Here is a 57,671-nt window from a genome sequence, read left to right on the forward strand (position 1 = left end):
CGTACCATCATCACAGCCTTGAGCTGACGTTGCATTAACTTTATCAATAGACACACTCAACGCTTCCGAAGGTTGTGTAATAGAAATATTATGAACCACAGGATCACAAGATGATCCATCCATAGTAACACTCACATTATAGTTCCCAGCAATGACATCAGCTATCGTACTCGAAGTAACACCAGCATCGATATCGCCATTAGACCATGTAAAAGTAAAAGTAGCCGTAGGATTAATCACAGAACTCGCTGACACAGTTGCTGCACCAGTATCGTTTCCGTTACATAAAACATTGGTAATAGTTCCAGAATTTGTAACAATATCACAATCGTCCGTACAAGAAATAGTTATAGATTGTGAAGTCGTACAATCATTAGCATCAGTAACAACAACAGTATGATCTCCTACAGGTAAGTTAGTAGCATTTGCTGTAGTTTGATTAGAGGCAGAGGCTGACCATAAATAAGTATAAGGTGCTGTTCCACCAGTTGTAGAAGCATCCGCTGAACCGTTATCACAACCTTCGATTGAAGTTGCATCTACTTTAGTAACAGAGAGATTTAAAGCGTCAGGTTCTGTTATTTCAAAATCAATAGTGTATTCACAATCATTAGCATCAATTACAGTAAATGTATAATTACCTGCTGCCAGATTTTCAAAATAACTTTCAGATTGAGTTGTTGATCCATCATTTATAGAATAACTATAAGGAGGACTACCTCCTTCGCCTATATATTTTATACTACCGGTTTCTTCACTGAAACACTTTACACTATTATTATAAACAAAATTTGCCGTTAGAGCACTAGGTTCGGAAATTGTTACACTGTTCGTAACTTCACAATCGTTAGCATCAATAACTTTAAGAGAATATGTTCCAGCAACAACATTGGATAATGTTGGAGAATTCGTTCCAATAGGATTACCTTCAGAATTTGACCATATATAAGTAAAAGGTGTTGCATCACCAAAAACTGATGCTGTTGCACTACCTGAAGCTTCACCATTACAATTCGCATTTGTAGGTGTTATAGTCCCAATTACAATACTTTCACTAACATTATATGTATATGTTACTTCATATTTATAACGCGCATTACTCATAAAGTTTATTAAACTACTACCTGTAGAAGATGAAGAGGAGTTACTATTTGTTTCAAAATTTAAAGGTAAAACACCAGTTCCAATAAAGTTGCCAAGGTCACTAACAGAGGTGTAAACGGAATTTCCGCTATCCAAAGTTGTATCTAGTATATAAACAATATCGTCATCTGTAGTTGGGTCATTAATGATATTTGTGACCCATAATGGATTATTTGTAGGATCAATACCTAATAAAAATGATTTAGAAACGAATAGATTAAATGCTTCCTGCATTCCATTATATGTAGATTCAGATGGCATACTATCTCCAGGCCAATTACCTTCAGCTGGAACTAAAACTTCTTCATTAATTGGAATATATTGAGAAGTTGCGTAACCATTTGTTCTAGCTAATTCAAGATTTGCAGTAATAGCACTAAGACTGCCAATAGAGTAAGATACATTTGCGTCAATTGCGCCTCTAACAAACCCATTAGTGGTTGTGTTTTCAAAAAGCAGTGCGCTTCTAAATTCACTTGAATAACTTACGTCAACCTGTGTTAAGGTTCTTGTACTACCAGGATCAAATTTTGGAATATTTACAGCGAACTCATCAATATCAGTAAAAATAAAATCGGATTCAAAAGTGTACGTAACTTGCTGATTTGTAGCTTCAGGCACACAATTTTCTGAACACGTCCCAGGATTTGTTAGATTCAATGTTTCTGTTAATCCACATGGGTTAGAGGTTATTGTAATTACAAAATCTCCCAATCCTAGACCACCATTATGAATTATAAAATCTGTAGAATATCCATAACTCACATTGTTTGCAATTTCTTCAGAAATTACGTTTGAATCTGAGGTATATAGAGTTTTATTATAGTAAACATTAACAGGAGATCCATTTTGAGTTGCAGTTACATTATAGGTGTAAGGGTGTTGGAAATAGTCAGTCGGAGCATCTGGTTCTATAGTAAATGTAATAAAGTCATCTGAAGCATCATCAAAAGTACCAGCATTATTGCATGTTGCTGCATAAATTTCTGAATTAAGATTTTTAAATGGTGGCTCAGAAACGGTTACGCTCTTGGAAACGGAACACCCATAATAATCGGCAACAGTTACATTATAAGTACCTGCACTAAGGTTTGTAAGGTTATCATTTGTAGAACCGTCATCCCACGTGTAATAAATAGGTGGAGTTCCACCTTCTACATTTAAGTATATCGCACCTGTATTATCGCCATTACATTCAACATTTGTAATTGAAGAGGCCGTGACAATTAATTCATCTGGTTCTGTGATTTCTAAATCAACTGTAGATGTACAATCTTTGGAATCAATAATTGTAATGGTATAATTACCAGCATAGTAAGGCGGTGCAAAGAAATCACTAGATTGAGTTGTTAGCCCACCATCATCAGAATATAAGTAAGGAGGTGTTCCACCAGAACCCTCAACTTTAAAATCTCCAGAATTGTTACCAAAACAGTCTACGTGTTTTATCCAATCTACTTCAACAGCCAACTCTTCTGCTGGTTGTTCAACTTCAAAACTTTCAGATTTAGTACATCCATTGGCGTCAGTAACGGTTACTGTATAGGTGTTTGCATATATGTTACTCAAATCTTCAGATGTTGCAGAATTACTCCAGCTATATGTATATGGTGTAGTACCACCTGATACAGAAATATCGATTGCTCCATCATCACCTAACTTACAAGAAACATCAGTAATGTCGGCAGTAATCTTCATGTTAGAAACCATGATTGGGTTATCTGTAAAATATTTTTCACAATTAGAATTAACATTTTTAATTACTAAATTATAAGCACCAGTAGGTACAGTAAATGTAGGCGAACTTTGATATGCCATGCCATTAAGTTTGTATTCAAACTCTGTACCTAAAGGAGAAGTCACTTCTATAGTAAAATCACCAGCAACGTTACAATCAACGGTGTATGTTGGGTTAGGGGGTAAGTCAACAAAATTCATAAAAACAGATGCTTGATCACAAACTGTTTGGTTTGGAGATGGTAGACATACGCTGTATTCGAAACTTACTTCACCTGTAAAATCTGCTGTTGGTGTGTATGTGTATGTTCCATCTGTATTAAACTCAAAAAAGTCTCCTGCAGGTGTTGGAGCAGAGACTAAAGTATAAGTAGAATTTTCAGGAGCATTATTCGTTAATTTTAAATCGCCAGAATATCGTTCATTAATACAATTAATTTGATGGTTATCAACAGCGTATTTTTGCATTATTAAAAATTTTCCATCACCATGATCATTTGTAGATGCGTTAAATTCTATTTTTGTGATTTTTGATCCAATAGGTACAATATCACTTAAATAAAATAAAGCCATACCAAGAGTTTTATTTTGCTCTACAGTACGATCTGTTAACCAATAATCTGTTCCTGAATTGGGTATTTGATTAGGAGGATAGAAAGCACCATTTATGGAATTATTATTAGACCTTACAAAAGTTTCACCTAAAAATTGCTCGGCTCCACCGCCTACTGGAGTTCCAAAGACTGCAATATGATAACAGTTGTTAGCATTACGCTCAGTAATAGCTAGTACACCACCTTCATTAGCAGGTATTGATGGATTATAAAAAATAGTTTGTTTTTGCGCATCTGTGGTTGCCACGGCATCAAAATCAAGGCAAATATTTCTACCATTATTACTACACGAGAAAAAGTGATTAAGATTTTTATCTTGAAAAGCAGACAATGCTGCATTGTGCCAAAGTGGGTCACTACTGTCATTAAATATAGTAGCTGAATTTTCCTTTATATGGTTATGAGAATGGCCATTATGACCTACGCGTGTCATTTCATAATCGGTTGGAACAACAAATGAATTATAAACTTGGCCGTCAATAGTCACAGACTCAATGGTCGCAGGATATGTGCCATCTGGTTGTGTAGCCTCTAACCACTGAAAAGTAACACCCGTTTGAATTGATGGTGCTTGTTGAGCAATTAATAAATTTGGTAAAACAACAAGTAAGCCTATGAACATAGCTTTTGCAAATTTTACGACAGAAATACAATTGTATTTTTTTTCCATATTTTTTATCATAACTTAAATGTCTATGATATTATAAATCCACCAAAAATTTAAACAGCAAACGGAGTTTGAGTCTAAACATTTTTAGCACTGAATAATAATATTATTCGTTTTTTTTGTTAAAATATAGAGGGAAATAATACTAGTGTAAATGAAATATAATTAATGGATTAATATATTTTTTGATTTGGGATCATTTACATTAATTTTACGTAACAAAAGTAACTTATAACTTAAACCATACACAAACTTTAGAGTTAAGAGGGCAATTTACTCGTTAAATCGGAGATACACAACCTTTTGTCGGATAAATTTGCGTTTTATCGTAATAATATGAAAACTATAACATTAATTAGGCACGGAAAATCATCTTGGAAGTATGATGTAATAGATCGTGAAAGGCCTTTACAAAGTAGAGGGGAAAATGATGCTATATTGGTTGCAAATCAATTAGTTGTAAATAAATATTTGCCACAGAAAGTATTTTCAAGCCCAGCAAACAGAGCATTGAGTACGTGTAGAATTGTTACTAAAATACTTCAAATTCCAAATGAAAAAATTTCTGTAGTTGAAGAATTGTATGATTTTGATGGTAGAAATGTTATAGAATTTATTAAAAATTTATCAAACACCTTAAATAACATAATGATTTTTGGTCACAACCATGCTTTCACATCTATTTCTAATATATTTGGTGATAGATTTATAGACAATCTTCCTACTAGCGGATTAATTACTATAAAATTTAATATTGAGAGTTGGCAAGATTTAGAAAAAGGAACAACAGAACTTATAATTATTCCTAAGGAATTAAGAAATGACTAAAGACAAAAACATATATATTAATAGAGAACTTAGTTGGCTAAAATTTAATGAACGTGTTCTTCAAGAAGCAGAAGATAAAAATGTGCCTCTTATAGAGCGCTTAAGATTTCTTGGTATATTTTCTAATAATTTAGATGAGTTTTTTAAAGTTAGATATGCTACTGTAAAAAGAATATATGAAGCCGGTAAAGGCGGTAAAAGTGAGTTAGGTGGAATTAAAGCTGGTGATTTGTTAGAGGAAATAACTAAAATAGTTATTGAGCAGCAAGGTCATAGTGTAGAGATTCTTGAAGAAATAGAAGCAGAACTACAACAAGAAAATATACATATTATAAATGAAACTGAGATTGATGAAAATCATCATGAGTTTATAATGAACTATTTTTATCAAGAGATAAGTCCAGCATTAGTAGTTATAATGCTTAATGAAGAAGTTGCTTTACCAGAGTTAATGGATATTTCTGCTTACCTAACGGTAAAAATGTCTAGCCCGAATTTAAAAGATCAAGTTGCATTGATAGAGATTTCTGCAGCTATGGATCGTTTTGTGGTTTTACCTAATAAAGGTGAAAGTAATTACATTATAATGTTAGATGATATACTAAGATATTGCTTAGATGAAATTTTCAATATATTTAATTACGATTCTATAAGTGCACATATGATAAAGATAACTCGAGATGGTGAGTTAGACTTTGATAGTGATTTAAGCAAAAGTTTTATAGATAAACTTACAGAGAGTGTAAAGGATAGGCAAAGTGGAGCTCCTGTTAGGTTCGTTTACGATAAAAGTATAGAAAAAGATACATTAGAGTTTCTATTAACACATATGGGAATTGATGAAAAGGAAAGTATAATTCCTGGAGGTCGTTATCATAACCGTAGAGATTATATGAGTTTTCCAAGTTTGGGAAGAACAGATTTACTCTATGAAAAAATTAAACCATTACCAGTAAGAGGGCTTAGTTTAGAGGAAAGTATTTTTAGTACTATTGCCAAAAAAGATTATTTAGTTTATACACCTTACCATACGTTTTCTTATATCGTTAAATTTTTAAGAGAAGCAGCTTTAGATCCAAAAGTAAAAACTATCAAAATAACCATTTATAGATTAGCACAAATTTCTCACGTTGCTAGTTCTTTAATTAACGCAGCAAAGAACGGAAAAAAAGTAACTGTTTCTATAGAGTTAAGAGCACGTTTTGATGAAGCAGCAAATATTAATTATGCAGAGCAAATGCAAGCAGAAGGTGTTACGATGCTTTTTGGTGTTACAGGATTAAAAGTACATTGTAAAATGTGTGTTATAGAGCGTGAAGAGAATGAAAAAATAGTGCGATATGGATTTGTAAGTACAGGTAATTTTAACGAGTCTACTGCAAAGATTTACACCGATTTTACGCTGATGACTGCAAATCCTAAAATCTTAAAAGACGTCAATAAAGTATTTAATTTTTTTGAAGTTAACTATAAGGTAAACCGATACAAACATATTATAACCTCACCTCACTATACTAAGACTAAGATTTTTGCATTAATAGATAAAGAAATTGAAAGTGCAAAAAACGGAAAATCAGCATATATAAAATTGAAAATGAATAGCATTAGTAGCTATAAAATGATCGATAAATTATATGAAGCAAGTAGAGCAGGAGTCAAAATACAAATGATCGTTAGAGGATTGTGTTGTATAGTACCTGGTGTAAAAGGTATGAGTGAAAATATTGAAATTATTAGTATAATAGACAAGTTTTTAGAGCATACACGTCTGTATATTTTTAGTAATCAGAATGATCCTAAAATATATATATCGTCTGCAGATTGGATGACACGAAATATTGATAATAGAGTAGAAGTAAGTTGTCCTATATATGATGAAGATATTAAACAAGAACTACAGCATTTGTATGATATATGTTGGAATGATAATACAAAAGCAAGAGTAATAAACGAAAATCAAGATAATAGTTATCGAAAAAATAATAACCCAAAAGTAAGAGCGCAATTTGATACCTATAAATATTATATAAATAATTTAGAAGGATAATATGCTAAAGATACAGAAATATGCAGCCATTGATATTGGATCTAATGCCGTGAGGTTATTGATTTCGAATATTATTGAACAAGATGATGAGCCTGTAATTTTTAAAAAAAATTCATTAGTTCGTGTACCAATTAGATTAGGGGCAGATGTTTTTCTTAATGGAGAAATCTCAGAATATAATCAAGAACGAATGTTAGATACCATGCTAGCTTTTAGTTTAATTATAAAGTCGCATGGTGTAAAACGTTATAAAGCATGTGCTACATCAGCCATGAGAGAAGCAAAAAATAGTGGGCCGTTAACTCAAAAAATTGCTGAAACTTGTGGAATCAATATTGAAATTATTGATGGAGAAGAAGAAGCCGCAATAATTGCGGCAACTGATTTACAATCTTTTATAAATCCAAACAAAACATATTTATATGTAGATGTTGGTGGAGGAAGTACAGAGTTTTCAATCATTCATAATGGAGATAAAAAGCAATCTAGATCGTTTAAAATTGGTACTGTAAGATTATTAAATGATATTGTGAAAAATGAAACTTGGCAAGATTTAGAAAAGTGGATTAAGGAGAATACTAAAAAGTACGAAAAAATAGAATTAATAGGTTCTGGAGGAAACATCAATAAGATTTTTAAAATTTCTGGAAAAGATGCAGGTAAGCCCTTAACCTATTTTTATCTTACAAGCTATTACAAAATGCTTCAAAATTATTCTTACGAGGAAAGAATTACTAAACTAAATCTAAACCAAGATAGAGCAGATGTAATTATTCCTGCAACAAGAATTTATCTTTCTGCTATGAAATGGAGTGGGGCAAAAGATATTTATGTGCCAAAAATTGGACTATCTGATGGAATAATAAAAAGTATGTATTATGAAACTGTTTCTAGTGTTATAGTATAAAAAAACAAGTTTAAATAGTGTAGTTTGTCGGATTTTTCTGCTTATGATATTATAAATATAGAATTTAATTTATATTAGCTATCTCAAATTGATTATTATGAAAAAATATTTATTTGTATTATTATTCGTTTCATTTACTAGTATTGGTCTATCTCAAGATTTAATCTATGGTGTTAGAGGTGCTCTAAATGTCTCTAATTTAGATTATAAGCCAGATGCTCAATTTGAAAATCAACACAGAAATGGATTCGCATTTGCTGGATTTGTAGATTTTGAATTCAATGAGAAAATAGGACTAAGAACAGAATTACAATGGTCTGCTGAAGGCGGTAAAGCTCAAGAATTAAGAGCAGATTACCTTCATCTGCCAATTCTTTTAAATTTACCTGTGTCTGAACGTTTTTCGTTCCTTGTAGGACCGCAATTTAGTTTAAAAACATGGAAAGATAAAGATGCCTTTTCTACGTTTGCTTTTTCTGGTGTGGTTGGTGTGGAATTTATGATAACAGATGAATTTTTTATTGATGCAAGAGCAGCCTATGGTGTATTAAATATTTTAGATGAAGATTTAACATCTTTTGAAGCAAAAAATCATGTATTGCAATTTGGTTTTGGAATGAAACTCTAGGTAGTGCAATAAAATAATAAAAAAAAGTCTTAACGCTAGTTAAGACTTTTTTTTATCCGTGGATAGTTTCTTTATTACCAAGGTTGGTCATAATCTCAGCTTCATAATCTAAAAGCGCCTCCCATTTATCATCAACTTCTTTTCTGTCTCCATATTTTCTGGCAAAGTTTAAAAACATTGTATAATGTCCTGCTTCACTAATCATTAGTTTGCGGTAGAATTTGGCAAGTTTTTTATCTTCCAATTCTTCAGATAGTAATCTAAAACGTTCGCAGCTACGTGCTTCAATTAAAGCAGCATATAAAAGTCTATGTACTAATTGGGTTGTTCTGCTGCCACCTTTAGGAAAGAACTTTATTAGAGCAATGACGTAGTCATCTTTTCGATCTCTACCAAGCGTCCAACCTTTTTCTAAAATTAAATCATGTACCATTTTAAAATGGCTCATTTCTTCATTAACAAGTTCAATCATTTCCTGAACGAGTTCTGTATATTCTGGGAAACCAACAATTAAAGATATTGCTGTACTTGCAGCTTTTTGCTCACAATAGGCATGGTCAATTAAAATATCTTCAATATTCTTTTCAACAATATTTACCCATCGTGGATCTGTTGGTAATTTTAGTCCTAACATAATTAATTCTGTGTTGCATGGACCATATTGATGGTGCCATTATCATTTACATATAAGGTGTGTAGCGCAAAGCGATTGGTCTCTGGTATGGTATACCTAACATCTATAAGAACTTTGTTTTTTAATGTAGGTTCGTCATCTACTTGTATAGATTGTAAAACTGCTAATTTATTGAAGTTATGCAAAGTAGACTCTGTTATAAAATCATCACGATAACCGAATAACTTATTGGCCTTGTCCTTGTCAAAGCTTTCTTCATAAATAAGTTGACCTTGTTTTTCTACTCTTATATCGAATTTAAAATTTCTGTAATGCGTTTGGTAATTGATCGTATCTTTTATCTTAGAAAATAAAACGGTATTGGTCATATCAGAATACGTTTTAATTTTTACGCGATAACCATTACTCATTAAGGTATCAACTTCTCGTTCTATATAGTTTTCAGGTATAAAAACATTAGATTCAAAATTTACTGTTTTTTTGAATTCTTCAATGCTTTCAGATAGGGCTTGGCTTTGTGTTCTTCTGTTTTCGCAGCTTGCAAAGGCGATTGTGATAATAAATAATAAGATTAAATTTTTCATATTATAACAGCGTTTATCAATTTTTGTATGCTAAAGATTCTATATATCTAATCCAAAAGTTTGTCGTAAAACCTCAATATTTGGGTTTTTCTCTTTCAATTTCTCGTATTTCTCTAATGGTGTAAATGCGTATTTTTTAGCAATTTCTTCGTTAACTGTAATATCTAATTTAAGATCGTAATTGAGTAATCGTTTCTTTAAAAATGCCATTAAAGGAAACTCTGCACGTTCTAATTCTATTTTGTTAGTATTGTTAGAATAGGTTAAATAAATAGTTGTGCCTTTTAATTTTGGCTGATCCATTTGTAAAATAGAAGCCATAATTTTTTCGCCTTTTTTATCCATTTTAGCGGTATAGATTTTCCAAGCTTCATCTAACGCCTCTTGCGTTACAGGTTCTTTTGGTAAATCATCTTCATCAATTACAACATCCATTTGACGTAAAAGATGTTCTTTCTTTTCTCTAATACTTTTTAAAGATAATCCTGAAGTGGATTTTTTAGGATTATTAATGGATATTTTAGGAACTGCTATAACTGGTTCTGAAACTGCCGCAATGCTCTCCTTTGGTTTAGGTTGTTCTGCTGTTTTTACTTGTGCATTGTTAAGAGCTACACCTTCAATCTTAGGTTTTTTAGTAACAGGAATAGGAGTAATGCCTCTCGCTTTAAAATACGAAGGCGGAATTATGAAGTGCTTAAGATTTTTTTTTTCTCCATCAAAAGTGATAGAGGCAAGTTGCATAAGTGTTAACTCAACTAATAAGCGTTGATTTTTACTCGTTTTATATTTTAGATCGCAGTCATTAGCTAACCTTATACCTTCCATAAGAAATGTATGTGTTGTTTTCTGTGATTGATCTTGATATTTAATACTAGTATCTTCACCAACTTCTAATAACGGAATGGTTGACGGATTTTTACACACCATTAAATCTCTAAAGTGAGAGGCCAAACCAGCTATATAATGATGACCATCAAATCCTTTTGATAATATAGTGTTGAATTGCACTAACAAATCCGGAATCTTATTCTCTAAAATTAAATCTGTACTCGTAAAATAGGTTTCGTAATCTAAAACGTTTAGGTTCTCAGTAACTGCTTGTCTTGTTAAATTTTTACCTGAAAAACTAACCACACGATCAAATATAGAAAGCGCATCTCGCATGGCACCATCTGCTTTCTGTGCTATAATATGTAGCGCATCATCTTCAGCGGTAATGCCTTGTTCTTGGGCAATATATTTTAAATATTCTTTAGCGTCGGCAACCGTAATGCGTTTAAAATCAAATATCTGACAACGTGATAATATTGTAGGAATGATTTTATGCTTTTCCGTAGTCGCTAAAATGAATATACAATGTTTTGGTGGTTCTTCTAAAGTTTTTAAAAACGCATTAAAAGCCGCCTGAGACAACATGTGTACCTCATCAATAATATATACTTTGTATTTCCCAACTTGTGGCGGAATCCTAACCTGATCAGTTAAGCTTCTTATATCATCTACAGAGTTGTTAGAGGCAGCATCTAATTCAAAAATATTGAAAGCAAAATCCTCATCTTCTTTTGTATCGCCATCACTATTTATCATTTTAGCCAGAATACGTGCACATGTTGTTTTACCAACACCACGAGGACCTGTAAATAATAAGGCTTGCGCTAAGTGATTGTTTTCAATAGCATTAAGTAAAGTATTTGTAATAGCTTGCTGGCCTACAACATCCTTAAAGGTTTGTGGTCTGTACTTACGAGCTGATACTACGAAATGTTCCAAATTTTACTTAATAGTTACTGCATCTTTCCGATGCTATTATGATAAATTTTAATCTACATAACAAATTTAAGAATAACCTTTTAATAGTCCATTCTAAGAGGTTAAAATTAACAGGAGTTATTAACAATTTATGTACTTTTGCACCAAGCAGATCGCCTTATCGCAGAGACGATAAATGTCTCTGAGGAAAGTCCGAACACCATAGTGCAATCATAGTGGTTAACAGCCACCAGTCGTAAGGCTAGGAAAAGTGCAACAGAAAGTATGTACAGGTCATGCTGTAGTGAAACCAGGTAAACTCTATGTGGTGCAATGTCATGTATACTAACGTTTGAGCGTACACGCGCGATTGTTAGAGGGTAGGCAGCTAAAGTTTGCTAGTAATAGTAAACGTAGATAAATGATAAGGCTCTGACGCAACAAAGTTGTCGTCATGAGACAGAATTCGGCTTATAGATTTGCTTAATTAAACAAGCTTCATGTTTTACATGAAGCTTTGTTTGTTTTATTCGATCTTATTTTCAAAAAAGCTAAACATATTCCCACCATAACTTTTAGAATAAGCATAATGATCTATCAGACTTAAATCTGTGTGTTTAGAATGTTCTACTATCAATATGCCTTGATCTTCTAGTAAATCATTTTTAAAAACTAATTCTGGTACTTTAGAAAAAGCTTCGAGATCAAAATCATATGGAGGATCTGCAAAAATGATGGTATGTTGTTGCTTAGACTTTTCTAAAAATTTAAACACATCACTTTTTATGGTGCTTATATTCATGTCAAAAGCTTCTGCCGTTTCATTAATAAATTTAATACAACCATAATTGGCATCTACTGCAGTAATCTGTTCTGTACCTCTCGATGCAAACTCGTAGCTAATGTTTCCGGTTCCAGAGAAGAGATCTAAAACTGAAATATCATCAAAGTAATATTGATTATTAAGAATATTAAACAGCGCTTCCTTAGCCATATCTGTAGTTGGTCTTACAGGTAATTTCTTAGGAGCCGAAATTCGTCTGCCTTTATATAAACCAGATATTATACGCATTAAAAGGAATTTAAGATTACATAATGTTGGTGCAGATAACGTCTATCGGTTTCTGCTACAATATTAAAATTATACGTTTTGTCTATAAATGTTACATTTCTAATGTAGAGATAAAGCATTACAAAATTTTGATCGCCAATAACGATGTTACCACTGAGCAGAGTCGTCGTAGTTTCAACATCTAATTTTAATTGTTCAAACACAAATAATACATAGTAAATAAAATCTTCTTTACTATGATATTCAAATGTATTAAAGAGTTGAAGTTTGTTGTTTTCAAGAACTAAAAGTTCTATCGTCGTTTTATTTACATTTATATATACAACAGGTTCTTCCTCCTTTGTTTCTGGGTTTTGAAGAAATGAATCTATAAGAATGCTCGACGAGTGTTTGTATACAAATTCTCCAAAAGTTTCAAAAATATAATTATTAATGTTTACATAAGGTACATAAACATTAACGCTATCATTAACCGAAATATAATCTTCTGTTATAAAATCGTTTCGAAGTATTTTTGAATTAAATTTTAAGTAATCTACTTTATTCTCGGGATCATAAAGTTTTTCAGGAACAAGCGTTGCTAGTTCGTTTTGATGAATTACTAAAACGTCATTGAAGTCTTCAGAAAACGCAGTATTACTGCTTAATTCTGTTTTTAAATGATTAAGAACAGCATCAGGTAATTGCTTTTGTTCAAAATCTATAGTTTTTAAAAATTCAATCTCGTTTGTAGTTCTATTTAGAATACAAAAAGAAAGCCCATTCAAATTAATTTGAATGGACAGTTCTTTAATATTGTTTGTTTTCAAACTATTCTTTGTTTGTATAACTTTTTGGCCAGTTTCCTTTAGTGAAAACTTCATCCATAGAACCAACTGTTAAGGCTGAACCATTAACGCCATCCACAGATACGACTTGGTTTTCTTTTACAATTAGGTCTTTGTCTTGATCAGCTAAGATGACTGATTTTTCTACGCTTGCTTCAAAAACTGGGTATTCATCTAATTTACCTGCCTTTAAAGTAAATTTGGCACCTGGTTTACCGATACCAACATTCATCATGCTTTTGTAACGATCACTTCCTTTAAAGATAGAATCTTTTAAATTCCAATAATCTAAGGTATCAATTAAAGTTAAAGTTTTAAAAGTTTCTACACCACCAAAGGCTTTTGTTCTTTCTTCATCTAATACTAACGTGTCACGTCTTTGCGTAATAGGCACTTGTCCGTTTTCTACAAATTTTATTAATTCATCAAAATTATCGGTATATTTTCCATTAACATCTTTATATGCTAATTCAGAATCTCTAATATCAATAAGTTTTTCAATTACTATTTTAAAACGTTCTTCTTTAAGTTGATTAAATTTAATTTCATCATAAACTAAATTAAATGTGATATAGCCTAAAAATATAATTAATGCCCATAACACTAAATTCAGTATTGGTTTAATTTTTTTAGGAACAAACTTGTCTATTACCCATACAATTCCGATGGTTAATAATATGAGAGCTACAATTGCTAATATTACATTCATGTTGTTTATTATTTATTAAGGTGTATACGCAAATCTACAATTTTTTTTTGTTGGTTAAAACTATCTAAAATAAAATTAATTAAAAAACTATAACTTATTATAATATGGCCTTATAAAAAAGAGAATAATGTTATCTTGCTCTATAATTATTTCTTTATGATTTCTAATGCTTCTGCATTTTATTCCTTATTAAAATCTAAATTTCCATTTACACCAACATCTAAGCAAGATATGGTGTTAATGCAGTTATCTCAATTTTTATTTGACAGTAATAAAAATTCAATTTATCTATTAAAAGGATATGCTGGTACTGGTAAAACTAGCATTATTGGTACTATAGTATCTAACTTATGGCAAGCTAAAAAAAGTGCTGTTTTATTAGCGCCAACAGGTAGAGCGGCTAAAGTAATTTCTAATTACTCTAAAAAGGAAGCATTTACCATTCATAAAAAAATATATTTCCCTAAAAAAGATAAAGGTGGTGGCGTTAATTTTGTAATGCAACCTAATAAGCATAGAAACACAATTTTCATTGTAGATGAGGCTTCAATGATACCTGATACGCCTTCAGATTCTAAATCTATAGAGAGTACATCGTTGTTAGACGACTTAATGACTTATGTTTATTCTGGTCATGAGTGCAAATTATTACTAATAGGTGATAAGGCGCAATTGCCTCCCGTAAAATCAGATTTAAGCCCAGCTTTAGATCAAAATAAGCTTAGTTTAAACTACAATAAAGACGTTGTTGGAATAGAATTAGATGAAGTTGTAAGACAAGAACAAGATTCAGGAATTCTTAGCAATGCAACCGAATTAAGAGCTGTATTGGAATCTAATTTTTATGATAGTTTTAAATTTGATCTAAATGGCTTTACGGATAGTGTTCGGCTTATAGATGGCTATGAAATTATGGATGCCATTAATGATGCTTACAGCAATGATGGTTACGAAGAAACGGCTATAATTGTTAGAAGCAATAAACGAGCGAATGCTTATAATCAGCAAATTAGGCAGCGTATTTTGTTTAATGAATCTGAATTGTCTGCTGGTGATTATCTCATGGTTGTGAAGAATAATTATTTCTGGATAAAACCAACAACAGAAGCTGGTTTTATTGCGAATGGCGATATCATTGAAGTGCTTGAAATATTTAGCATAAAAGAATTATATGGTTTTAGATTTGCCGAAGTAAAGGTGAAAATGGTAGATTATCCTAATATGAAACCCTTTGAAACCGTTTTACTTTTAGACACTATTGATGTAGAAAGCGCATCTTTAAGTTATGAAGAATCTAACCGTTTATACCAAGAAGTGTCTAAAGATTACGAAGAAGAACCCTCTAAATACAAACGCTTTTTAGGCGTTAAGAATAATAAGTTTTTTAATGCCTTACAGGTTAAGTTTTCTTATGCTATTACTTGCCATAAATCGCAAGGTGGTCAATGGAATACTATTTTTGTAGAACAACCTTATTTACCAAATGGTATGGATAGAGATTATATTCGTTGGTTGTATACAGCCATTACAAGAGCCAAAGAAAAACTATATTTAATTGGGTTTAAGGATGAGATGTTTGTAGAGAAAGATTAATAGTAGATTGAGATGAAATTAATAAAGAGGATTTTTAAATGGATTGTTTATATACTATTAATCCCTTTTACTTATCTAATTATATCATTAATTCTGAGTTATATTACAATAGACCGAAAAGAACAGCATGCAGATTTTAGTAAATCAATATACTTATCTACAAATGGTGTACATTTAGATATTGTAATTCCGAAAGAAAATTTAGATAGTTTAGTGTTAAAAGATTTAAAACACTTTGAACCTGAAGCGTATTTTTCTTTTGGTTGGGGAGATGAAAATTTTTATTTAAATACACCTACCTGGAATGATCTTACGTTAAAAAATGCATTTAGTGCCTTAATTCTCAAGAGTTCAACACTTATGCATGTAATGAGATATAAAGAAAAACGTTCAAATTGGATAGAAGTTAAAGTGAATGCTTCAGAATTAAAAAAGGTAAATGCTTATTTATTGAATACTTTTGAAACGAATAAAGATGGACAAAAAATAACACTTAATAATAAAGGATATACTTCTAAAGATGACTTCTACAAAGCTAAGGGAAGCTATTCTTGTATTAATACATGTAATAGTTGGGTAAATAATGGATTTAAGGAAGCAGGATTAAAAGCGTGTCTATGGACGCCTTTTGATTTTGTGCTATTAAAAAAGCACCATTAAATGTAGCGCAACGTCTTTTTGTTATATTTAATAATTTATTAAAATTTTATGGAAACAATTCTAAGTGTATTTTTAGGTGTCGGACTTGCTGCTTCGGTTGGCTTCAGAGTGTTTTTGCCATTATTTGCCTTAAGTTTAGCTGCTTATTTCAATGTTTGGGAACTTAATGAATCTTGGTTGTGGATTGGTAGTACAACGGCTGTTATAACATTAGGTATCGCCACATTAGTTGAGATAGTTGCCTACTATATACCTATTGTAGATAACGCATTAGATACTATTGCTATTCCATTAGCAACCATAGCAGGAACAGCAGTTATGGTCTCAACAGTTGCAGATTTAAGTCCTGTGATTACTTGGGCATTAGCCATAATAGCAGGAGGAGGAACGGCTGCTGCTGTAAAGAGTTCGGCAGGCATAACGCGTGCTGGTTCTACGGTGTCTACAGCAGGTTTTGGAAACCCTATTGTCTCTACCATAGAAACAGGGTCGTCCATAGTGATGTCTATTGTGTCTATATTTTTACCAATTTTAGCAATACTATTTGTCCTTTTTATTTTTTATATCATCTATAAGGTTTATAAAAAAATACGACCGAGTTCCAGTTAAGTATCAATATATCAAATCAGTTTTTAAAGTCGATTTTAAATCTTATTTTTGAAAATACTCACACAATTCATATAGATGAAAATAATCTCCATGATTCCTGCACGATATAGTGCATCACGTTTTCCAGGTAAACTAATGCAAAATTTAGCAGGAAAATCAGTGATTCTAAGAACATATGAAGCCACTGTAGCTACTAAATTATTTAGTGAAGTTTATGTAGTAACAGATAGTGAAATCATTTTGAATGAAATAGAAAGTAACGGAGGAAAAGCTATAATGAGCATTAAAGAGCATGAGTCAGGTAGTGATAGAATTGCAGAAGCTGTAGCTCATATAGATTGTGATATTGTTATTAATGTACAAGGTGATGAGCCTTTTACAGAACGCGAAAGTCTGGCAAAAGTCATTGATGTATTTAAAGATGATAAAGACAAAGAAATTGATTTAGCTTCTTTAATGGTTGAAATAAAAGATTGGGATGAAATTAGTAATCCTAATACAGTTAAAGTTATAGTTGATCAGCAAAATTTTGCACTTTATTTTTCAAGAAGTCCGATACCATTTCCAAGAGATAAAAATGTAGGGGCACGATATTTTAAACACAAAGGTATTTACGCCTTTAGAAAAGAAGCGATATTAGATTTTGCTGTCTTACCAATGCAATTTCTTGAGGCTACAGAAAAAATTGAATGTATAAGATATTTAGAATACGGAAAACGTATAAAAATGGTTGAAACCACAATACAAGGTGTAGAAATTGATACACCAGAGGATTTAGAACGAGCGAAGAAACTGTGGAAGTAAATTACAAAAACATAAAAGTTATTGGCTTTGATGCTGATGATACGCTTTGGGTAAATGAAACCTATTTTAGAGCTGCTGAAGAAGAAGCAGGTCGACTATTATCGCGTTTTGAGACACCTAACAAAATTGATCAAGAACTTTTTAAAATGGAAATTAAAAACCTACCAACCTATGGATATGGTGTAAAAGGATTTATTCTTTCTATGATTGAGTTAGCTCTAGAATTATCTAATTATACCGTTTCTAATGAAGTGATTGCAGAGATGTTAAAAATCGGTAAGGATATGATTAATAAACCGATAGAGTTATTAGATGGTGTAGAAGATGTTCTTAAAGTATTATCTAAAGATTATAGATTAATTGTTGCCACTAAAGGCGATTTGTTAGACCAAGAACGAAAATTAGAAAAATCTGGTTTGCTAAAATATTTTCATCATATAGAAGTGTTGAGTGAAAAGCAGGAATCTAACTATTCAAAATTATTAAATCATTTAGATATAGCTCCTGAGGATTTCTTAATGGTTGGTAATTCGCTAAAATCAGATATTTTACCTTTAGTAAAACTGGGAGCAAAGGCAATTCATGTTCCGTTTCATACAACCTGGCAACATGAAACTGTAACTAAAACGGAAGCCAACGGATCTGGTTATGCTACAGTAACCTGTTTAACTGAAATTTTAGATTTTTTTAAATAAAAGATTGAGAGTATTAGATAAACATACATGGAATAGACAGGCTCATTTTGAGTTTTTCAACACATTCGTAGATCCTTATTTTGGGGTCACATTTAAAGTAGATGTGACTAAAGCCTATAAATTATCGCGTGATAAAAACGTGTCGTTTTTTGTTAAATATTTGCATGCAACGATGCAAGCAATAAATGACGTTGAGAACTTAAAATATAGAATCAACGAATTGAATGACGTAGTGGTTTATGATGCAATACATGCCTCGCCAACAATTCTGAGACCTAATAAAACCTTCGGGTTTACGTTTGTGAATTATGATGAGGATTTTACTAAATTTCAAAATAATTTTTTAAAAGAAAAAGAAAGAGTATTCAATACTAACGATCTATTTCCACCAGTTAATTCAATGGATTGTGTACATTGTTCATCGTTACCTTGGGTTAATTTTACAGGTCATAAAGAACCGTTTAATGGTGCTAAAGATTCTGTTCCCAAAATCGCATTTAGTAAAATGGAAAGTGTAGGATCTAAAAAAGAAATGCAAATTGCAATTAGTGTTAATCATGCCTTGGTAGATGGCTACCATATTGGGCTGTTTAATGAAAAGTTACAATTTCATTTAAATAGGTCGTAAATATGAATGAAGTTGTTATTTTTGTTAAAGATATAAAGTAAATGATATATAAAAATTATCCAATGGTGTCCAGAGTTGTTTTTGGGCGAGGAAGTTTCAATCAGCTCGATGAAATTCTCGCAACAAAACGTAAAGGACGTAATGCACCATTTATATTTTATGTAGACGATGTTTTTAAAGGAAATCATTGGTTAACATCTAGAATTACGTTATCCTACAAGGATAAAATTATTTATGTACCAACAAAAGAAGAGCCAAAAACTACACAAATAGACCAATTAGTAGAAGACATCATTTTAGAGTATAGTGAATTGCCTTCTGGTATTATTGGAATTGGAGGCGGAATAGTAATGGATATTGCTAAAGCCGTATCATTAATGTTAACTAATAAAGGTGAATCTAAAGATTATCAAGGATGGGATTTAATAAAGCATCCGGCTATATATCATGTTGGCATACCTACAATATCTGGAACAGGAGCTGAAGTATCGAGAACTACAATTTTAACTGGTCCTATTCGTAAATTAGGAATTAATAGTGATTACACACCTTTTGATCAGGTTATACTAGACCCAGAATTAACAAAAGATGTTCCTAGAGATCAATGGTTTTATACAGGTATGGACTGTTTTGTGCATTGCGTAGAATCACTGAATGGAACATATTTAAATGCTTTTAGTCAGAGTTATGGAGAAAAAGCTTTTGAGTTATGTAAGGAAATCTTTTTAGAAGATACATTATCGCCTGAAGAGGCGCAATCTAAATTGATGATGGCATCTTGGCATGGAGGTATGAGTATAGCGTACTCTCAAGTAGGTGTAGCACATGCATTAAGCTATGGTTTAGGCTATCTTTTAGGTATTAAACATGGAATAGGAAACTGTATTGTTTTTGACCATTTAGAAGAATATTACCCTGAAGGTGTCGCTATTTTTAAACAAATGAAAGCAAAGCACAATATTCAATTACCTGAAGGTATTTGTGCAGATTTAGAGCCGTATGAATTTGACAAAATGATTGATGTTGCTTTAAGTTTAGAACCACTTTGGGAAAATGCAATAGGTAAAAACTGGAAAACCAAGGTAACCAGACAAAAGCTTTTAGAGCTTTACAAAAAAATGTAAAATGCGCTGGTTAGCAAAATTAATATATTTTAAGGTTTTGGGATGGAAAGTGGTTGGTAACACCAATTTTTCAAAGGATTCTATAAAAAAGGCTGTGATTATTGCAGCACCTCACACCAGTTGGAGTGACTTCTATATTTCTCTTTTATTAAGGAAAATTACTCAGGTTAAAACTAATTTTATTGGAAAAAAGGAGCTCTTTATATGGCCATTTGGTTACTATTTTAGAGCCGTAGGAGGTCAGCCGTTAGACAGAACACCTGGACAAAATAAAGTAGAAGCTATTGCTAAATTGTTCGAAGGTAAAAAGGAGTTTAGACTAGCTTTATCTCCAGAAGGTACCAGAAAAAAAGTAGATAAGTGGAAAACTGGTTTTTACTACATAGCCAAAGCCGCCAATGTTCCTATTATTATGTATACATTCGATTTTAAGAATAAACAAAATACAGTATCACAACCTTTTTATCCTACAGATGATATAGAAGCCGATTTTAAATTTATGAAATTGTTTTATAAAAATGTTATTGGAAAAGTTGAAGCCAACAGTTAAAAATATAATTTATGGCATAACATTTGAAGTATAGTTAATACAATGAAACATAAAGTAAACTCTAAGTCCCTAAAAAGAAACATTGTTCCAAAAAAGCTATCTAATTAATTAGATAGCTTTTTTTTATTGATAAACTTATCTAGTAGTGAATTTGTTTGTATTTGTAGTTTGTTTTTGAAAAAAGACATATCTCCAAATAAAAACCCTTTAAAACCAATAGCTTGTTTAGCCCAATTGTGTATATCAAAAACATCAGTATGCTTAATTATTAAGCCATCCTTAAATTCAAAAGTAGCATCAATTTTATTATGTACTTTTCTTCCAGTTTTACTAAAGGTATAATGTGCTTCCCAATGAGCAGAGCCTGTCTTTTCGTTAGTTATAATATTTGAGTGTTCTACTTTAAAACCATTTCCGTTTTGCGACTCGCAAAGCATTAACCACATAGATTTAGCTCTGTTACCTTTTAAAATACCAAAAGCTGGATCTTCAAAAACTACATCATCATGGTAGCATTTAACCATTTTATTGCCATCACAATTATTTAAAGCAGTATAAAATTCTAAAATTAAATCGTTCATTCTTAGGTTTTTGTGTCGTGTTTCTGAATGTGTTTAAATTTTTTAAAACCGACTAGTCTATAATTACGTAGGTAAAGTACAAACAAAAAAACAAAAAACATGAAAATTCAAAGAGCAACCTTATTTAGTACTTTATCAGCAGCCTTGTTATTATTTTCTACATCATGTAGTGATGACGATGATAATTCAATGGCTAATAATGATAGTGTAAAGGTATATGCATCAAATAATTCTAATGGTAATATTTCTATTTACGATTTTTCGTCTAGTACGAGTGTAACGACTAAGTCCTTAATCACGGTGTCTTCTGCTGCAGATGGAATTTATTTTGATGAGGATACAGAGACCGTTTATCAAGCCTCTAGATCTGGAAACAATTTAGAAGGCTTTATTGGTGTAAACGATATAGTTGATGGTACAGTTATAGATACAGCAATTTCAGGAGCAAGTGATATGACAAGTCCGAGGGAAGTTGCCGTACGTGGAAATTTATATGTCGTTGCAGATAATGCAGATGTAGATGGTGATGCAAATACACCAGATGGTAAATTATATATCTATACCTTATCTAATGGAAGTTTTACTCTAAGAAATGTAGTTACAACTGATATAAAATTATGGGGAATTACATTTAATGGTAACGATTTATACGCTGTTGTTGACGCAACTAATCAGCTTGCTATTTATTCAGACTTTTTGTCTAATACTACAACGACAACGGTTAGTGCAACCAAAACTATTGCGCTAGAGGGTATTGTTAGAACACATGGTATTACTTATGATACTAGTTCTGATGTTTTAGTAATGACGGATATTGCCTCAGCTACAAATGGTCAAGATGATGGTGGTTTTCACGTTATAGAAAATTTTACAAATAAACTAAATGCGTTGGCAAATGGAGAAACGTTAGCATTATCTAATCAAATAAGAGTTTCTGGTAGTGCTACATCATTAGGAAATCCTGTAGATGTTGCTTATGATGCAGAATCACGAACTGTTTATATTGCTGAAGCAGGAAACAATGGCGGTAGAATTTTAGCATTCAATAACATTGGAACAGGTGGAAATTTAACACCTAGTTTCAATAGCGCATTAGCATCGGCTTCGTCGGTGTTTATAACCAGTAATTAGTCGCTCTAATTGCTATGAAAGAGAAAAAGACCATCTTTAATTAGGTGGTCTTTTTTATTCTATAATAATTTTATTTCTGTAACCAATATCAGTTCTTGTATCAAACAAAAAATCAAAATATGCCGCACCATCTTTGGTTCCACTTATAACCGTTTTTGCTCTGCCAATTTCTAAACCAGATTTATTAAAGACTTTTGCCATAACTTCTTGATTAAAATCAGAATCAAAAATCACATATAAAGTTAGTTTGTTATTGTGGCTACTTGATTGACTTCCGATGTTATAAACACCAGTTTTTAAACCTTGTTTTTTAAGATTATTTGAAAGCATAATTTTACATTCTAAGGTTTTATCTACACCTTCAGAAACACCTTCAAAAAATTCCGTAGCACTTTCTCCAACAACTTCTCCACCTCTGTTAATCCCTTCTTTGGTTTTGTTCGCTATCCTATTGCAAGAAACTAGGCATAATATTAATAATAGTAGGATCGTTTGATTGCGTTTCATACTGTAGATGGTTTTATTCGAATAATTAAAAATATAAAAAATTATCGCGTATAGCGTTTAATTTTCTCCATTAATTTTCTAGTGTTAGAATATACAAAGGCATTAGTCTTAGCATAATGAAATGATAAAAAACAAACCACAGACAAAAATAACAACGCACCAATAATGGCTTGCCAAGGAGTGAGTGTATTCCCTATAATTTGGTGTAAACCTATACCTGTGAAGCTACCATAAATAATAATAAAATGTATAACATAAATGGATAGTGTTTTCTGTCCTATTCTTAGAATTAGTGGTTGCTTAATATAGTTCTCTGCTAAATAAAACAACGAGAATAAAATTAACACATTTCCAAATCTTGTGAAAAGATAATTATAATAGGCTACATCTTTAAAAATTGAAATATCAAACCAATAATAGAGTTTCATAAATAACCAAGCAGATTTCATTACTAGAGCAATTCCGAAAATAAAAAAACCAGAAACTATTGCTATTTTAAATTTTGGACGTTCCACATATCTATAAAACAATGTAGAAATAAAGGCACCAAATGCTACATAGCCAAACCAGGGAATAATTGTAAAAATAGAACCGTTAGATTTAGATAAATAGTTTGAGAAAATTAACGGAACTTCTGGTAATTCTAAATAGCGATATAATGGTTCTGAGATAAAAATACATAATCCTAGAACTAGCATTATTAGTGAGAAAAACAAAGTCTTTCTAAATGTAAGTTGATAAATTAGTACAATACCAATTAAAGACAATCCAATACATTGCAAAACGTCAATTACAAGAAAATAGGTGTTGAATTCGCCCATTAACCATTGAAATATAGGAGCTCTTAATAGATACCCAATTCCAATGAGCATTATACCACGCATCAAACCTTTTCGCATCCTTTGTTTAACCTTGCCGTTCCGTTTGGCCTTGATAAGCAAGTAAGAAAATATTAAACCGGAAATCGTAAAAAAGGTAGGAGCCGTAATCCCTCTAAAATATTCCCATATATTAAATACTGTATTATTTTGATCTCTATAAGATGGATCTAGTAAAGTGTCTATAAAATGGCCTTGCAGCATCATTAAAATTGCAAAGGCTCTTACAGCATCAATAAAATAAAGGCGATTAGGATTCAAATTAATTGGTTTGTCACAATAAATATAGCTTATATTATACTTACAGATCTCACATTATACTCTAAGAATACTATTTTTTTAGTATTAAGAATTAATATTTAGATGAAAATCTATTCAATTTGAAAGATTATAATTACTATTTCAATAGTTCGGTATTACAAAAATATGTTATTTAAATTTTATTGGTAAAACTATACATAAGCATATTAGTTATAAATAAATTGATGACATTATACTTTAAATAAAAACGGTTTATTAAATTTATAATCTATGACAATTCTTAACCAAATTCTTAAACAATTCTCGGATCTTGCTTGGGGTTTACCTTTGCTTATTTTATTAATTGGAGGTGGTTTGTACCTTTTAATTAGGTCTCAGTTTTTACCGTTTCGGTATTTAGGACATGCGATAAGTGTGTTACGAGGAAAGTATGACGACCCAAACGATCCTGGTCAGATTTCGCATTTTCAAGCATTAACAACAGCGTTGTCATCTACAATTGGTATGGGGAATATAGCTGGTGTAGCATTAGCCATTTCAGTTGGTGGACCAGGAGCTATGTTCTGGATGTGGATCAGTGCTATTGTTGGTATGGCAACCAAGTTCTTTACATCAACTTTAGCAATAATGTATAGAGGTAAAGATTCTCATGGTGAAGTACAAGGAGGACCTATGTATTTCATTATTGAAGGTCTTGGAAAAAACTGGAAATTTTTGGCTGTAATGTTTAGTGTTTTTGGTATGCTTGGGGCATTGCCTGTTGTGAATGTTAATCAACTAAAACAAGCCATTAATGATATTATATTAATACCAAATGGTGTTGAGGTTAGCTTTACTACCAATCTAATAATTGCTATTGTTTTGGTTGTTTTTACGTCTATAGTTATTCTTGGTGGACTAAAGCGAATTAGTTCTCTCGCAGCTAAAATGGTACCTACAATGGTTATTCTATATTTTGCATTAGTGTTAATCATTTTGGGTATTAATTTTGAAGAAGTACCAAAGTATTTTGTAATGATTTTTACAGACGCGTTTGAAGCTAATCATATAAATGAAGATTCTGTATTTGGTGGTGTATTAGGTGGGCTGGTTTTATTAGGCATAAAACGAGGAGCGTTTTCTAATGAAGCAGGTATAGGAACTTCACCTATGGCTCATGGTGCAGCTAAGACTGACGAACCTGTACGAGAAGGGTTAGTTGCTATGTTGGGACCTGTAATAGATACGTTGATAGTTTGTACGCTTACAGCTTTAGCTATTTTAGTCACAGGTGTTTGGCAAACAACGTCTAATAATGGAGTAAGTCTTACGGCATCTGCTTTTCAAGATGCAATTCCTGGTGTTGGTCAGTATCTTCTTATGGTATGTATATTCATATTTAGTATTTCGTCCTTATTTTCTTATGCCTATTATGGCACAAAATGCATGTCTTTTTTAATAGGAGCTGACAAAAAGCATTATTATAATTATCTCTACATTTCTAGTATTGTTATAGCAGCAATCACCAAATTTGAAGCTATGATAAATTTTATAGATGGTGTGTTTGCACTAATGGCAATTCCTACAATGACGGCTACTATAATCTTGGCGCCAAAGGTTATAAAGGAATTAAAAGGTTATATTAAAAGATTAAAACTAAATAAACATGAAATCAAAGAAGGATCCTAAAGGGTATTGGAGAGCCAATATCAAATATGTATTAATCTTACTTGCCATATGGTTTACGGTTTCATATGGTGCAGGTATCATTTTTAAAGATGAATTAAATACTATTAAAATAGGAGGTTTTAAACTAGGATTTTGGTTTGCTCAACAAGGCTCAATGTATGTGTTCGTTATACTCATTTTTGTATATGTGAAGCTGATGAATAATCTTGATAAAAAATTCGGCTATGATGAATAATCTATTTTTAATTGCAGGAATGGAAGTACAGACATGGACCTATATATTAGTTGGCATAACTTTCGCAATATACATCGGAATTGCAATATGGTCTAGAGCAGGTTCTACAAAAGAATTTTACGTTGCAGGTGGAGGTGTTTCGCCATTAGCAAACGGAATGGCAACTGCAGCAGACTGGATGAGTGCAGCCTCATTTATTTCTATGGCTGGCATTATTTCTTTTGCTGGCTATGATGGTGCCGTTTATTTAATGGGCTGGACAGGCGGTTATGTTTTATTAGCATTATTACTAGCACCATATTTACGAAAATTCGGAAAGTTTACCGTTCCAGATTTTATTGGCGATCGTTATTATTCTAATACAGCCAGATTGGTTGGTGTTATTTGTGCATTAATAGTGTCATTTACTTATGTAGCAGGCCAAATGCGAGGTGTTGGTTTAGTGTTTTCTCGTTTTTTAGAAGTTGATATCAATACAGGTGTTATCATAGGTATGATAATCGTGTTATTTTATGCTGTTCTAGGAGGCATGAAAGGCATTACTTATACACAAGTAGCACAATATTGTGTGCTCATATTTGCGTTTATGGTGCCAGCTATTTTTATTTCAATTCAAATGACAGGCAACCCAATACCACAACTAGGATTTGGTAGTACACTATCGGATGGTTCAGGAACTTACCTATTAGATAAGCTCGATGGATTGAGTACAGACCTTGGTTTTAATGAATATACAGAAGGCTCAAAAACCACACTAGATATTTTTGCAATCACACTAGCTTTAATGGTTGGTACAGCAGGTCTTCCGCATGTTATTGTTAGATTTTTTACTGTAAAGCGTGTTAAGGATGCTCGAAAATCAGCAGGTTTAGCATTGTTACTTATTGTTATTTTATATTCTACAGCACCAGCTGTGTCTGTTTTTGCTAGAACAAATATGATTGAAACCGTTTCTAATCAACCTTACACAGCAATGCCAGAGTGGTTTAAGAAATGGGAAACAACTGGTTTAATCAGTTTTACAGATAAGAATAATGATGGTATTATTCAATATGTAGCAGATGAATCAAAAAATGAATTGATTGTAGATAATGATATTATGGTTTTAGCAAATCCTGAAATAGCTAAATTGCCAAACTGGGTAATTGCCTTAGTAGCCGCAGGCGCTTTGGCAGCAGCACTATCCACAGCTGCAGGTTTATTATTGGTTATTTCTTCCTCAGTGTCTCATGATTTAATCAAGAAAATGATAAATCCAAAAATTACAGAAAAAGGAGAATTAATAGCGGCACGTCTTTCTGCTGTTGTAGCGGTTTGTGTAGCTGGTTATTTTGGTATTAATCCGCCTGGTTTTGTAGCAGCTACTGTCGCTTTAGCTTTTGGTTTAGCTGCGGCTTCATTTTTTCCAGCTATCATACTTGGTATTTTTTACAAAAAGATGAATAAAGAAGGAGCTGTTGCTGGTATGATAGTAGGCATAACTACCATGTTATTTTACATGACTAAATTTAAATTTGGCTGGTTTGGTGGTGGCGAAAAAGCCGATTGGTGGTTTGGTATTTCTCCTGAAGGTTTTGGAACTATAGCGATGCTTCTTAATTTTATAGTATCAGTTACAATTATGAAATTTACTAAGGTACCTCCAAAAGAAGTTCAAGATCTGGTTGAGAATATTCGTATTCCAAGTGGTGCAAATGAAGCGGTTTCTCACTAAGATGATATATTTAATAAAAGTTATTTATTTATCGAAGCCTTAAATTGTTGAGGTGTCATCATTTCCATTTTTTTAAATTGTCTGTTAAAGTAACTTGTATTGTTAAAACCAGATTGAAATGCAATTTCAGACATTCTTAAGTTTTTTGATTCTTTAATTAACTTTTTTGAAAACTTAATTTTTTCAGAATTGATATAGTCAATTGGAGAGATGCCTAAGGTGTTTTTAAATTGTTTATGAAAGTGGGAAGCACTCATGTACGCTTTTTTCGCTAATTGATCTACAGAAATATCTTTATTGGTAAGATTCTCTTTAATAAATTTAATTACAGTTCCTATTCTGGTATCATTAAAGGTGTGTGTGTCATTTATTATTAACGATTTAGCTTTTGTCTGAAGCAATCTTACAATTAATTCTTGAATCATTAAATCGAGTAAAACATCTTTAGACTTATTACTATTTGTAAAAGTGTACGTCAGTCTTTCAATAAGATGATTTACGTCAACATTATTTATAAGATGAGAAGTGGTTGTACTTAAGTCCCAATTGTTATTTTCATCTTCTATAGCAACATTATGATTAAATTTTTCTACAACTTCTTCAATCTTAAAAGCATCAATTCCTAAAGCCAGACATTGTGTAGGCTGGTTTTTGGTCGCCAAAGGAAAATCAATAATCATTTCCTTATGAGAAGGCATTACTACAGATTCTCCAGGAAAAAAGTCAAAAGCATCAAAGCCGTCTAAATGCATAACCTTCTTTCCGGTTAGCATACTTGCTATAATAGGAAAGTCAAAAGTTAACGATACTTTCTCTGCCATAGCATGAGTTTCATAGATGTTTAATTCTGCGTATTCGGCATTATAAGTAGTTCTGTTTTCTACTAATGTAGTAAGTTTTCTATGGCTTTTATGTTTAGATAGTAAGTGGCTCATTCTCAATATTACAAAAAAATAATCTTAAAATTAGTTAATAAGAGATATGTTCAAAAAGATAATAAATATGTTCAATTTATTTAGAATATGATAAAATAACTTTATCAAAAATACTAAATAGTCAAATTTTTGGCAATAAAAAGTATAAACTAATAAATAAACACATTAAGGTATGAGTTATTCTAAACCACAATTTAAAGAGAAGTATTCCAATTTTATAAATGGCAAATTTGTGCCACCTGTAGGTGGCGAGTATTTTGAAAACACATCTCCAGTAGATGGTACACTAATTGCAAAATATCCAAGATCGCAAAAAGAGGATGTAGAAAATGCTGTTGATGCAGCAAATGCGGCTAAAGCATCGTGGGGAAATACTTCAGCAACTGAGCGAGCAACATTATTAAATAAAATTGCCGATATTATTGAAGCCAATTTAGAAGAATTTGCACTAGTAGAAACTTGTGATAATGGAAAACCAATTCGTGAAACATTAAATGCAGATATTCCGCTTTGCGTAGATCATTGGCGTTATTTTGCCGCTTGTATAAGAGCAGAGGAAGGTAGTGCAACAGAGTTAGATCAGAATACCTTGTCCATGAATATTAAAGAGCCACTTGGTGTTATTGGGCAAATTATTCCTTGGAACTTTCCTTTATTAATGTTGTCTTGGAAATTACCACCTGCACTTGCCACAGGTAATTGTGTTGTTTTAAAACCAGCAGAGCAAACACCATCAACAGCCACATTATTAATGGAGAAAATAGCAGATGTTCTTCCGCCTGGTGTTCTAAATATTGTACATGGTTTTGGTCCAGAAGCTGGTAAACCTTTGGCATCGAGTTCTAAAGTAGATAAAGTTGCATTTACTGGTGAAACGACAACCGGACAATTAATTATGCAATATGCGTCTAAAAACCTTAATCCTGTAACTATGGAATTGGGTGGTAAATCGCCAAATGTCTTTTTTAATAGTGTTATGGATGAAGACGATGCGTTTTTAGATAAAGCTATAGAAGGCGCAGTTTTATTTGCATTTAACCAAGGTGAAGTATGCACGTGTCCTTCAAGGATTTTGGTACAAGAAGATATTTACGATGCTTTTATGGAACGTGTAATAGCAAGGACGGAAGCCATTGTACAAAATAATCCTTATGATACAAGTTGTATGGTTGGTGCTCAAGCTTCTAATGATCAGTATGAAAAAATACAATCCTATTTCAAAATTGGTAAAGACGAAGGCGCTAAAGTTTTAACAGGAGGTGAGGCTAATAAGCTCGAAGGCGAATTTGCTAATGGTTATTACATAAAGCCAACACTATTAGAAGGACATAATAAAATGAGAGTCTTTCAAGAAGAAATTTTTGGACCAGTGGCTTGTGTTACTAAATTTAAAGATGAAGCAGAAGCTATAGAGATTGCAAATGATACATTATATGGATTAGGAGCAGGTGTTTGGACGAGAGATGCACATCAATTGTATCAAATACCTAGAGCAATAAAAGCAGGTCGTGTTTGGGTAAATTGTTACCATGCCTATCCTGCACATGCACCATTTGGTGGCTATAAAAAATCGGGATTCGGAAGAGAGAATCATTTAATGATGATGAGTCATTACAGACAAACTAAAAACATGTTAATCTCTTATGATAAGAACAAGTTAGGTTTCTTTTAGAAATTTATTAATAGCAGAATTAGGCTGAATTAGTTAATTTAATTCAGCTTTTTTTTAATGTATAAAACATATGAAACGAGTAGAAATAACAGAAGAGGCAGCCAAGGTGGTTCAACAGCTAAAGGCCAAGCATGGCGAATTAATTTTTCATCAAAGTGGAGGCTGTTGCGATGGTTCAGCACCAATGATTTTTGAAAAAGAAGACATGTATTTAGATGAGAGTGATATTCTTTTAGGAGAAGTAGAAGGCGTTAACTTTTATATGAATCAAGATCAATATGAATATTGGAAACATACACACCTTACAGTAGATGTAACTAAAGGGAGAGGAGCGAGTTTTTCTTTAGAAATTCCATTAGGCTTAAGGTTTTTAATTCACTCCAGATTATTATCCGAAGAAGAAGCTTCTTTTTTTAATCCAAAATAACTACCTTTTTAAACTTAAATAAATAGAGACTAAATAATGAGTAATTATCACATTAAACACTTAGAAGAGTATTACCAAGTGTACCGTAAATCAGTAAGAAACCCGGAAGTTTTTTGGGAAGAAATAGCGGAAGAACATTTTATATGGCGAAAAAAATGGGATAAAGTTCTTAGTTGGGATTTTTCAAAACCAGAAATAAAATGGTTTGAAGGTGCAGAACTCAACATAACGGAGAATTGTATAGATAGACATTTATATACAAGAGGCGATAAAACAGCTATTATTTTTGAACCTAATGATCCTAAAGAAGAAGCTGAACATATTACATACAAGCAATTACATGAACGTGTTTGTAGGTTTGCCAATGTATTATTAGATAAAGGCATAAAAAAAGGAGATAGGGTTTGTATTTATTTACCTATGATTCCTGAATTGGCAATTTCAGTATTAGCATGTGCTCGTATAGGAGCCATACATTCCGTAGTGTTTGCCGGTTTTTCTTCAACAGCTTTAGCGACTAGAATTAACGATTCTGAATGTAAAATGGTAATAACCAGTGATGGTTCTTATCGTGGTAAAAAGACAATAGATCTAAAAAGTATTGTAGATGAAGCCTTAGAAGATTGTACTTCAATTGAATCTGTTTTGGTAGCAAAACGTATTAATACTGATATTAATATGAAAGAAGGTCGTGATTATTGGTTGCAGCCTTTATTAGATGAAGCCTATTCAGATTGTGTACCAGAAATAATGAAGGCAGAAGATCCACTATTTATTCTATATACTTCTGGTTCCACCGGAAAACCTAAAGGTATGGTGCATACAACAGCGGGTTATATGGTGTATACAGCCTATACCTTTAAAAATGTATTTCAGTACACCGAAAAGGACGTGTATTGGTGTACAGCAGATATTGGATGGATCACTGGTCACAGCTATATTGTTTACGGACCACTTTGTAATGGAGCCACAACTGTAATGTTTGAAGGCGTACCAAGTTATCCAGATTTCGGACGCTTTTGGGATATCGTAGAAAAGCATAAGGTTAATCAATTTTATACAGCACCTACTGCAATAAGAGCATTAGCTAAAGAAGGCATTGATCATTTAGAAAAACATAATTTGTCATCCATTAAAGTGTTGGGTACTGTAGGTGAACCTATAAATGAAGAGGCGTGGCATTGGTACGATGATAATGTTGGTAAGAAAAAAGCACCAATTGTAGATACATGGTGGCAAACTGAAACAGGCGGCATAATGATTACTCCAATAGCATTTGCAACACCAACAAAACCAACCTATGCAACATTACCTTTTATAGGTATTCAGCCAGCATTAATGGATGAGCAAGGTCAAGAAATTAAAGGTAACCAAGTAGATGGCAGACTATGCATTAAATTCCCATGGCCAAGTATAGCCAGAACAATTTGGGGCAATCATCAACGCTATAAAGACACCTATTTTTCTGCTTACGATAATATGTATTTTACAGGTGATGGAGCGTTGCGAGATGAAGTAGGTTATTATAGAATTACAGGTAGAGTAGATGATGTTATTATAGTCTCAGGTCATAATTTAGGAACAGCTCCAATAGAGGATGCTATTAACGAACATCCTGCGGTTGCAGAAAGTGCAATTGTAGGTTTTCCACATGATGTTAAGGGAAATGCGCTTTATGGTTATGTAACCTTAAAGGAAACTGGAGAAAGCAGAAATCATGATAATTTACGTAAAGAAATCAATCAATTAATTACAGAGCAAATAGGCCCAATTGCAAAATTAGATAAGATTCAATTTACAGATGGTTTACCAAAAACACGATCAGGTAAAATAATGAGAAGAATATTAAGGAAAATTGCATGTAATGAAACCGATCAATTAGGTGATACAAGCACACTTTTAAATCCTGAAGTAGTACAAGATATTATGGATAATGTGTTGTAAATACTTAAAGTTTACGGCTATCATTACTAAATTTTGTTAATTAACAGTAGGTTTATGTTTGATGTATAAAAGGTAATTAGTGGTTTCTGTATTAAATAATTAATTTTTCCGTAGTATGGTGCAATTACCCACTCAAACCAAAAAGTATCCAACTTTAGAAAATCCGTATAAGAAGTTAAGTTCCTTTCCGACCTAATTTTGTCTTATTAAATCAAACGTAAGCAAAAATGGAGAAAAATCAATTTGGTAAAAAAGGTTGGACACCAGATAGAATTGAAAAATTAAATGGTAAAACATATGTAATAACGGGAACTACAAGCGGAACAGGATTTGAAGCAGCGAAAATATTACTATCAAAAGGAGCAAAAGTGGTAATGCTTAATAGAAACCCAAAGAAAGCTGAAGACACCATTAAAATTCTAAAGCAAGAACTTGGAAATGATATAGACGTTGTAGCTATAAAAATGGATTTGGCTGTTCAAGATTCGGTGAAAAAAGCAACAGAAGAAGTTGTAAAAACAGTTCCTAAAATCGATGCACTCATTTGTAATGCTGCTATTGCCCAAGTACCTAAACAAACGTTAACAGTAGATGGATGGGAAAGTCAAATGGGAACAAATTACTTCGGAAACTTTACGCTTCAAGCACTATTGTTCCCACTTATTAAGAAATCCAAAGGACGAATTGTAACGGTAGGAAGTTTGGGATATGATATGGGAATTAAAACCATCAAATTTGATGATTTGAATTGGAACAAAGATTACACGCCTAATAATGCATATAGTCAAAGTAAACTGGCGCAGATAATGTCTATGTACGAATTACAAGATAGATTAAAAGAAGCTGGGAAAACAGATGTTAAAGCATATGCTTGTCATCCAGGTTCTTCAAGAACCAACCTAATAAATTCAAGTGGTAGCTTTATGATGAAATTCATCTTTAATCTAATGAAATTGTCGCCATTAACACAATCGGCTGAAAAAGGTGCTTATCCGCAATTGATGTGTGCCACAGAACCTAATTTAGACCAAAGTAGTTTTTATGGTCCAACAGGAAGAAATAATTGGACTGGCCCAGTTGGAGCACATAAATTAGAATCACACGCAAAAGATAAAGTCGTATCAAATAAATTATGGGAACTTTCGGAAAAGGAAACAGGTGTAAAATGGAATATATAAATTTGTATGATGGAGCACTTTAAAACATTATCGACTTATCTCGATTATTTAGAAGTACCGAGACCAGAACACCCTATGTTGAGTGTTTTCAACTCAAAAGGCGATGGTTATTTACCTTGTCCAAAAGAAAGTTCGCCACCAATTACAAACGATTGCTATTCCATTAGCTTAAAGAAATTTGTAAAAGGCGACTTAAACTACGGACGAACAAAATATGATTTTACCAATGGAGCTTTAATTTTCATTGCACCAAGGCAAATTCTACAATGGGATAGTAGCGTGGTTTTTGAGCGAAAAGGCTTTTCAATAAACTTCCACGAAGATTTTTTGAAAGGAACAGATTTAGCACAACAAATAAAAAAATATGGTTTCTTTTCCTATTCAGTAAATGAAGCATTACATCTTTCGCCAAAAGAAGAAAAGCAAATAGAATTAATAGTTGAAAATATTGAAATAGAATATCATAACAACCAAGACGAGTTTAGCAAAGAAATTATCATTTCTCAATTAAGTACGCTTTTTAAGTATGCCAATCGATTTTATGAAAGACAGTTTTTAAACAGGAAAGAAATATCGAACGATTTGCTGGAACAATTTAATCAGCAATTAACTGAATATTTTGAATCAGGTCATTTACAAGAAAAAGGAATTCCATGTATAGAACACATAGCAAATAAAATGTTGGTTTCTCAACGTTACTTAAGTGATACTTTGAAAAAAGAAACAGGTAAAACTACAACTGAACATTTGCAATTGTATTTAATTGACGAAGCAAAAAACATTCTTTTGGAGCCTCATAAAAGCGTTTCGGAAGTAGCTTATGAGTTAGGGTTTGAATATCCACAATATTTTTCTAGATTATTCAAAAAGAAAGAAGGAATAAGCCCTTCAGAATACCAACAGAAATATAGTATGAACTAGGAATTATTGTCAATGGAACTATTAAAATTAACTACAGAGTGGGCAAAAGCTGAAGTATTCTCAACACGTTTTTTTATCCTTTTTGCGATTGGGTTTTTAATTGCAAGTATTGGGTTTTGGCAATTAGGAAAAACAGATTTAGCAAAAGCTTATATTATTCCAACTTTGGTAGCAGGCATTCTACTTTTAATTATTGGTATGGGTCTTAACTATACAAATATACAAAGAGTTAAACAGTTTGAGAAAGACTTTAATACTGATACAGCTGCTTTTTACCAATCCGAAATAGAACGTTCAGAAAGTACATTAAAGGAATATACAGTTGTTTTCAAAGTAATTCCAATTCTTATAATTGTTTCAGCATTACTAATTCTGTTCATTAATACACCAACTTGGAGAGCAATTAGCATTACAACAATTGCAATGTTGATAGTTATTTTATTAGTTGATGGAACTGCTTACTCTAGAATTGAAACGTACCATAAAGAATTGAAAATGGTACAATTGAATAATGCAATCAAAAAATAACGGCGTACAACACCCAATAAGGTATATAAATTCTCGACCTGAAATTCACTTTACCTGCAGCCATATTTCGGAATGAGATATTTTTTTTAAGTTATAAATTTTCTTCCAATCTATTTTCCTAAGTTCATTATTGGAATTGATAAATATGCCACTTTGTTCATTGTAATTTCCGAATTACCCTTTTTAAGGGCTTGTATCTAGAAATGAGTGCATTGTAAAAAATTGCAGTAATCCATTCTCAAAGATCATCGTTACTCGTCCATCCACTTTTAGAGTCCAATTCAATGATTCCTTTAAGTTGGTATTTCTCAAATAGGAATTTCCACACAACATCAAATATGGAGGCTTCTAAAATTTGACAGAAATCAAATAATTCAATTACGCGAGTCTTATCAGAAAGTTCTTTTTTGAAGTAATTTTCTCCGTTTGGGTTAGGAAACTATCTCCATGCTAATATTTGAGTTTCGGGTTCCATTAAATCGTTTTCTTTAGAGAATAACTACACTTGCAGAGGTTTATATGGCAATACATATAGTTTGTTTAAGAATCATCAGAAGCATTATTTTGTGCTTTAGCTTTCTCAACAATAGCTCTTAAACGGGCTTTACGTTCAGCATCTTTAGACTTTATTTTGTTTTTTTTCTGAGCAATTAGTTTGCTATGCTTGGCTTTATTATTGGTGTTTTTCTCTTTTCCTTTTTTCGCCATAATAGATTTGTTATTTAATAATGAGATTTCTCGTTGCACTCAAAATTACTCTTTACTATCTTCGTGGCTAAAATAATATATTTTATGCTCAAAGCCGTATTATTCGACATGGATGGTGTTATTGTAGACACAGAACCTTTACATCGTAAAGCCTATTATCAGATGTTCAATGATGTAAATATTGAAGTCAATGATGCACTTTATGAATCGTTTACTGGGCAATCTACAATCAATATCTGTAAACGATTAGTAGATCACTTTAATATTAAGCAAGCACCAGAAACTCTTGTGTCTACAAAACGAAAACACTTTAAATATTTGTTTGAAAACGATTCTGGTTTGGTATTAATTGATGGTGTTTTAGAGCGCATCAAGGACTATTATGCTAATGGTGTAAAGCTGGTAGTGGCTTCTTCGGCTTCTATGCCAAATATAGAACGCATTTTTAATCGCTTTGATCTAAACCAATATTTTATGGGAAAATTTAGTGGTGCAGATTTAGAGAAATCAAAGCCTCATCCAGAGATTTTTCTAAAAGCGGCTAAACATACAGATCAAGATAAATCAGAATGTATGGTTATTGAGGATTCTACTAATGGCATTAAAGCAGCACATGCTGCAGGAATTTTTTGCGCTGGTTTTAAAAGTAAACATTCGTCTGGCCAAGACTATGCATTAGCCAATATGGTGGTTTCTAGCTTTGAAGAGCTGTCTTATGATAAACAGCACTTATATTTTAAATAATTCTCTTTTTATGATAAAGTGATAGGTTGAGAGTTCCTTATTTTAACAAAATATTAGAGAATCTTTTATGATTTATTCAATATCTTGTTAAAATACAAACTAATCAATTTTAATCATGAAAATCAAAAAACGAAATGTCTATAGACTCTTATCTATAGCGCTTGTAGTTAGCGCTTTTATGGCACCTCAAAATGTAGAAGCTCAAAAAAAGAAAAAGAAAAAGAAGGATAAAACCGAAACACCAGCACCGAAACCTAAATCTAAGAAAAAGTCAATTAAAGACCTCACTAAATCTAGTGAAAAGATAGAAGGTCTGTTTACCATGTATCGCGATACAATTACTGGAGCATTACAAATGGTAATTAGTGATGAGCAATTAGGTAAAGATTATATACATTTTAATCAAGTATCTAATGGTGTTGTAGATGCAGGCCGTTTTAGAGGTGCTTATGGTGGCTCTAAAGTTTTTAAAGTAAAAAAATTCTATAACAAAATAGAATTTGTTTCTCAAAACACGTCATTTTATTTTGATCCAGATAATGCAATCTCTAAATCTAAAGATGCTAATACTAGTGAAGGTATTATGGCAGCTGTAAAGATTGAAGCACATGATGAAAAAGCAGGTTTATATTTAATAAAAGCAGATGGTTTGTTTTTAAAAGAAACATTAACCCAAATTAAACCACCACGTTTTCCGGGTTCTAGCCCTATGGCATTTAAATTAGGAAATCTAGACAAATCAAAAACCAAAATTAATAGCATCAATAACTATGATGATAATACAAATCTTGAAGTTGAGTATGTATACTCAAGCCCTTCGGTACTAAACGGTGGTTCTCAAGCTGTAACTGATGGAAGAAATGTGAGTATTAAAGTATTTCACAGTTTAATTGCAATGCCAGATAATGATTATGAAATTCGTTTAGACGATCCTAGAGTGGGTTATTTTACGACACAAGTGAATGATCAAACGGCAACTAACTCTGCACCATACAAAGATTTAGTACATCGATGGAATTTGGTTAAAAAGGATCCTAATGCTGCCTTATCAGAACCAGTGGAACCTATTACATGGTGGATGGAGAATTCTACACCAGTGGAATGGAGAGAAACAATTACACAAGGTGTGTTAGAGTGGAATAAAGCTTTTGAAAAAGCAGGCTTTAAAAATGCCATGGTTGTTAAGTTACAACCAGACGATGCAGATTGGGATGCAGGAGATATTAATTATAATGTATTACGTTGGACATCTTCTCCAAATCCGCCTTTTGGTGGCTATGGACCAAGTTTTGTAAACCCAAGAACAGGAGAAATAATTGGAGCAGATATAATGTTAGAATATGTGCATTTTACTAACAGGGTATTCTATGATCAGTTATTTGATTTAGCTAAAGCAGATGTGGAATTTGATGCTGCAGACTATTTAAAAAAGAATAAAGTTTTATGTTCATTTGGTCATACAATGCATGAGAATACCATGTTTGGTCAAGCAGTTGTAGAGGCTACAAGTGGATCTGATATCGAAATGGCACGTATGAAAAAAGAAGCAATGATCGCATTAATTATGCATGAAGTTGGCCATACGTTAGGACTAAATCATAACATGAAGGCTAGTCAATTATTTTCGCCAGAACAATTAGCAGATAAAGATTTTATTGAAGGGAAATGCTTAACAGGATCTGTTATGGATTATGCAGGTATTAACCTAACAAACAATAGAGCAGATCAAGGTCAGTATTACGATACATCTGTGGGTCCTTATGACGTTTGGGCAATTCAGTTTGGTTACACACCATTTAATTCTGAAGCTGAAAAAGTAGCTTTACTGAATAGATCAACAGAACCAGAATTAATTTTTGGTAATGATGCAGATGACATGCGTGCGCCAGGAAAAGCGATTGACCCAAGAGTAATGATTGGAGATTTGTCTAATGATCAAATAGGTTATTCTATAGACAGAATAAAATTGGTTGATAGTATGATGAATGATATAAAATCTAAATTTTCTAAACCAGGAGAGTCTTATCAAGAATTAAGGCGAGCTTACTACATTTTAAGTGGACAACGTGCTACGGCTGTCAATGTTATTTCTCGATTTATTGGTGGTGTTTATGTAGATAGATCAATGATTGGTCAAGAAGGAGGAAAGCAACCTTATACACCTGTAAGTTTGGTGGATCAAAAAAGAGCAATGAATGCATTAAAGAAATATGCTTTTGCACCTGATGCATTTAACGCACCAAATGATTTGTATAATTATTTAGCTTTACAAAGAAGAGGTTATAACTTTTTTAGAGGTCCCGAAGATCCTAAAATACATGCGCAAGTATTAACGTATCAACGTAATGTGCTAAGACATATTTTACACAATAATACGTTACAGAGAATTTCGGATAGTGAATTGTATGGTAATGAGTACTCTTTATCTAAATATATGACTGATTTAAATTCTGCTATTTTTAAAACAGATATTTATGGTAACGTCAATTCCTTTAGACAGAATTTACAAATATCATATACAGATATGTTAATTGATATGTTAACAGGTAAACAAAGTAGCAGATATACAAATACTGCCAAATCAATGGCTTTATATAATTTAAAGCAAATTAGAAACATGGCAGCACCAAATGGAAATGTATCTAGCAAAGCACATAAACAACATTTACGTACTTTAATAGATAATGCATTAAAAGAGGTTAAGTAGAAGACAAGAATTAAGAAAACAGAAAAGGCACAAATTTTAATTTGTGCCTTTTTTTTATTTTTGAGTATACGCTATTTTAGCCTTCAAAATCAATATCATCTCCACCGTTACCGTTTCTTCCAGAACGTTCACGTTTATTTAATTTTTGATTAAACCTATAGGTAAATGAAGCGTTGATTTGTCGCTGTCTTCTTTGATACTCATTATATCTTTGAAAGAAATCAGTAGTTGTTGTAGCGACATATTTTCTTGAGTTAAATAAATCTCTAACGTTTAATGCTATCGTTGCTTTATTATTCAATATTTCTTTACTAAACGCTAAATCAAGTGAAAATATGCCATCAACATCAGTTTGCGCTTCTTGTCTTGGTCCTCTGTAAAATGCACTAGTTTGCCAATCGATAGCAAGTGGTAAAGTCACTTTAGAACTAAAACGAGCAAACCAACTTGTATTTTTAGCACTGTAGTCTATACCGTTAAATTCCCCTTCAGTTTCAAATTGAAAGAAATTGAAACTAGAGTTTAGTCGCAACCATTTTGCAGGACTGTACATCGCACCAATTTCGGTTCCTATACGTTGATTAGATGACAAATTAATTGGTATTGTTCTAATTATGTCAATACCATCCGTAGTTTGCGTACCAGTATTTTCTTGTACTCTTTCAAAAGCATCAGTTTCATATTGGTAATAAATAGAAGAGGTAAGGGTAAATTTTTCCCATCGTTTTAAATATCCCAAATCAAAAGTGCTTGAAAAAGCAGGATTCAAATCAGGGTTTCCTTGCCAAATATTAGTCCTACTAGATCTTGAAGGAAAAGGATTTACGTATCTGCCACGAGGACGATTTATTCTTCGGTTAAATCCTAAAGTGATACTTTCTTCAATGTCTGAGTCTTCTTTGTCTAAATTGTAAATTAGGTTTACAGTAGGGAATAGGCCTAAATAGTTTTTATCAAAATCTAATTCGTTATCTGTTACATCTTCTGTTTGTGATTCAATCTTTCCTTTTAATTGGGTGTGCTCTAATCTAAGACCTAAAAGAAATGAAAATCTTCCAAATTTAGTACCATATTGACTATATAATGCATTTACATTTTCTGTATAGTCAAAAATGTTTGATACATCTTCATTTAATAAAAATTCGCCTGAATCTAAATCTTCTTGTAAAAGTTCATAATCGGTATTGCTGTTTTCAAAACTACCACGATAACCAGCTTCAAAACGAGAATCTTCTCCTAATGGCAGTACATAATCAGCTTGAAATAAAAACTCTTTTTGTTTCTCGTCGGTAAATTCTTGTTCTATTTGAAACGGTGCAGGATCTTCTTGATCTGTGAAGATATAATCTTCATTTAAATAAGTGTAGCCCTCTTCATTACCATTTTCATATTGAAAATCTGCTGTTAATTTATGGTCTCTATCCTCACCAAATTGTTTTTGATAATTAATAGCAATTTGGTAATTGTTATCTTTTTCAGTTTCTCTTTCTCTTCTAAGCGTATTTTCTACAATGATGTTATTATTAAAACGTTCACTTGAATTTAGGGAAACGTCAGCGTCATTTCCAAAATTATAGAAAAAACTTCCGGTTATAGATGAAGATTCACTTAAGAAATACTCCATACCTAAATTTGTATTATAGTTTCTATTCAATCGATCTTCGTTTTTACGTTCTCGAATTCTTCTATATTCTGGTTCGTCTATGATACCATTTTCTATTTCATCAAAATAATCTACATCAATGAACGTTTTACCTGGAGCATTAGAATATCTCCAACCAAAATTAGAAAAGAGATTGTAATTTTCTGTTCTATAATTTAATGCAGCTGAAACACCAGCATTATCAGGATTACCGGCTGTTAATGTCACAGATCCATTAAAACCTAAAGTTTCTTTTTGTCTTAATATAATATTTAAAATTCCTGCTGTTCCTTCTGCATCATATCTCGCAGAAGGCGATGTAATAACTTCTACACGCTCAATAGCTTCTGCTGGTAACTGACTTAATATATTGCTATCTCCAAAACCTGCCATAGCAGAAGGTTTACCATTTATTAATATTCTAACATTTTCATTTCCTCTAAGACTTATAGCACCTTCTACATCAACAGTAACGGAAGGTACATTGTTAAGCGCGTCACTTACAGTTCCGCCAGCAGTCGTTAAATCTTTACCAATATTGTAAACTTTTTTATCGAGTTTAATTTCAACAGTAGTACGTTCAGCGACAACCATAACTTCGTCTAGAGATTCTTCATCTAAAGCTAAGTTTATAGTACCTAAGTTTGTGTTTTGAGTTAATGTTTGCTCAGGGAAAGTTTTGGTTTTATAAGATATGTATTCTACCGAAATGATATATGTACCAGCTGGTACTTCGACTTTGAATTTACCTTTGGTGTCTGTTATTCCGCCAGTAATTATTTTGTTATCAGCTTTTGTTTTAACAACGACTGTTGCGTATTCTAAAGGAATGTTAGTGCCTTGTTCAATGACTATTCCTTCTATATTTATATCTTTTTGAGCAAAAGAATTTGAGAATGTGATAATTAATAATAGAGATGCGAAAAAACTTAATTTCATTACAATTGGTTAAAGGTTATAAATATTTAGACTCGCAAAAATACCTTTAGTTCAATTGTAATAGGTTAATCTTTTGTTAAAGCAACCTAAAGAAAATACGGTAATGATAAGTGTTAAAATTCTTAGTCATTATCATCCTATTTATCTTTTTTTTGTTTCTTCTTTTTACGTTTTTTCTTCTTCTTTTTTACAACTTCTTTTTCATCAAAGTCGCCTTTTATCATTTCCTTTAATTTGGTCATATCGTTTTCAGAAATAAGCTCTTCAAGATCTTTGAAATGCGTTTTTTCTAATTTTTCCACAGCATTTTTCCTATCCATACTGTGTTCATATTTAACCTTATAAAGTTCCGTTTTAGCTTCAAAAAAACTAATTATATTTTGCTTGATAATGTGCTTCTGAAATTCGTCTGCTTCTAAAGTAGATAAGAAATTTTGAATATATTCATCTCGTCGCTCTTCCATATCTCGTTTATGTTTGGCGATTTGTTCTTCCGTTGGTTCGCTTTGCGTTTGCGGAATTTGATTTGTATTTCTACTTCGTTGTGCTGATAAATTTAAACTTAGAAGTAAGGCAAATGCAATAAAAATTAACTTTTTCATTTGATGTCTTTTAAATGATTTCTTTTATAGTTTCTGGTGGCCTACCAATCACAGCTTTATTTCCATTAACTACTATTGGTCTTTCTATTAACTTAGGATGATTAACCATAGCTTCTATAATTTCTTTATCTGACATGTCCTTACCTTTAAAATCAGATTTCCAAATAGCTTCATTTTTTCTCACTAAATCAATTGGTTGTATTGCTAGTTTAGAAATTAAAATTTCCAAGGCTTCAATGGTTAATTTATTCTCTAAATATTTTACAACTTCTAATTCTTTATCAGAGTCTTCTACAATTGCCAGTCCTTGTCTAGACTTTGAACATCTTGGATTGTGATATATTTTAATCATCTTATTTTGTTAATTACAATTATAATGCCGAATCTTCTTTTTGCCCCATTAGCATTAAATACGCTTTTAAAAATGGTTCAATATCTCCGTCTAAAACAGCATCTACATTACCTGTTTCGTGAGCAGAGCGTACGTCTTTAATTAATTTGTAAGGATGTAATACATAATTTCTAATCTGGCTTCCCCATTCAATTTTCATTTTTCCAGCTTCAATATCGTCACGTTGTGCCATTTGTTTCTGTAGTTCAATTTCATACAATTGAGACTTAAGCATTTGCATAGCTCGCGTTCTATTGTCTTGTTGTGAACGTGTTTCAGAACATTGAATTTGGATACCAGATGGTTTATGTCTTAACTGAACTTTGGTCTCCACTTTATTTACGTTTTGTCCTCCGGCTCCACTTGATCGTGCTGTTGTTATTTCAATATCGGCAGGATTAATATCTATCTCAATAGAGTCATCTACTAATGGGTAAACATAAACCGAAGCAAAACTTGTATGGCGTTTAGCATTACTATCAAAAGGAGAGATCCTAACTAAACGGTGTACACCATTTTCGCCTTTAAGCCAACCAAAAGCATATTCGCCCTCAATTTCTATGGTCACAGTTTTAATACCAGCAACATCGCCATCTTGTAAGTTAAGTTCCTTTACTTTAAAGCCACTTTTTTCAGCATACATTAAGTACATACGCATTAACATACTTGCCCAATCACAAGATTCTGTTCCACCTGCACCAGCCGTAATTTGTAAAACAGCACTTAAACTATCACCTTCTTCGGAAAGCATGTTCTTAAATTCTAGTTTTTCAATGGTATTTACTGCGGCTTCATAACGATGCTCTACATTTTCCATGGGAGCTTCGTCTTCCTTGTAGAATTCATAAATGACTTCTAAATCCTCAAAAAGTGATTTGGCATTGTTAAAATCGGTAACCCAACTTTTTTTCTCTCTAATTGATTTCATTACCAATTCGGCAGCTTTAGAGTCGTTCCAAAAATTAGGGTCAAAAGTTTGTTCTTCTTCGTTAGAAATTTCTATCAGCTTAGCATCTAAGTCAAAGATATTGTCTAAGTATGTCTAGACGGGAATTAAGATCTTTTATTTGATCTGATGTTATCATAAATTATTGTTATTTCTACAAATATATGCAGTGGATTTAAAGTGCCATAATTTTGAATTGTTTTTTTAGATTTTCCGTAGTTTTATGACTCAATTATTTGCTATGAAAAAAATATACTTTTTATTAGGTTTTATTATCATGGGCTGTTCCATCAATGCCCAAATTTTAGATAAAAAAGATTTACAAGAATTTACAGGTTATTTTGATTTCTATTACGAAGAAAGTTCAGATAAAATCTATTTAAAGGTTGAAAAACTGAATACTGAGTTTTTATACGTAAACTCTTTAGCCTCTGGTGTTGGTAGCAATGATATTGGTTTAGATAGAGGACTGTTAGGTGGAGAGCGTGTAGTTTATTTTAAAAAAGCGGGTAACAAGTTGTTGCTTGTTCAGCCTAATTTAAAATATCGAGCCAACACAAAAAATGCGTTAGAAAAGAAAAGTATTGAACAAGCATTTGCGCATTCTGTTTTATTCGGATTCAAAATTTTATCAGATAAAAAAGGGGAATATATTATTGATTTTACACCTTTTTTGATGGAAGATACCAATGGCGTGACAAGTCGATTAAAAAGACAAAAAGAAGGTATTTATAAATTAGATAAATCAAAAAGCGCACTTTCTCTTGAGCGTACTAAAGCATTTCCAAAAAATATTGAGTTTGAAGCTTTATTAACCTTTAAGGGCGAGCCAACGGGTAGAAATTTAAGAAGTGTTACACCAACACCTTCCTTGATTAGTGTAATACAACATCACTCTTTTATAGAATTACCAGATAGTAATTATAAACCAAGAGTTTTTGATACGCGCAGTGGCGCAATTTCTATATCTTATTTAGACTATGCAACACCTATTGAAGAAGATATTACTAAACGATTTATTATACGTCATCGTTTGGTTAAGAAAAACCCTAAATCATTAAAGAGTAAAGCCGTAGAACCAATTATTTATTATTTAGATCCTGGAACTCCAGAACCAGTTAGATCTGCACTACTCGAAGGAGCAAGATGGTGGAATGAAGCTTATGAAGCTATTGGTTTTGAAGATGCATTTCAAGTAAAGATGTTACCTAAGGATGCAGATCCTATGGATTGCAGATATAATGTTATTCAATGGGTTCATCGTAGTACTAGAGGTTGGAGTTATGGAGCTAGTGTTGTAGATCCCAGAACAGGCGAAATAATTAAAGGTCATGTAAGTTTAGGAAGTTTACGAATTCGTCAAGATTTTATGATTGCTCAAGCCTTAATGAATAAACCGTTTGCTGAGCGCGATGAAAATTATAAACCAATGTTAGATATGGCTTTAGCCAGAATAAGACAATTAAGTGCGCATGAAATTGGCCATACTATTGGTTTTGCACATAATTTTGCATCAAGTATAAATGATAGAGCTTCTGTGATGGATTATCCACATCCACTAGTCTCTGTAAATGATGGAATTATTGATTTCAGTAAAGCCTATGCAATAGGCATTGGTAATTGGGATAAAGTCACTGTGGCTTATAGTTATTCGGAATTTGATAAGAAAACAGATGAAAAAACAGCTTTGCGTAAGATTCTTAAAAATGCTCAAAATGAAGGTTTGCGATTTATAACAGATGCTGATGCCAGAGCAGCTGGAGGTGCACATGCTTTTGCTCATTTATGGGATAACGGAAAAACACCTAAAGCTGGTTTAGACGAAGTTTTAGAATTACGAAAACAAGCGATAGCTAATTTTTCAGTCGAAAATATAAAGGCTTATCAACCTTACTCTGTTTTAGAAGATGTATTTGTTCCTTTATATTTTTATCATCGCTTTCAAGTGGAAGCGGCAACCAAAGTTATTGGTGGATTAGATTATAATTATGCCGTAAAAGGCGATGAGCAATTTACATCTAAAACAGTTGATGGATCTATACAAAGGGAAACTTTAGACGGTATTTTTAATACGATAGACGCAAAAGTTTTAGCCATTCCAGAGGATAAATTGTCATTGTTTCCTCCAAGAGCTTTTGGTTATGGACGCACTAGAGAATCATTTAAAGGCAAAACAGGTGTTGCTTTTGATCCGCTAAGTGCTGCAAATACAGCTAGCGATATGACATTAAAATTTTTGTTACACCCTCAACGTGCCAATCGATTAATACTTCAAAAAAGTTTAGATGAAACGCAATTAAGTTTACAAGACGTTTTAGATGGTTTGTTTAAGAACACATTTAACAAGAATCACACAGATTTATATCTGCAAGCTATACAACATCAAATCAATATTAATGTCTTGAAATATGTAATGAACCTAGCCATAAATGACAATAGTTATTTTCAAACTAAAGCAATTGCTAATAAATCGCTTGCTAACTTGGCAATTCAATTTAATAGTGATGATGCAATGGCTATGCAGTATGGCCTTATGATTAAAGAATTTAATGAGCATCCAGAAAAATTTAAACTAGAAAATTCTCCCAAAATACCAGATGGTTCTCCAATAGGAACTGATATTTGTACTTATAAAGATTATTAAAATATGATTATAGATTTAAGAAGCGATACGGTTACAAAACCATCAAAAGGCATGCTAGATGCTATGATGTCTGCCCAAGTTGGTGATGATGTTTTTAGAGAAGACCCAACGGTTAATGAATTAGAAGCACGTTTAGCTAAAATGTTTGGTAAGGATAAGGCGTTGTTTTTCCCTTCAGGTAGTATGGCAAATCAAATTGCAATAAAATTACATACCAACCCTGGCGAGCAGGTAATTTGCGATAAATACGCACATATTTATAATTATGAAGTTGGAGGTGTCGCTTTTCACAGTGGAGCATCCTGTAAATTAATAGATGGTAATAGAGGTATGTTTACTGCTGCACAAGTTGAAGAAGCCATTAATCCACCAGAATATTATTATAGTAAAACCAGTTTAGTGGAAGTGGAAAATACAACCAATAAAGGAGGAGGAGCGTGTTGGGATTTTAAGGAATTTAAAGACCTAAAGAAGGTATGTAAATCTAATAATTTAGGATTTCATATAGATGGTGCACGAATCTGGAATGCTATGGTGGCTAAAAATGAAACCACATTACAATATGGAAAAACTTTTGATACTATTTCGGTGTGTTTAAGTAAAGGTTTGGGATGTCCTGTTGGTTCAGTTTTAATAGGAAACGAGGACATTATGAAACAATCCTTAAGCTTAAGAAAACTATTTGGAGGCAATATGAGACAAATAGGTTATTTGGCTGAAGCAGGTTTGTATGCTTTAGATAATAACATAGAGCGCCTTGCAGACGACCATAAGCGTGCCAAGGAAATAGGAGAGGTGTTGTCTAAATTATCAATTATTAAAAAAGTTGAACCTATAGAAACCAACATCGTTATTTTTGAATTGAATGACGATGTGGATGAAACAAAATTCTTAAATAATCTCAACGAAAAGAATATTAGAATTATAGGTATGGGAAGCAATAAACTTCGTATGGTCACACATTTGGATTATACAGACCAAATGCATGACAAGTTATTGGAAGTTTTAAAGGTTTTATAAATGGCATAAACCTAAAAAAAAGTTGAAGTAATAACAGTATATTTAAAGTACTTAGTTTTCCCCTTTGGGGAATTAAAGGGGCTTCTACTTAAACATATCCATACCAGGAATGGTTGGCATGCCTTCTTTTGCAACAGCAGCAACTTCAGTTTCGTGCACGTTAGTTGCTTTTTCTATGGCTTTGTTAAGCGTAAGGATTAAGTAATCTTCAAGCATATCTTTATCTTCAAGTAATTCATCTGCAATATCAATAGACTTAATAGTTCTATTCGCAGTGATGGTTACTTTTAATTTATTGTCGTTACTTGCTTCGTCAATTAAAACGGTGTGCAAACGCTCTTTAGTTTCTTCAACTTTTTTCTGAGCTTCTTTTAATTTGCCCATCATTCCCATCATATCTCCAAACATATATTGTGTCTTTTAAATTTTTACGCTGTAAAATTAGTAAATTGCGCGACTTTTTAGATTAAAATTTTCTTAAAACAAATGACAAAAATTTCAGATATAAATCCGCCAATTGCCAAAAAGATTCCACATCAATTAGAAAAGCATGGCGACATACGTGTTGATAATTATTTTTGGATGAAAGACAGAGAACATCCAGAAGTTATAGACTATCTAAATGCAGAAAATGCGTATTGCGATAGTCAAATGGCACATACAAAAGAATTTCAGAAGGATTTATTTGAAGAAATGAAATCTAGAATAAAGGAAGATGATTCTTCAGTACCATATAAATATAATGGCTATTGGTACATTACTAAATTCGAAAAAGGAAAAGACTACCCAATTTACACGCGTAAAAAAGACAGTTTAGATAATCCTGAAGAATTATTATTCGACTGTAATAAAATGGCAGAAGGTGAATCTTATTTCAAATTAGCAGGTATAAGTATTAGTCCAGATAATAAAAAAGTGTCCTATGGAATTGACAACACAGGACGACGAAATTATACTATTCACGTCAAAGATTTAAAAACCCATCAAGTTGCAGAAGATAGAATAGAAGGGACTACAGGTTCTTCAAGTTGGGCAAATGATAATGCAACGTTGTTTTATACTAAGAAGGATGAAGTTACGCTTAGAGCATTTCAAATTTATAAACACCGTTTAGGAGATACATCAGAGGATGAGCTTGTTTTTCAGGAAGGCGATGATACGTTTGGCGCAGCCGTTTATAAATCTAAATCTAGAAAGTATATAATTATTGCATGTTACAGTACATTAACAAACGAGTATCATATTTTAGATGCAGATAATCCTGAAGGAAAATTTCAAGTGTTTCAACCAAGAATTAGAGGATTAGAATATAGTATTTCACATTATAATGACCATTTCTATATTCTTACTAATAAGGATAAGGCGACCAATTTTAAATTAATGAAAACTTTAGAAACACAAACTAAAGTTGAAAATTGGACAGAAGTTATTGCACATAGAAATGATGTTCTCTTAGAAGGTATTGATATTTTTAAAGACTATTTAGTTGTTAGTGAACGTAAAAACGGACTTAACGAAATTAGAATAAAACGTTGGGATAACACTGAAGATTACTATTTGCCTTTTGATAATGAAACCTACACAACTTACACAGGCACTAATGTAGATTTTGATACTGAATTATTGCGTTATGGCTATAATGCTATGACAACACCATCTTCGGTTATTGAGTTTAATATGCGTACTAAAACCAAAACCGTTTTAAAAGAACAAGAGGTTTTAGATAAAAATTTTGATAAAGACAATTACGTATCAGAACGTATTTGGGCTACAGCGGAAGATGGTACAAAAATCCCAATGTCTGTTATTTATAAAAAGGGACTTAAGAAAGATGGTTCTAATCCATTATTACAATATGCCTACGGAAGTTATGGATCTACCATAGACCCTTATTTTTCAACCATAAGATTAACTTTATTAGACCGTGGATTTATATATGTGATTACGCATATTAGAGGAGGCGAATATTTAGGACGTGAATGGTATGAAAACGGAAAATTGTTAAATAAGAAAAATACATTTTCAGATTTTATAGCATGTTCTGTGCATTTAATTAAGGAGCGTTACACATCGTCTAAACATTTATATGCCATGGGTGGAAGTGCAGGTGGTTTATTGATGGGAGCAATTATTAATAAAGCGCCAGAATTATATAATGGTGTTATTGCAGCAGTTCCTTTTGTAGATGTGATTACAACTATGTTAGACGATTCAATTCCGTTAACGACAGGTGAGTATGACGAATGGGGAAATCCTAATGACGTTTTATATTACAATTATATAAAATCGTATTCACCATATGATAATGTGGAAGCCAAAGCATATCCAAACATGTTAGTAACAACTGGTTTGCACGATTCGCAAGTGCAATATTGGGAACCAGCGAAATGGGTTGCAAAACTTAGGGAAATGAAAACAGATGATAATCAATTGTATTTAAAAACTAATATGGATGCTGGTCATGGTGGTGCTTCTGGCCGATTTGAAAGCCTAAAGGAAGATGCAGAAGAGTTTGCATTCTTGCTAGATTTAGAAGGAATTACAGTCTAGTTTTAAAAAAAGTGTTACCTTTGCGAGGTTTTAGGTGTCTAATATATAAATAGGTTACTGAAAAATATTTTTTATGAAGCAAAACAAAAATGTATTTGATAATGTACTTCAACTAATAGGAAATACACCACTTATCAAATTAAACAGAATGACTGCTGACTTTGATGGCGATTTTTACGCTAAAGTAGAGGCATTTAATCCAGGTCATTCTTCAAAAGATAGAATTGCACTACATATTATAGAAGAGGCAGAACGTCAAGGCATTTTGTCGCCAGGTGATACCATTATAGAAACCACCTCTGGAAATACAGGATTTAGCTTAGCTTTAGTAAGTATAATAAAAGGATACGAGTGTATATTAGCTGTAAGTTCTAAATCTTCAGCAGATAAAATAGACATGTTAAAATCTATGGGAGCAAAGGTTTATGTTTGTCCTGCACATGTTAAAGCTGATGATCCTCGTTCTTATTACGAAGTTGCAAAACGTTTACACGAAGAAAATAAAGGTTCTATTTATATCAATCAGTATTTTAATCAATTAAACATTGATGCACATTACAATTCTACTGGTCCAGAAATTTGGGAACAAACTAATGGAGAAATCACACATTTAATTGCGTGTAGTGGAACAGGAGGAACTATTTCTGGTATTTCAAAATATCTTAAAGAGCAAAACCCAAACGTAAAAGTAATAGGCGTTGATGCTTATGGCTCAGTTTTAAAGAAATATCACGAAACACGTGAGTTTGATGATAAAGAAATTTACCCTTACCGAATAGAAGGTTTAGGTAAAAATCTAATACCAACAGCTACTGACTTCGATTTAATAGATAAGTTTATTAAAGTAACAGATGAAGAAAGTGCGCATACTGCAAGAGAAATTTCTATGACAGAAGGTCTTTTTGTTGGTTATACAAGTGGTGCAGCAATGCAGGCAATAAAACAATTAGTAGAAGAAAGTGAGTTTAAAGCTTCAGATAAAATTGTTGTGATGTTTCCAGATCATGGATCGCGTTATATGAGTAAAGTTTATAATGACAAGTGGATGTCTGATCAAGGATTTTTCGATGCAAAATCAGAAGTACAAGCCACAATAGAATATATAAAATAATAAAATTATTATTTAATTAAACCTATTACTATTCAGTAGTAGGTTTTTTTTTGTTCAAAACTTAGTTAATAGTTAGAATAAATAAATTATGTGGTCATAATTATATTAACTAATTTTGCAGATACTAACAAAACTAATTTAACAATTATTAAAAATTATCTCTAACAGCTAACTCGTACAAGCTGGTTTTTATATGAACATCAATTTATAGTAATTCAACTTAAATAGCCTCATTTAGTAATTCTGAATGTTGATGTGTTTATGTTGCCGTATTTTGTGTGTATTTTGAGATAAGGATTGATAGCAAACATTGAGCATGAAGGATTTATTTGAAAAGATTTATAGAGATAAAGGACCATTAGGTAAATGGGCTGCACAAGCAGAAGGTTATTTTGTATTCCCTAAACTAGAAGGAGAAATCTCTAATAGAATGAAATTTCAAGGAAAAGATGTTATTACTTGGAGTATTAATGATTATTTAGGTTTAGCAAATCATCCAGAGGTTAGAAAGGTTGATGCTGAGTCAGCTGCAGCATACGGATCAGCTTACCCAATGGGAGCACGTATGATGTCTGGTCACACAGAATTACACGAGCAATTACAGAATGAACTTGCAGCTTTTGTTAGTAAAGAAGCAGCTTACTTATTAAATTTTGGTTACCAAGGAATGGTTTCTACTATTGATGCATTAGTAGCCAAAGATGATATTATTGTTTACGATGTTGATGCACATGCATGTATTATAGATGGTGTTCGTTTGCATATGGGTAAACGTTTTACATATAAGCATAACGATGTTGTAAGTTTAGAAAAAAACTTGGAGCGTGCTACGAAAATGGCAGAACAAACAGGAGGAGGAATCTTAGTGATTTCTGAAGGTGTATTTGGTATGCGAGGCGAACAAGGTCGATTAAAAGAAATTGTAGAGCTTAAGAAAAAATTTAATTTCAGACTTTTCGTAGATGATGCTCATGGCTTTGGTACGTTAGGCGCTACAGGAGCGGGAGCAGGTGAAGAGCAAGGCGTACAAGATGATATTGATGTATATTTTGCAACGTTTGCTAAATCTATGGCAAGTACAGGTGCATTTATTGCAGCAGATCAAGAAATCATTGATTACTTAAAATATAATTTACGTTCTCAGATGTTCGCTAAGTCATTACAGATGCAACTTGTAGTTGGTGCGTTAAAACGATTAGATATGTTGCGCACAATGCCAGAACTAAAAAAGAATCTTTGGACTATTGTAGATGCTTTACAATCTGGATTAAAAGAGCGTGGTTTTGATATTGGAACAACGCAAAGTTGTGTAACACCTGTATATTTAAAAGGTAGTATACCTGAAGCAATGGCTTTAGTAAGAGATTTACGTGAAAATTATGGAATCTTCTGTTCTATAGTGGTTTATCCTGTTATACCTAAAGGTTTAATTTTGCTTAGAATGATTCCTACTGCAACTCATACTTTAGAAGATGTTAGAGAAACACTAGATGCCTTTGATGCTATCAGAAGTCGTTTAGAAAATGGAACATATAAAAGAATGTCAGCGGCATTGATCGCTGCAATGGGAGAGTAATCCATTTCGCAAATTAGAAAACGGTCATCGCAAAAATTTGTGATGACCGTTTTTTTATGTCTAAATCTATCTGTTATAAGTCTTTCTTAAATGTTTTACGCCTTGTATAAACTTTAGGATCAAAGTGTTTCCAAATTTGCTTAATAGCATAATTATCTTCGAGTTCTGGAGTTCTATAACACGTTAAGATTCCTTTCGCCTTAAAAGTTTCGTAATATTCATTAAATATTACAGCATGTACGCCTTTGTTCTGATAATCTGGATGAATACCTATTAAGTAGAAAATAACATCTTTACTATTCTTCTTTGCTTTTAAGATATGCGTAAAACCGAATGGGAATAATTTTCCTTTAGTTTTTTGAATGGCTTCAGCAAATCTTGGCATTACAATAGCAAATCCTACAAGCTTGTCATTTTCATCAGTGACAAATTTGATGTATTCCGGATTAACAAAACTTATAAATTTCTTTTTAAAATATTCTTTTTGAATATCTGTAATCTCTACAAATGAAGATAATGAGGAATAACTTTCATTAAACAAATCAAACATACGATCTGCGTAAGGCATAACTTCTTCCGTGGTCTTTAGTTGTAGCGCTTTTAATTTATAACGTCGTTTAATAAGCTCTTGCGCTTTCTTAAAAAACTCAGGTTTTACATTGGCAAAAGGAAATTTACTCTCTGAGTATTCTTTCTCTATTTGATATTTGTGGGATGTATAATGGTCAACATAATAAGGATGATTGTACCATGTAATCATTGTTGCTATATGGTCAAAGCCTTCAGTCATTACACCAACTTTATCTAAATTAGAAAATCCAACAGGACCTTCTGTATAACTAAGTTGATGCTCTCTGCCAATATTTTCAACAGTTTCGAGTAATTTTTTACTAACCTCTAAATCATCAATAAAATCAAACCAGCCAAAACGCATTTTTTTAATGTTTTGTTTATCTACTTCTAGCCAATTCACAATTGCTGCAATTCTACCAACTATTTCTCCTACTTTGTAGGCTAAGAAAAAACGTGCTTCTGCATCTTTAAAAATAGGATTCGTATCTTTATTAAAGGTTTCTAACTCTTGTTTAATAATTGGTGGTACCCAATATTTAGAGTCTTTATATAATGAAAAAGGAAATTTTACAAATGCCTTTAATTCCTTTTTTGATATGGCTTCTTTTATTGTAATCATTGCGTTAGGACAGCTATTTATTCAGAATCAAAATCATCTTCTTCTTTCTTTTTCTTCTTCTTTTTGGTTTTACGCATTTTACCATTTCCATCTTTAGCTGAATTACCATTATCAATTTTTTTGTCTTTATGAAAGTCTAAGCGATAAGAAGCTCCAAAAGCAATATTGAAAACAGTTGGTGTGTCTTTGGTATTAAATGCAATGTTGGCATCTAGTTGAAAATCTCTTGTCCAGAGATATGCACCACCAAACCTAAGAATATTATCAGCATAAAAATCACTTTTAATCCCTTGAGTTTCTCCAAAAACTACCCATTGCGGTGTAAAAGAATGGGTTAACGTAAGTATGTATGAAAAATCAGATTGATCTGTTCCAATTCTATCTTTAATTAAATTCATTACAAAAACCCAACCTCCATTAAAATTGTTCTGAGTTGCAATCATAATTTTTGGACTAAAGCCCTCAATTCCAAAATCAGTATATGGATTATTTTTTGTGTCAAAATTTGCGCCAGCATAAATGGAAACAGCTGGTATTAATGATTTCCAATTAAACTTTCTATTGGCATGATAGCTATAAATATTGGGCTTAGCTTCTTCTGCATTTTTATAAGGATCGTAAACTAAATATTTTGCTCCAATTGTAAAATTTTTAAAATTAGATCTTGCATCTTCGTCAGGTACTAGTCCATTGTAATTAGTAAATGTATCATTTTGGTATACGCCATCAAGAGATAATTCTAATTGTTCAAATAATAATCCGTAACGTAATCCAAAATCTAGACCAAAACCAGAAACTTCATAATTTCTAAGGGCATGATCTTCTTTTACAGTAAAGGCACCAGCTTCAAATTGTACAACTCCTGTACCAACTGAAAAAGCACTTTTAGAAACGCCTGGTCGATTAGAGTTGATTACTTCCGTATACTGTGCAAAAGCGGAATTAAAAGAAATAGTTATTAATAAAATAAAGGTCGATTTGAGTATTCTCATTTTTAATAGGATTTAAAACCGTTCAGTATATTGAAGATTTGATTCAAATATATAGATTTTATACTTTTTTTAAGGAATAATAACGCATTATAAATGTCGATAATTGTATTTTTGAATATTATTTATTCATATGATTCAAGAAGCCTCATTTATGGGATTGATAAAAATTATTTTAATTATTTTATTAGTTTACTACGGTTTTAAGATTTTAGCACGTCTTTTTGCTCCTTTGTTGGTGCGTTTTGTTGCCAAAAAAGCGGAAGAAAAATTTGGAGGACAATTTGGTGGATTCCAAAACCCAAATCAACAAAGACAACAGCAAAAACAAAAAGAAGGAGAAACGGTTATTGATAAGATGCCTAATAAAAATAAATCTTCAAACGAAAAAGTAGGCGAGTATATCGATTACGAAGAAATAGATTAATTTCATTATTTTAAATTTATTGCTGAATGTCATTCAGTATAAATGAAACTTTAGTATTGTTTCAAAAAAAATAACTACTTTTCAGAATCATTCAACTAAAAGCATTCTCATGTCATTTTCTATAAAACGTATACTTCCGCATGTCTTAATATTAATAGGATTTGTAGTTGTTGCATTAGCTTATTTTAGTCCTGTTTTACAAGGAAAAAAGATTAACCAAAGTGATATAATGCATTACATTGGTATGGCTCAACAACAAAAAGAGTTTGCCAAAACTACAGGTGAAGAAACCTACTGGACCAATAGTGCTTTTGGAGGTATGCCAACGTATCAGTTAGGAGCAAAATATCCTCATAATTATATTAAAAAATTAGATTTAGCATTACGTTTTCTGCCAAGGCCAGCAGATTATCTATTCCTATATTTTATAGGTTTTTATATTTTATTAATAGCTTTAAAAGTAGATTTTAAACTCGCTGCACTTGGTGCGTTAGCCTTTGGGTTTTCTACTTATCTTATCATTATTTTAGGTGTTGGTCATAACTCTAAAGCACATGCTATTGCTTATATGCCTTTAGTTTTAGCCGGAATTGTACTTGCTTTTAGAAAGAAATATATTCTCGGTTTTTTACTCACTACGATTGCTTTAGGTTTAGAGATAGTTGCGAATCATTTTCAAATGACCTATTATTTATTGTTACTGGTTCTGGTTTTAGGATTAGCTTATCTAATAGATGCCTTTAGAAAAAAGGCATTACCACATTTTTTTAAGTCCGTTGGCTTATTAATTGTTGCTGCCATATTAGCTGTAGGTCTTAACGCAACAGGCATAATGGCTACACAAGAGTATGTTAAGGAAAGTGCTAGAGGACAAAGTGATTTAACTATAAATACAGATGGCTCTCTAAATGAAACAACCACTGGTTTAGATAAGGATTATATTACGGAATATAGTTACGGAATATTAGAATCCTTCAATCTATACATCCCTAAATTTATGGGTGGTGGTAATTATGAAGATGTTGGTAAAGATTCTGAAACTTACGAAGCGTATATTAGATTAGGAGCCTCTCCAATTGAAGCTTTAGATGCTGCCAGAAATGCACCAATGTATTGGGGAAATCAACCCATTGTAGAAGCACCAGCTTATGTTGGCGCAGTTATAATATTTCTATTTGTTTTAGGATTATTTTTAGTTAAGGGAAGACTTAAGTGGTGGCTTGTTGGCGGAACCATTTTATCATTACTGTTGTCTTATGGTAAAAACTTAGGATTCTTAACTGATTTCTTTATCGATTATGTACCATTTTACAATAAGTTTAGAGCTGTAAGTTCTATTCAAGTTATTTTAGAATTATGTATTCCGGTTTTAGGGATTTTTGCATTGTCTAGGTTATTTAATGATTTTCAAAAGGATGAAGAAAAACTGAAAGCATTGTATTATTCTGTTGGTATTACAGCAGGTTTGGCTTTAATTTTTTTATTATTTAAATCTACATTATTTGATTTTGAAGGTTTAAGAGATGACCAATATATTGGTGCTTACGGACAAGCCTTTATGGATTCTATTATTAAAGACAGAATGGCTCTGATGTCTGCAGATACCATAAGAACTTTGATATTAGTATTGCTTTCTGCCGGAACAATATTCTTATTCTTAAAAAAGAAATTATCAGAAACCTTAGTGGTTATGGTATTCGCGGTTTTAATTCTTTTCGATTTAGTTTCAGTAGATAAGAAATATGTAAATAATGATGATTTTGTTTCTGCGATAAAAGTGGATAAACCTTATCAGCCAAATCAAGCAGATAGAGAAATTTTAAAAGATAAGAGTCATTTTAGAGTGATGGATATGTCTAGTGATGGACAAAGAATGCCTGCAAAAGCAGCGTATTACCATAATTCTTTAATGGGTTATAGTGCAGCAAAATTAGGACGTGTAGAGGAATTGTTAGATTTTCATGTGTATAAAAATAACATGAATGTTCTCAATATGCTGAATACAAAATACATTATTGCTGAAGAACAAAACACTATTTTTCCTTATACAAATAATGAAGCTAATGGGAATGCCTGGTTTGTGTCAAAATT

Annotated in this window: 50 protein-coding genes and 1 other RNA gene (1 of these 51 running past the window's edge); 32 read left to right on the top strand and 19 right to left on the bottom strand. The window is 32.2% G+C overall.

All coding sequences use genetic code 11. The features are described 5' to 3' along the window. Window positions 1-4,164, bottom strand: a 4,164-nt coding sequence (locus ACJBCC_RS10425) for a choice-of-anchor E domain-containing protein (RefSeq protein ID WP_407557122.1), incomplete at its 3' end; no start/stop codon positions are given. 333 nt (window positions 4,165-4,497) lie between these two features. On the opposite strand from ACJBCC_RS10425, the gene ACJBCC_RS10430 reads away from it, so the two are divergent. From ACJBCC_RS10430 to ACJBCC_RS10445, 4 genes are all read left to right on the top strand, one after another. Further along, the gene (locus ACJBCC_RS10430) at window positions 4,498-4,989 is read left to right on the top strand and encodes a SixA phosphatase family protein (RefSeq protein ID WP_407557123.1); all 492 of its coding nucleotides are present in this window, start codon (window positions 4,498-4,500) and stop codon (window positions 4,987-4,989) included. Further along, window positions 4,982-7,036 carry a polyphosphate kinase 1 gene (ppk1, locus tag ACJBCC_RS10435; protein ID WP_407557124.1) on the top strand — a complete coding sequence of 685 codons (2,055 nt, stop codon included), beginning with the start codon at window positions 4,982-4,984 and terminating at the stop codon, window positions 7,034-7,036. The genes ACJBCC_RS10430 and ppk1 overlap by 8 nt, the downstream gene beginning before the upstream one ends. Before the next feature lies 1 nt (window position 7,037). Beyond that, on the top strand, window positions 7,038-7,943 hold the full coding sequence (locus ACJBCC_RS10440; protein WP_299100574.1) for a Ppx/GppA phosphatase family protein: 906 nt from the start codon (window positions 7,038-7,040) through the stop codon (window positions 7,941-7,943). A gap of 97 nt (window positions 7,944-8,040) precedes the next feature. Further along, entirely contained in the window at window positions 8,041-8,571 is a 531-nt protein-coding gene (locus ACJBCC_RS10445; RefSeq protein WP_299100572.1) for a porin family protein, read from the top strand. A 52-nt stretch (window positions 8,572-8,623) separates the two neighbouring features. Here the strand turns inward: ACJBCC_RS10445 and ACJBCC_RS10450 are convergent, their stop codons facing one another. Genes ACJBCC_RS10450 through dnaX form a run of 3 tightly spaced genes read right to left on the bottom strand, consistent with a single transcriptional unit; the run spans window position 8,624 to window position 11,562 of the window. Further along, on the bottom strand, window positions 8,624-9,205 hold the full coding sequence (locus ACJBCC_RS10450; protein ID WP_299100570.1) for a tRNA-(ms[2]io[6]A)-hydroxylase: 582 nt from the start codon (window positions 9,203-9,205) through the stop codon (window positions 8,624-8,626). Window positions 9,206-9,207: 2 nt separating this feature from the next. Next, window positions 9,208-9,789, bottom strand: a complete 582-nt coding sequence (locus ACJBCC_RS10455; RefSeq protein ID WP_407557125.1) for a hypothetical protein — start codon at window positions 9,787-9,789, stop codon at window positions 9,208-9,210. A gap of 39 nt (window positions 9,790-9,828) precedes the next feature. Further along, window positions 9,829-11,562 (bottom strand): DNA polymerase III subunit gamma/tau, encoded by a 1,734-nt coding sequence (gene dnaX / locus ACJBCC_RS10460; RefSeq protein ID WP_407557127.1) that lies wholly within the window; start codon window positions 11,560-11,562, stop codon window positions 9,829-9,831. A gap of 144 nt (window positions 11,563-11,706) precedes the next feature. Here dnaX and rnpB point away from each other — a divergent pair. Further along, an RNA gene (gene rnpB, locus ACJBCC_RS10465) (RNase P RNA component class A) lies at window positions 11,707-12,031 on the top strand. Between the two features lie 36 nt (window positions 12,032-12,067). On the opposite strand, the gene ACJBCC_RS10470 is transcribed toward rnpB, so the two are convergent. Genes ACJBCC_RS10470 through ACJBCC_RS10480 form a run of 3 tightly spaced genes read right to left on the bottom strand, consistent with a single transcriptional unit; the run spans window position 12,068 to window position 14,149 of the window. Then, complete coding sequence (locus tag ACJBCC_RS10470; RefSeq protein ID WP_407557129.1) at window positions 12,068-12,613, bottom strand: RsmD family RNA methyltransferase; 546 nt, start codon at window positions 12,611-12,613, stop codon at window positions 12,068-12,070. Then, window positions 12,613-13,422 (bottom strand): DUF3822 family protein, encoded by an 810-nt coding sequence (locus tag ACJBCC_RS10475; RefSeq protein WP_407557130.1) that lies wholly within the window; start codon window positions 13,420-13,422, stop codon window positions 12,613-12,615. Before ACJBCC_RS10475 ends, ACJBCC_RS10470 begins: the two co-directional genes overlap by 1 nt. Before the next feature lies 1 nt (window position 13,423). Next, window positions 13,424-14,149, bottom strand: coding sequence for a hypothetical protein (locus ACJBCC_RS10480; protein ID WP_407557132.1), 726 nt, complete (start codon window positions 14,147-14,149; stop codon window positions 13,424-13,426). 156 nt (window positions 14,150-14,305) lie between these two features. Between ACJBCC_RS10480 and ACJBCC_RS10485 the strand changes: the two genes are divergently transcribed. From ACJBCC_RS10485 to ACJBCC_RS10520, 8 genes are all read left to right on the top strand, one after another. Beyond that, complete coding sequence (locus ACJBCC_RS10485; RefSeq protein ID WP_407557134.1) at window positions 14,306-15,742, top strand: ATP-dependent RecD-like DNA helicase; 1,437 nt, start codon at window positions 14,306-14,308, stop codon at window positions 15,740-15,742. A gap of 12 nt (window positions 15,743-15,754) precedes the next feature. After that, window positions 15,755-16,402 carry a DUF2459 domain-containing protein gene (locus tag ACJBCC_RS10490; protein WP_407557135.1) on the top strand — a complete coding sequence of 216 codons (648 nt, stop codon included), beginning with the start codon at window positions 15,755-15,757 and terminating at the stop codon, window positions 16,400-16,402. Window positions 16,403-16,450: 48 nt separating this feature from the next. Beyond that, on the top strand, window positions 16,451-17,011 hold the full coding sequence (locus ACJBCC_RS10495) for a DUF4126 domain-containing protein (protein WP_407557136.1): 561 nt from the start codon (window positions 16,451-16,453) through the stop codon (window positions 17,009-17,011). A gap of 75 nt (window positions 17,012-17,086) precedes the next feature. Then, window positions 17,087-17,815 carry a 3-deoxy-manno-octulosonate cytidylyltransferase gene (gene kdsB / locus ACJBCC_RS10500; RefSeq protein ID WP_407557137.1) on the top strand — a complete coding sequence of 243 codons (729 nt, stop codon included), beginning with the start codon at window positions 17,087-17,089 and terminating at the stop codon, window positions 17,813-17,815. After that, window positions 17,806-18,510, top strand: a complete 705-nt coding sequence (locus ACJBCC_RS10505) for an HAD family hydrolase (RefSeq protein ID WP_407557138.1) — start codon at window positions 17,806-17,808, stop codon at window positions 18,508-18,510. Before kdsB ends, ACJBCC_RS10505 begins: the two co-directional genes overlap by 10 nt. 4 nt (window positions 18,511-18,514) lie before the next feature. Then, window positions 18,515-19,138 carry a CatA-like O-acetyltransferase gene (locus ACJBCC_RS10510; RefSeq protein WP_299100550.1) on the top strand — a complete coding sequence of 208 codons (624 nt, stop codon included), beginning with the start codon at window positions 18,515-18,517 and terminating at the stop codon, window positions 19,136-19,138. Between the two features lie 62 nt (window positions 19,139-19,200). Continuing rightward, window positions 19,201-20,262, top strand: a complete 1,062-nt coding sequence (locus tag ACJBCC_RS10515; RefSeq protein ID WP_299100548.1) for an iron-containing alcohol dehydrogenase family protein — start codon at window positions 19,201-19,203, stop codon at window positions 20,260-20,262. Window position 20,263: 1 nt separating this feature from the next. Then, on the top strand, window positions 20,264-20,812 hold the full coding sequence (locus ACJBCC_RS10520; RefSeq protein WP_299100546.1) for a 1-acyl-sn-glycerol-3-phosphate acyltransferase: 549 nt from the start codon (window positions 20,264-20,266) through the stop codon (window positions 20,810-20,812). A 104-nt stretch (window positions 20,813-20,916) separates the two neighbouring features. Here ACJBCC_RS10520 and ACJBCC_RS10525 read toward each other — a convergent pair whose 3' ends face one another. After that, a complete protein-coding gene (locus ACJBCC_RS10525; RefSeq protein ID WP_407557139.1) occupies window positions 20,917-21,393 on the bottom strand; it encodes a nuclear transport factor 2 family protein in 477 nt (158 codons plus the stop codon). Window positions 21,394-21,492: 99 nt separating this feature from the next. Between ACJBCC_RS10525 and ACJBCC_RS10530 the strand changes: the two genes are divergently transcribed. Continuing rightward, the gene (locus tag ACJBCC_RS10530; protein WP_407557140.1) at window positions 21,493-22,524 is read left to right on the top strand and encodes a hypothetical protein; all 1,032 of its coding nucleotides are present in this window, start codon (window positions 21,493-21,495) and stop codon (window positions 22,522-22,524) included. Between the two features lie 54 nt (window positions 22,525-22,578). Here ACJBCC_RS10530 and ACJBCC_RS10535 read toward each other — a convergent pair whose 3' ends face one another. Beyond that, window positions 22,579-23,031, bottom strand: coding sequence for a hypothetical protein (locus tag ACJBCC_RS10535; RefSeq protein ID WP_299100540.1), 453 nt, complete (start codon window positions 23,029-23,031; stop codon window positions 22,579-22,581). A gap of 41 nt (window positions 23,032-23,072) precedes the next feature. Beyond that, a complete protein-coding gene (locus ACJBCC_RS10540) occupies window positions 23,073-24,170 on the bottom strand; it encodes a heparan-alpha-glucosaminide N-acetyltransferase domain-containing protein (RefSeq protein WP_299100538.1) in 1,098 nt (365 codons plus the stop codon). 270 nt (window positions 24,171-24,440) lie between these two features. Between ACJBCC_RS10540 and ACJBCC_RS10545 the strand changes: the two genes are divergently transcribed. The 3 genes from ACJBCC_RS10545 to ACJBCC_RS10555 are packed head-to-tail and all read left to right on the top strand — an operon-like array spanning window position 24,441 to window position 27,787. Next, window positions 24,441-25,838, top strand: a complete 1,398-nt coding sequence (locus ACJBCC_RS10545) for an alanine/glycine:cation symporter family protein (protein ID WP_407557141.1) — start codon at window positions 24,441-24,443, stop codon at window positions 25,836-25,838. Beyond that, complete coding sequence (locus tag ACJBCC_RS10550; protein ID WP_299100534.1) at window positions 25,816-26,073, top strand: DUF4212 domain-containing protein; 258 nt, start codon at window positions 25,816-25,818, stop codon at window positions 26,071-26,073. The genes ACJBCC_RS10545 and ACJBCC_RS10550 overlap by 23 nt, the downstream gene beginning before the upstream one ends. Window positions 26,074-26,092: 19 nt before the next feature. After that, a complete protein-coding gene (locus tag ACJBCC_RS10555) occupies window positions 26,093-27,787 on the top strand; it encodes a sodium:solute symporter family protein (RefSeq protein WP_299100603.1) in 1,695 nt (564 codons plus the stop codon). Between the two features lie 20 nt (window positions 27,788-27,807). On the opposite strand, the gene ACJBCC_RS10560 is transcribed toward ACJBCC_RS10555, so the two are convergent. Beyond that, window positions 27,808-28,722: an AraC family transcriptional regulator N-terminal domain-containing protein gene (locus ACJBCC_RS10560; RefSeq protein WP_407557142.1), complete on the bottom strand. Its 915-nt coding sequence runs from the start codon at window positions 28,720-28,722 to the stop codon at window positions 27,808-27,810. Window positions 28,723-28,894: 172 nt separating this feature from the next. Here ACJBCC_RS10560 and ACJBCC_RS10565 point away from each other — a divergent pair, with 172 nt between their 5' ends. The 6 genes from ACJBCC_RS10565 to ACJBCC_RS10590 all read left to right on the top strand — a co-directional run bounded on the left by ACJBCC_RS10565 (window position 28,895) and on the right by ACJBCC_RS10590 (window position 35,392). After that, window positions 28,895-30,394 carry an aldehyde dehydrogenase family protein gene (locus tag ACJBCC_RS10565; protein ID WP_407557143.1) on the top strand — a complete coding sequence of 500 codons (1,500 nt, stop codon included), beginning with the start codon at window positions 28,895-28,897 and terminating at the stop codon, window positions 30,392-30,394. 70 nt (window positions 30,395-30,464) lie between these two features. Next, window positions 30,465-30,821 (top strand): DUF779 domain-containing protein, encoded by a 357-nt coding sequence (locus tag ACJBCC_RS10570; protein WP_407557144.1) that lies wholly within the window; start codon window positions 30,465-30,467, stop codon window positions 30,819-30,821. 36 nt (window positions 30,822-30,857) lie between these two features. After that, on the top strand, window positions 30,858-32,765 hold the full coding sequence (gene acs, locus ACJBCC_RS10575; protein ID WP_407557145.1) for an acetate--CoA ligase: 1,908 nt from the start codon (window positions 30,858-30,860) through the stop codon (window positions 32,763-32,765). A 227-nt stretch (window positions 32,766-32,992) separates the two neighbouring features. After that, a complete protein-coding gene (locus ACJBCC_RS10580; protein WP_407557146.1) occupies window positions 32,993-33,943 on the top strand; it encodes an SDR family oxidoreductase in 951 nt (316 codons plus the stop codon). Window positions 33,944-33,952: 9 nt separating this feature from the next. Further along, entirely contained in the window at window positions 33,953-34,864 is a 912-nt protein-coding gene (locus tag ACJBCC_RS10585) for an AraC family transcriptional regulator (protein WP_299100521.1), read from the top strand. Between the two features lie 12 nt (window positions 34,865-34,876). Continuing rightward, complete coding sequence (locus ACJBCC_RS10590) at window positions 34,877-35,392, top strand: hypothetical protein (protein WP_299100519.1); 516 nt, start codon at window positions 34,877-34,879, stop codon at window positions 35,390-35,392. A 540-nt stretch (window positions 35,393-35,932) separates the two neighbouring features. Here ACJBCC_RS10590 and ACJBCC_RS10595 read toward each other — a convergent pair. Further along, window positions 35,933-36,100 (bottom strand): hypothetical protein, encoded by a 168-nt coding sequence (locus ACJBCC_RS10595; protein ID WP_407557147.1) that lies wholly within the window; start codon window positions 36,098-36,100, stop codon window positions 35,933-35,935. An 84-nt stretch (window positions 36,101-36,184) separates the two neighbouring features. Here ACJBCC_RS10595 and ACJBCC_RS10600 point away from each other — a divergent pair, with 84 nt between their 5' ends. Both ACJBCC_RS10600 and ACJBCC_RS10605 read left to right on the top strand, forming a co-directional pair. Beyond that, window positions 36,185-36,844, top strand: a complete 660-nt coding sequence (locus ACJBCC_RS10600; protein ID WP_407557148.1) for an HAD family hydrolase — start codon at window positions 36,185-36,187, stop codon at window positions 36,842-36,844. A 115-nt stretch (window positions 36,845-36,959) separates the two neighbouring features. After that, window positions 36,960-39,551 (top strand): zinc-dependent metalloprotease, encoded by a 2,592-nt coding sequence (locus ACJBCC_RS10605; protein WP_299100513.1) that lies wholly within the window; start codon window positions 36,960-36,962, stop codon window positions 39,549-39,551. A gap of 76 nt (window positions 39,552-39,627) precedes the next feature. On the opposite strand, the gene ACJBCC_RS10610 is transcribed toward ACJBCC_RS10605, so the two are convergent. The 4 genes from ACJBCC_RS10610 to prfB all read right to left on the bottom strand — a co-directional run bounded on the left by ACJBCC_RS10610 (window position 39,628) and on the right by prfB (window position 44,210). Continuing rightward, window positions 39,628-42,132, bottom strand: coding sequence for an outer membrane beta-barrel protein (locus ACJBCC_RS10610; protein WP_407557149.1), 2,505 nt, complete (start codon window positions 42,130-42,132; stop codon window positions 39,628-39,630). Window positions 42,133-42,269: 137 nt separating this feature from the next. Continuing rightward, window positions 42,270-42,734, bottom strand: coding sequence for a hypothetical protein (locus tag ACJBCC_RS10615; RefSeq protein WP_407557150.1), 465 nt, complete (start codon window positions 42,732-42,734; stop codon window positions 42,270-42,272). Window positions 42,735-42,744: 10 nt separating this feature from the next. Beyond that, window positions 42,745-43,086: an arsenate reductase (glutaredoxin) gene (gene arsC, locus ACJBCC_RS10620; protein ID WP_407557151.1), complete on the bottom strand. Its 342-nt coding sequence runs from the start codon at window positions 43,084-43,086 to the stop codon at window positions 42,745-42,747. Window positions 43,087-43,105: 19 nt separating this feature from the next. Next, window positions 43,106-44,210 (bottom strand): peptide chain release factor 2 gene (prfB, locus tag ACJBCC_RS10625; RefSeq protein ID WP_299100505.1). Its coding sequence is split into 2 segments (ribosomal slippage): window positions 43,106-44,146 and window positions 44,148-44,210, totalling 1,104 coding nucleotides; the frame shifts between segments, so codons are not numbered across the junction. A 102-nt stretch (window positions 44,211-44,312) separates the two neighbouring features. Here prfB and ACJBCC_RS10630 point away from each other — a divergent pair. Further along, window positions 44,313-46,715 carry a zinc-dependent metalloprotease gene (locus ACJBCC_RS10630; protein WP_407557152.1) on the top strand — a complete coding sequence of 801 codons (2,403 nt, stop codon included), beginning with the start codon at window positions 44,313-44,315 and terminating at the stop codon, window positions 46,713-46,715. A 3-nt stretch (window positions 46,716-46,718) separates the two neighbouring features. Beyond that, entirely contained in the window at window positions 46,719-47,735 is a 1,017-nt protein-coding gene (locus ACJBCC_RS10635) for a threonine aldolase family protein (protein WP_407557153.1), read from the top strand. An 84-nt stretch (window positions 47,736-47,819) separates the two neighbouring features. Here ACJBCC_RS10635 and ACJBCC_RS10640 read toward each other — a convergent pair whose 3' ends face one another. Then, on the bottom strand, window positions 47,820-48,143 hold the full coding sequence (locus ACJBCC_RS10640; RefSeq protein WP_407557154.1) for a YbaB/EbfC family nucleoid-associated protein: 324 nt from the start codon (window positions 48,141-48,143) through the stop codon (window positions 47,820-47,822). A 78-nt stretch (window positions 48,144-48,221) separates the two neighbouring features. Here ACJBCC_RS10640 and ACJBCC_RS10645 point away from each other — a divergent pair, with 78 nt between their 5' ends. The 3 genes from ACJBCC_RS10645 to ACJBCC_RS10655 all read left to right on the top strand — a co-directional run bounded on the left by ACJBCC_RS10645 (window position 48,222) and on the right by ACJBCC_RS10655 (window position 52,972). Beyond that, entirely contained in the window at window positions 48,222-50,285 is a 2,064-nt protein-coding gene (locus tag ACJBCC_RS10645) for a S9 family peptidase (protein WP_407557155.1), read from the top strand. Between the two features lie 73 nt (window positions 50,286-50,358). After that, a complete protein-coding gene (locus ACJBCC_RS10650; RefSeq protein WP_407557156.1) occupies window positions 50,359-51,396 on the top strand; it encodes a PLP-dependent cysteine synthase family protein in 1,038 nt (345 codons plus the stop codon). Window positions 51,397-51,712: 316 nt separating this feature from the next. Beyond that, window positions 51,713-52,972 (top strand): aminotransferase class I/II-fold pyridoxal phosphate-dependent enzyme, encoded by a 1,260-nt coding sequence (locus tag ACJBCC_RS10655; protein ID WP_299100494.1) that lies wholly within the window; start codon window positions 51,713-51,715, stop codon window positions 52,970-52,972. 73 nt (window positions 52,973-53,045) lie between these two features. Here the strand turns inward: ACJBCC_RS10655 and ACJBCC_RS10660 are convergent, their stop codons facing one another. Both ACJBCC_RS10660 and ACJBCC_RS10665 read right to left on the bottom strand, forming a co-directional pair. Continuing rightward, the gene (locus tag ACJBCC_RS10660) at window positions 53,046-54,164 is read right to left on the bottom strand and encodes a GTP cyclohydrolase (RefSeq protein WP_407557157.1); all 1,119 of its coding nucleotides are present in this window, start codon (window positions 54,162-54,164) and stop codon (window positions 53,046-53,048) included. Window positions 54,165-54,181: 17 nt separating this feature from the next. Beyond that, window positions 54,182-55,156, bottom strand: a complete 975-nt coding sequence (locus tag ACJBCC_RS10665; protein ID WP_407557158.1) for a transporter — start codon at window positions 55,154-55,156, stop codon at window positions 54,182-54,184. A gap of 130 nt (window positions 55,157-55,286) precedes the next feature. Here ACJBCC_RS10665 and ACJBCC_RS10670 point away from each other — a divergent pair, with 130 nt between their 5' ends. Together ACJBCC_RS10670 and ACJBCC_RS10675 are read left to right on the top strand one after the other, a co-directional pair. Next, window positions 55,287-55,580, top strand: a complete 294-nt coding sequence (locus tag ACJBCC_RS10670) for a DUF4834 family protein (RefSeq protein ID WP_299100488.1) — start codon at window positions 55,287-55,289, stop codon at window positions 55,578-55,580. Window positions 55,581-55,689: 109 nt separating this feature from the next. Then, on the top strand, window positions 55,690-57,671 hold the 5' portion of the coding sequence (locus tag ACJBCC_RS10675; RefSeq protein WP_407557160.1) for a YfhO family protein. 484 nt of this gene lie beyond the right edge of the window; 1,982 of the gene's 2,466 nt are visible here — the first part of the coding sequence; it begins with the start codon at window positions 55,690-55,692; the stop codon falls past the right edge of the window.

Origin of the sequence: Winogradskyella sp. 4-2091, from assembly GCF_045765065.1 — a bacterium.
Lineage (GTDB): Bacteria > Bacteroidota > Bacteroidia > Flavobacteriales > Flavobacteriaceae > Winogradskyella.

Coding starts and splice junctions, on each gene's coding strand:
- acs (WP_407557145.1), top strand. CDS start 30,858: ATGAGTAATTATCACATTAAACACTTAGAAGAGTATTACCAAGTGTAC.
- ACJBCC_RS10555 (WP_299100603.1), top strand. CDS start 26,093: ATGGAAGTACAGACATGGACCTATATATTAGTTGGCATAACTTTCGCA.
- ACJBCC_RS10440 (WP_299100574.1), top strand. CDS start 7,038: ATGCTAAAGATACAGAAATATGCAGCCATTGATATTGGATCTAATGCC.
- ACJBCC_RS10630 (WP_407557152.1), top strand. CDS start 44,313: ATGAAAAAAATATACTTTTTATTAGGTTTTATTATCATGGGCTGTTCC.
- ACJBCC_RS10640 (WP_407557154.1), bottom strand. CDS start 48,143: ATGTTTGGAGATATGATGGGAATGATGGGCAAATTAAAAGAAGCTCAG.
- ACJBCC_RS10470 (WP_407557129.1), bottom strand. CDS start 12,613: ATGCGTATAATATCTGGTTTATATAAAGGCAGACGAATTTCGGCTCCT.
- ACJBCC_RS10485 (WP_407557134.1), top strand. CDS start 14,306: ATGATTTCTAATGCTTCTGCATTTTATTCCTTATTAAAATCTAAATTT.
- ACJBCC_RS10610 (WP_407557149.1), bottom strand. CDS start 42,132: ATGAAATTAAGTTTTTTCGCATCTCTATTATTAATTATCACATTCTCA.
- ACJBCC_RS10650 (WP_407557156.1), top strand. CDS start 50,359: ATGAAGCAAAACAAAAATGTATTTGATAATGTACTTCAACTAATAGGA.
- ACJBCC_RS10550 (WP_299100534.1), top strand. CDS start 25,816: ATGAAATCAAAGAAGGATCCTAAAGGGTATTGGAGAGCCAATATCAAA.
- ACJBCC_RS10570 (WP_407557144.1), top strand. CDS start 30,465: ATGAAACGAGTAGAAATAACAGAAGAGGCAGCCAAGGTGGTTCAACAG.
- ACJBCC_RS10490 (WP_407557135.1), top strand. CDS start 15,755: ATGAAATTAATAAAGAGGATTTTTAAATGGATTGTTTATATACTATTA.
- ACJBCC_RS10495 (WP_407557136.1), top strand. CDS start 16,451: ATGGAAACAATTCTAAGTGTATTTTTAGGTGTCGGACTTGCTGCTTCG.
- ACJBCC_RS10585 (WP_299100521.1), top strand. CDS start 33,953: ATGGAGCACTTTAAAACATTATCGACTTATCTCGATTATTTAGAAGTA.
- ACJBCC_RS10645 (WP_407557155.1), top strand. CDS start 48,222: ATGACAAAAATTTCAGATATAAATCCGCCAATTGCCAAAAAGATTCCA.
- ACJBCC_RS10665 (WP_407557158.1), bottom strand. CDS start 55,156: ATGAGAATACTCAAATCGACCTTTATTTTATTAATAACTATTTCTTTT.
- ACJBCC_RS10670 (WP_299100488.1), top strand. CDS start 55,287: ATGATTCAAGAAGCCTCATTTATGGGATTGATAAAAATTATTTTAATT.
- ACJBCC_RS10600 (WP_407557148.1), top strand. CDS start 36,185: ATGCTCAAAGCCGTATTATTCGACATGGATGGTGTTATTGTAGACACA.
- ACJBCC_RS10560 (WP_407557142.1), bottom strand. CDS start 28,722: ATGAGCCACTTACTATCTAAACATAAAAGCCATAGAAAACTTACTACA.
- ACJBCC_RS10580 (WP_407557146.1), top strand. CDS start 32,993: ATGGAGAAAAATCAATTTGGTAAAAAAGGTTGGACACCAGATAGAATT.
- ACJBCC_RS10480 (WP_407557132.1), bottom strand. CDS start 14,149: ATGAATGTAATATTAGCAATTGTAGCTCTCATATTATTAACCATCGGA.
- ACJBCC_RS10615 (WP_407557150.1), bottom strand. CDS start 42,734: ATGAAAAAGTTAATTTTTATTGCATTTGCCTTACTTCTAAGTTTAAAT.
- ACJBCC_RS10525 (WP_407557139.1), bottom strand. CDS start 21,393: ATGAACGATTTAATTTTAGAATTTTATACTGCTTTAAATAATTGTGAT.
- ACJBCC_RS10605 (WP_299100513.1), top strand. CDS start 36,960: ATGAAAATCAAAAAACGAAATGTCTATAGACTCTTATCTATAGCGCTT.
- ACJBCC_RS10590 (WP_299100519.1), top strand. CDS start 34,877: ATGGAACTATTAAAATTAACTACAGAGTGGGCAAAAGCTGAAGTATTC.
- ACJBCC_RS10635 (WP_407557153.1), top strand. CDS start 46,719: ATGATTATAGATTTAAGAAGCGATACGGTTACAAAACCATCAAAAGGC.
- ACJBCC_RS10595 (WP_407557147.1), bottom strand. CDS start 36,100: ATGGCGAAAAAAGGAAAAGAGAAAAACACCAATAATAAAGCCAAGCAT.
- ACJBCC_RS10520 (WP_299100546.1), top strand. CDS start 20,264: ATGCGCTGGTTAGCAAAATTAATATATTTTAAGGTTTTGGGATGGAAA.
- ACJBCC_RS10535 (WP_299100540.1), bottom strand. CDS start 23,031: ATGAAACGCAATCAAACGATCCTACTATTATTAATATTATGCCTAGTT.
- ACJBCC_RS10450 (WP_299100570.1), bottom strand. CDS start 9,205: ATGTTAGGACTAAAATTACCAACAGATCCACGATGGGTAAATATTGTT.
- ppk1 (WP_407557124.1), top strand. CDS start 4,982: ATGACTAAAGACAAAAACATATATATTAATAGAGAACTTAGTTGGCTA.
- ACJBCC_RS10545 (WP_407557141.1), top strand. CDS start 24,441: ATGACAATTCTTAACCAAATTCTTAAACAATTCTCGGATCTTGCTTGG.
- kdsB (WP_407557137.1), top strand. CDS start 17,087: ATGAAAATAATCTCCATGATTCCTGCACGATATAGTGCATCACGTTTT.
- ACJBCC_RS10655 (WP_299100494.1), top strand. CDS start 51,713: ATGAAGGATTTATTTGAAAAGATTTATAGAGATAAAGGACCATTAGGT.
- ACJBCC_RS10455 (WP_407557125.1), bottom strand. CDS start 9,789: ATGAAAAATTTAATCTTATTATTTATTATCACAATCGCCTTTGCAAGC.
- ACJBCC_RS10565 (WP_407557143.1), top strand. CDS start 28,895: ATGAGTTATTCTAAACCACAATTTAAAGAGAAGTATTCCAATTTTATA.
- ACJBCC_RS10445 (WP_299100572.1), top strand. CDS start 8,041: ATGAAAAAATATTTATTTGTATTATTATTCGTTTCATTTACTAGTATT.
- ACJBCC_RS10530 (WP_407557140.1), top strand. CDS start 21,493: ATGAAAATTCAAAGAGCAACCTTATTTAGTACTTTATCAGCAGCCTTG.
- ACJBCC_RS10430 (WP_407557123.1), top strand. CDS start 4,498: ATGAAAACTATAACATTAATTAGGCACGGAAAATCATCTTGGAAGTAT.
- arsC (WP_407557151.1), bottom strand. CDS start 43,086: ATGATTAAAATATATCACAATCCAAGATGTTCAAAGTCTAGACAAGGA.
- ACJBCC_RS10515 (WP_299100548.1), top strand. CDS start 19,201: ATGGTGTCCAGAGTTGTTTTTGGGCGAGGAAGTTTCAATCAGCTCGAT.
- ACJBCC_RS10660 (WP_407557157.1), bottom strand. CDS start 54,164: ATGATTACAATAAAAGAAGCCATATCAAAAAAGGAATTAAAGGCATTT.